Genomic DNA, 54,974 nt, shown 5'->3' with positions numbered 1-54,974 from the left:
GGCCGAGCGTCGTAAGCGGTTCAGCATCTTCACAGAACCCGGCAGCGTTACCGGACGCCGCCGGCATGACGAGGAAGGACCCTTCTCTTGACGACCGCTGCCACCCCTGCGCCCCGGCTGACCGCAGCCGACCTGACCGCAGCCGACGTTGAGGCGCTCGTGTATTTCATCGACCGCAGAGTGGATCGCGTTCTGGCCGCCAACAGTGTGGAGAGCGACGAGTGGAGGGCCGGCCTGGGACTGCGGAACGCGCTGAACTACCAGGCGAAAAGAGCGCGGAAGGCATTCGAACGGAACGACCAGTCCCTCGAGACGGTGCTGGAGCGATTCAGGCGGTGGAACGGACTGGCGGTCCTCGCCCTGGGGTGGGCAAGGGACCCCGGCTACGACGACCGGTGGAGGGTCGTTTACCACCCCAGCGCCGAAGGGGCCGCTCTTTGGGCTGCCCTCCGGAGCCCGATCACGTCGAGCAGCTGAGGGACAGTCGCCTGGGCGGGGCCCTTGGCCGGTGACCACCGTTGGCCGCTGATGGTCGCCGCTCCGGATCAGTCGGGCACCTGGTGGTCGCCGTCCGGGGAGCGCCTCAGGAAGACTCGCTCTTCGGGATGGCGGGCCAGGCGGGCCGTGACCCACGCGCTCTCGGCGTCCATGCCGCTTGAACCGGCGAGGCGGCGCGCCTGCCAGGTCGTGCGCGGGGCGAGTACCCACCGGGTGAGCGAGAAACGGGCGCGGCCGGAGCGGGCTGTTGTCCGGTGTGCCTCGCGGGGAGAGTCCTGGGGGGCCGGGGCGTTCAGGTCGGTCGCATCGTGAGTCTGTCGACGCACGCGCCGTAATGGCGGACACCGGGCAACAGACCACCACTACGGGTGGCTCTGCATGCCCCGGGTTGACGCCCGGGATGCGCCCATCGCGCGAGGCCGGCCCAGGCCTGCCGCTCCTCCGCCGTACGGGCGGTCAGGCCGGGCCCCGCCCAACGGAGAGGCCACGGGGCCGGTGGCGGCGTGGGCTCAGTCGAAGAAGGCCTGCACAGACAGGCTCAGCGCGTCATCGCCGCGGTCACACCTTGGGCGAGTGATCGTTGGCCGCATCCCCTGTCGCGGCCTGCCGACCGTAGCCGGACAGCAGGAGGGCCATGGCTTCCCGCCGCGCCTCGCGAGCGGTTGCTGAGAAACGCCCCTGAAGGACTGTGTCTCGGCCCAACTCCAAGCGGATCAAGCCATGTTCCGCAAGCTGCGTACGTGCCCTCGCCACACGATCAGACTACGCAGTGCAGTTATCCGACTACACGCACTTCGGAGGGGCGTCTTGGCGCGCAGGGACGACATCGTGACGATCGTGATCGACGCGAAGAATGAGATCAAGAAGTCGGTCGCCGAACTGGACGTTCGCGTCGACAACCTGGAACGCGGCCTGCGCGCCGATCTCGTCCAACAGGTCGAGGGGCTGCGCAAGGCGCCACTGGACGAGATGAAATCCCTTCAGAGGGCAGCGCGAACAAGCGCCTCCGGGGCGGAAGCGCGCGCGGGTGAAGCGGTAGCCGCAGTAGCCGCGTTGCGCAGCGACGTACTGCAGCTGCACGAACGTCTCGACGGTCTGCGCGGGGACATCGGCAAGATCCTGGAAGCACTGCACACCTCCAGGCCGCCCGCTGGCACACCGTGGGAGCCGGACGGTGCACACGAGGCCGGAGACGAAGGGGACTCCGCGGTGCCGCCCGGCCAGCAGCAGATCCCGCCGGAGGCGGAGCAGGAGGACACGGGGGAAACACGGGACAGTCCGGCCGCCGAAGACGAAACGACGGCACCATCGGCCACCTCGGACGACGTTCCCGCGGACAACGAAGGCGCGCTGGAGGACGGGCAGGACTCCGGAGCACAACCGTCGCAGGCTGTCCGTGAAGGCGATGGAAGCGCAGGTCTGAACGACCTTGAGCTCGCGGCCCTGGCCGCCAACCGTGACGCGGGGGGCTCGCAGGAGCCGGATCCCCTCAGCAGCGGGGGCAGAACCTTCGCGATCGTACGGGCCGCGGGCGTCGCCTCGGCCACGCTCGTCTGCCACCGCGACACCTGGGAGTTCGTCGCCGCACAGTCCGGAAGCCACCCCCACTTCCGGCCGCCGGCGCTGGAAGAGCGCGAGGACGGCCTGATCGCCGCAGTGCTCTCCGGGCGCTCCCTGGTCGCCATGATCCTCGCGCTCTACAGCGTCACGAAGACCGCCCTGCACGCGGCGGTCACAGACGACGAGCTGGTCGGCTATGCCGACTGGATCATGGCGGCCGAGGTATACAGCGCAGCGGCCCGCGTCCTCAAAGAGACGTCCCATAACGGAAGCGACCCCGTCGTCATCACGATCGACAGGCGACTGCGCGCCCAGTCCTGACGCACCGCCGGCCGCCCAGCTGACCCTGGGCGGCCGGGGCGAGAATGCACGACCTCCGGGTTTCCGCGTTCCGGCAGGTGCCCGATCCGGTAGCCGAGCAGCCTCGAGAGGGCCGGGCCGGCACCGCGGCCCGGGCGGGCTCCAGTCGGCCGCCTCCCCGCAACCGCTGCCCTGGACCACCTCGGAGATACTGCCCTCATGACGAACCCTGACCCCGGACCGGTACCCGTGCTCAGCCCCCGGGGAGACCTGGACCTGGACTCCCTCGGGCCCCTGACCGCCCAGATAGACGCCGCCGCGGCCGGCCACGGCGCCGTCGTCCTGGACGCCAGCAGCATCACGTTCGCCGACTCCTCCTTCCTCCGGCTCGTCCTGACCGTCCACGACCAGGCCGACCTCCGGATCGCCGCGCCGTCGCCCGCCGTACACCGGCTCCTGCACATCGTCGGCGCCGACGCCTTCCTCCATCTCCACCCCACCGTCGAAGATGCCCTCACCGCTGCCGAGTCGGCCCGAGGACTTCTCGCACCGCCGCACGACTGAACGGCTGCGGAGAACGGCGAGCCGCCCCCCACGAGGCGATCGGGCCCGGTGAGGACTTCGGCCACCGGTGCTGCCACCCGACGCAGGCCAGCGCCGCGAGGGAGAGTTCCCGGGTTTCCGCCGTCACGCCGCCCACCGGGAGCTCCACCCGCCCCGCGAAGAGCGTCATCCGCGAACCCGCGGTGAACACACGGGCGAGGCCGGTGAGAGGTGGAGCAGCTGTTCCACGCTCAGCGCCCCCGACCGCACCGGTCCCGCCCTGTGAGCTTTCCAGCGACTGGGGACACCTGCCACTGCGGAAGCGTGAACGACCCGGGGCAGCGAGCCGTAGGCGGGCCCCGGGTCGTCACTCCGGAGAGATCGTCAGCTGTGCGGCGCCGGGCAGGGGCGCCCGACGCCGGGCGGGCAGGCAGTGGACGGCCCGGTCGACTCCGGCAAGAAGGTCGGGGACGGGGATGCCGTAGTGAGCGGACAGGCGATCCACATCATTCAGGGACCAGGCGGAACTCCCGGCCAGCTTGCGGCTGATCTGGGTCTGGCCCAGGCCGATCCCGGCAGCGAGGTCGGCCTGGCGCTCGCCGGTCAGACGCATCAACGCGCCGATCGTGAGCCGTAACGTGGCGTCTGTGCTGGGCATATGCGTACTCCGCATGCGGTATGCGTGGACGGTGGGCGGGTTCAGGCGGTCTGGTCGAGGCGCCTGGGCGCGGGAGCCGGGGCAGGTGGCACGAGCGTGGTGAGTCCGGCGCGTTCGGCGGCGAGGCGCTGGAGCGCTCGGGCCCGGGCCGCGTCACTGGAGGTCGCGCCACGCTGCTGGGCGGCGGCCTTGGCGCGGAGCTCCTCGAGGGCCTTGCGACCGTCGCCGAAGAGCTCCTCTGGTTCGCGTGCCCGTTCGCGGATCTGCCGCTCGGCAGCAGCCCGGACCAGCGGGCTGGAGCTGGAGTCCGCCCTCGCCTCCACGGCGGCGCGATGGGCCGCGAGCGCCTGGTGGTAGCCCTCCGAGGCGTCCTCCCGCGTCTTCACCGGAGCCTCGGCAGGCGGACGGGCCACCGTGGGCGTGACGGGCGCCGTACGCTGCGGGGCCTCTGCGGAGCGGGCGTTGAGGTCAGCGGGGCGCAGGATTTCCAGCCGCCGTACGGAGTCTGGGCCGGCGGCGGCGTTGATCCTGGTGATGATGTCGCGCTGGTGCAGGGTGAGCTGGGTGCGGTACGTGGCGGTGGCGGGCAGCAGGTGCAGGGTGCGGGTTTCCTCGTCGTACCGGACGGCGGTGACGTGCCCGGCCAGGGCGGGGGCGATCGTCGGCCACTGCGCTACCAGGTTCCCGCCTGCCGTCGCCTGCTCCCACCCCCGGTCGGTGACCATCCGTCCGATCGCGGCACCCAGGCCCATCGGATCCCGGCCGCCGCTCCGGGCCTGACGGGGCGGCGCTGCTCCCGTGCGGCGCTTCGGCGGAGGTGCGGCCTTCGCGGAGGCGCGGGCTGCCTGGAGCGCGACGCGAGCCAGGTCGACTCCGCTCACCGGCGGCTGGTCACTCATGCCGGGCCCCTGCCATCGAGGAGGTGGTGCCGAGGAAGGCGGCCATCGCGGTCTCCGCGTCGGCATGGTCGGTGAGGTCGTCCAGCCCCTGCTCGGCCTGGCGGGCGGAGTACGTGGCGAGGCCTTCGGCGAGACCGGCCAGCACGTCCTGGACGAGGTCGGGCCGGGATGCGGCGAGCGCGCCGGATGCCTCGCGCTCGTCCCAGCCCTCAGCCGCTTCGTACGCGGCGACCTGATGCTCGACGGAGGCCTGCTTCGCCAGCTGGACCCGGATGTACTCCGCCGGCCTGGCCGGGCGCCACGTCAGCATCCAGGAGTGGAGCACCACGACGATGCTGTCGGCGTCCATGCCCTGGTCGGTCAGAGGGCGCAGCACGAACTCGAGGCGCCGCAGTCGGACACGCTGCGTCCAGGGGACCCGGGCCCGGACCTGTTGGGTGGTCCAGATACCGCGCTGCACCTGACGAGCCGTCCGGCGCGGCCCCCCGCTGTTGCTGCTGCTTTTTTCGGGGACGGGCCAGGTGGTGCTGCGGCTCGCGCGCTTGCGCGAGGTGTTTTTACTACCACTCTCAACATCAGCTTCAGGTGATTGGTGGTAACGACCAGGAGAATGGGGCTCACGGCCCGCTGAGCAGGACTTATCCACACCCCGGGTATCCACAGGGTGACTCCCCCGGGACGCCGGAACACGAGAACCGCGCCGGGCAGCGCTCGGGGACAGCCGGGCGCGGTCGTGGCGGTCCTTGCTTCGGGCGGCCGACGCCGCGATCGCCCGCTCGCGGCCGGCCTCGGTCACCCCGCACACCCGGCCCTCGTAGCCCGTCCCGGTCAGCCGGTGCCCCATCGCCTCGTCGAACACCGGCGGGATCACCGCACCGTAGATCGTCCCCGTTGCCATGTACGGCTCGCCCGGGGCCGCGATGTTCCGCTTCGACCCGTGCACCAGCCACACCAGCGCACCGAGCTCCCGCATCACCCTCACGTGCCGTTTCACCGTCGCCGGCGACGTATCGGTCCGCCGAGCCGTGCCCTCCAGGTCGTAGAGCACGATCCCGCGCCGGTAGTCCATCCGGGCCGCGAGATCCCGGGCAATCACGAGCGTCGTCGGACAGGCGTCCTCGTGCAGCCCGGCAGCCACCAGCCACTCCAGCCCGACCAGCCACGCCCGCGGCTCAGCACGACGCGACCGCGTCCACACAATGTCCTGCTCCCGGTCGGCCACGACAGCCAGCCGCACCTCCGGCAGACCCTGCCCGGACAGCAGCAGCTGCGCCTCGCTCCGCTGCCCCGGAATCCCTTCCCGGGGCTCGTCGACGGAGTTGTCGACGAGCCCCGGCAGCGGGTGGTCCAGCACGGCGGCCGACGCCGCCACGGCGCTCACTGGCCCGCCCGGAGGAATGAGAAAGAGATCATCCCGGCAGCCTCGCGCGGACCGCCTGTGGACAGGGACCAGGAACCAGCGAAACCCCCGTCCCCTCCCGTCAGGCGGGCAGGAACTTCAGATCGCGTCCCGCCACACGGGACGGAGCTCCGGGGCACCGTCCCGTGTGGCGGCGCCGGGAGGACAGGGGTCCCCCTCTCGGTATAGGTGTGCCGGACCTGGGTCCGTGTGACACTCCCCCCCGAAGAATCTTCGTGACTAATGCCGCGAACAGGGCAAAAGGGAGTAGCCAATCCCGTCACACGGGAGGCGCGGGGAGCTCGAATCCGGCCGAATCGGACAAGGTCGAGCTGACAGGAGACACCGATCTCGTGCACTATGGCGGGGACACCAACCTTCATATGGATCGCCCCGACCGCGACCAGGCCCCTGCCAAGGGGCCCGACCACGGCCGAACGCTCTGTACGGACGGAGCCCCGAGCACCGACGGCCTGCCAAAGCCACCGGAACCCGGGGTGACGCTGTGGCTCGACAGAGGCCCCTTGCCAAAGGGACTCCTGGAGAGCCGGGGTGGTCGCCTTGCCAAAGGACGACCGGTGCCCGCCTGCCAAGGCGGGGTTTTTAGTGGAGAAGACCCAGCTCGATGAGCTGGAGCCCAGAACCGGGGCCAACCGGGGACTGGGCGGCCGACCTTCCGGTCGGCGCGATGGGCCGCGCGGGCCGAAGTGGATTACGAGCCCACCTCATTGGCGCGCGGCCGATGACCTAAGTCATCCCGACCCCCTTGATAGCGAAGGCGGAGTCGGCCTGCCCGAAAGCGGCACACCTGACGGCGTGACAGCGAGGGTGAAACGGCGTAGCTGCGCGTGGAGTTCCGTTTGCGCGGGTAGTCTTCATCCCGCGATCACCTCCTTTCCAGGTGTGTCGCCAACGGAGCATCGCCCCGTTCGAGCCACCCCGCAGACCAGGCCCGGTCGCGGGGTGCTCGTCGTTCTGGATCACTGCTGGGCACACCCTATCTGTACGACCCGACAGAACTGCTGGGCGAATTCGCAAACAGTCCGAGGTGCCCCAAGTGCCGCGCCCGCCAGACGGTGAACGGGAAACAGTTCGCCCGTCAGGCGGGACGGCCATAGGTCACCCTTCCACGGGATTCGGGCGCCAACGCCATCCGGTCGTGCGCAGGAATTCAGCCTGCGCCCTCACGAGTGAACGCAGCTCGGCAAAGTCCGCGGTCTGCGTGTAGGACGAGCGCGCCGTGGTCTGTTCGGAATGCTTGCGATAGAGGCCGCCAGGTGCGGCGATCATCCACCCAGGGCTGACGGCAGCGCATCGCAACACGATCGAGACCGTTTCCCACGCCGGCAGGGCAGGCCAGCCGCCCAGTGCATGAAGCAAAGGCTTTCGGACCGTCAGATGAGTTCCGAGTACGGAGAACAGGTTCGCGTCGTACGCGGACAGGAGTTCCTCGTAGTTCAGTTGCCCCTCGGGCGGGTCGTACGGCCCGGGCACAGTAGTGCCGTCAGGGAGGAGGTCAAGCCCCGAGGAGATGCACCAACCGACCTGCGGATGGGCCTCCAGTGCGGCAATGTCGCGAGCGAGCGCGCCAGGCGCGAGCAGGTCGTCCGCGTCCAGAGTTCTGATCAGTTCTCCGGTAGCACGAGGCAGCGCCATCGTGCGCGCCACGGCTGCACCACCGCGCCGTGCCTGTCCGCGCGAGATCCACGGCTCAGGGGGAAGATCGCGCAGCGGAGAACCTGTGGTCCCGTCCTCCTGGACGACCCACTGCACGTCCCACCCCAAGGGCAGGGAGTCCCGCTGCTCCCGTACGGACTGCGCCGCGTCGGCGAGGTAGTTTTCGCCACCTGAGTAGACGGCTGTGATGACGCTGATCGTCCGGTTCACCAACGCTCCAGCTTGGTTTCGTAGATGAGTTCCGAGCGGTCGGCAGGCAGAGGGATGTCAGCGACCTCGACGATCTGCCCGGTGGTCGCGTAAGTCACTTTTCTGATCTGTATGACTGGCACGGCGGGAGGGATGTCCTGCTCCGCGACTTCCTCATCCGTCGGCATGACGGCAGTCACGTAATCAACGATTTTGTCGACCTCCACCCCGAGAGTGTGGAGTTGATGCTGAGTTCCGCCGGGCCACGGCTGATTCTCGGCGTCGAAAAGTTCAGGGTTACGGCTCGCCAGATCGTGCGGCATGTACGAAACCGATGTGCTGATGCCAGCTCGCTGACGGTGGCGCCGGCGGCCGATGCGCCGCAGAACGAGAGAGCCTGCCTCGATTTTGAGCGCAGCCGCGACTTCAGGGCTCGCGCGCACGACGTCAAGGTCCACCTGGTCCTCGTACATCGCGGCCAGCGGGACGCCGGAATCCAATTCGGCGACGCCTACAGCCTGACGTTCCTCAAGGGGCCGGAGGACCAAGTCCTTTTCCGCCTGATAGCGCGTATTGCGTCGAGTGGTGCGGGCGGGGGGGACTCGCACCCACGTGGTGCCTCCGGGTTTACCTGACAGGAGGCCTCGTTCCTTGAGCGTCTGCACAGCGCGGGACGCCGTGTTGTGAGCCACACCGTACTGACGAGCAAGCTCGGCGACGGTGCTGACGCGTTCTCCCGGAGCGAGCTCTCCCTTCTGGATGCGGGCAGCTAGCTCCTCGGCCAGCTCCAAATACTTCGCCGTGTTCGCCATGGGTGCAGCTTGTCATGGCGCCATCCTCGTACGCAACAACCAACTTGAGCTGGTTCGAAATCCAACTCACTTTGGTTGTTGACGTTGGCGGCGCTTCCGTGTCATCGTCATCGCAGGAAGTCACCAACGCAAGTTGGTCGCAACCTAGCTGATCTGGTGAAAGCGCAGGTCGGCGCCGCTCCACCGCAGGAAGCGCTTCCCCGAAGGGGAGGACCAGGGTCGATAGCTCCACCAAATCCCCTGGGCCGGCCACCAGGCCGGTCGCCTCCTGCTGCACGTCGCAGCGCTGATGCGCTGTCCGATCAGCCAGGACGCCGACCCCGGTCGAGTGCCTGCCGGTCGGAGAGCCCACCCGCGACGCAGCCCCCTCTCCCCTCTACCGGAGGAGTCCCGCATGGCCACGACCACTGTGGAGCCCAAGGCCCGCAAGCGCCGCCAGAAGACCCGGACGAAGAACATCAGCAGTCTTCCGGCGATCCTCGTCTCGAAGCTCACGGCCAGCCAGATCGACCTGACGCCGGGCAAGGAACACGTCGTCTGCCCGGACTGCACGTGCTGGACCCCGATCACCGGTGTCCTCGGTACGCCGCTACTGGTCCCCCACCACACCACCCCGTACCACGACAGCACCACCACCCCCCGCCGCTGCTCCAGCAGCAACCGCCGGATCATCCTCGACACCGCGCTCGACGCCTGGCGGGCGGACCTGGCCGAGCGGACCGAGGTGTCCGCGACGGTCGCCTCCCGCCGGCCGACGAAGGTGCTGCCGAAGCCCAAGACGAGCACGGTGCCGGCGGCGAGCCAGCTCACGCCCTCTCCGCTCAGCGCCGAGCAGGTCCGCCGTGTGTTCCGTCAGCACCAGGAGCGGTGCCCGGCCTGCATGGGCGAGGCGACCGACCGGGCCGGGCAGACACTGCCCTGCCGTGACGGTGAGCGCCTGGCCGTCACCTTCCTCCGGCTGCTTCGCCAGGAGCCCCAGCGTCAGGCCGTTCGCGAGTTCTTCGCCCGGGAACGTCGCCGGTTCGACCGCGTGTACGCAGCGGCCGCCCCGACGCGTCAGGCCCGGTGGTCCGCCGTACTCCCGGCGGTGCGGAACGCCGACCAGCTGCGTCGCGCCGTTCCGCAGGGCGCGCACCCCACCGAAGGCCCTGAGGTTCCCGCAGGTCACCTGGTCCCCCGCCAGGCTGCCGAGCAGCCGGCCATCGGCCAGATCAAGTGCGGGCACTGCGGCGCCACCGAGTCCAGCCTCGTCGACGCGGTCGCTGCCGGATGGTGTCTGATCACCCGCCGACCCCACTGCGGACGATGCGCGAATCGTTTCCCGGCCTGGGCGCGCACCTCGTTCTGACTCGACGACGAACGACCCCGGCCCCGGCCATCCCGAGAGATCGGGATGGCCGGGGCCGAGGCCTGCTCGTCCAGCAGTCCTGGCCATCCGGCCGCAGAGATACGACGAACCCCCGGGCGGACAGGCCCGGGGGTTCGACTTCGCAGTTCACCCTCCACGAAGGGAAACGCGCATGCCCAGGATGACATCAACTCAGGCCCGGCACACGCGCCGGGCCGTACTCCAGGCGGCGGTCGACGCCAGCGCCGAGTGCGCCAGCGTCGGCCCCGACTTGTTCTTCCGCGAGGACGGCGAGCCGTACATCGAGTGGCAGGCCCGCCGCGCCGAGGCGGTCCGGGTCTGCGTCGGCTGCCCGGCCCGGGCGGCCTGCACCGAACTGGCCCTGCGTGACGGTGACGGCCGCCCGGACCGTGACGACATGGTCCGGGCCGGTCTCACCGGCCCCGAGCTCGCCGCCCTGCGTGACCGTCAGGCCGTGCGCCTGGCCGCCGCGACGGCCGTCGACCGGGACACCGAGGGCCAGGAGCTCGACCGCCTGGTGGCCGAGCTGCGGTCCGAGGCGATCACCAGCCCGGACAGCGGCCGGTACGGGAAGGTCCGCAACACTGCGCCGCGGACCGCCGCCCAGAACGCCGTCCTCCGGACCCTCGCCGCCCGGATCAGCACCATCCGTACCGGCCGCCGGGCGCGGGCGGGCTGGGGGGTGGCGGCATGACCACCGCCCCGGCCACCGGCCGCTGCCTGGTCCTCGCCCCGCACGCTGGGGGGATCGACGACATCGGCCGCGAGGACGACCAGAGCGGTCACGACGGCAGCGGGTACGAGCGCGACGAGACCGACACCAGTTTCCGCCAGCTCGTCCAGGAGCTCGTCGACGACGGTGACGCCCGGGCCCGGTCCGCCGGCCGCCGGGGGCGCCGCACGCTCGCCGAGATGATGCCCGGCTACCAGCGGCAGCCCGTCCTGCGCCTCACCCGTCCCCTGCCGATGCGGGGTGCGGAGGAGGCGTGCGGGGTGTGTAACAACTGGACGTGCACCTGCCCGCCGTGGATCCCTCCGGCTGATGTGCACCGTGCCGCGCGGAATCCGGAGTACGCGTGCGGGACGTGCAGCGGCTGGCATTCCGGTCCCTGGCCCCAGGCGGTTGCCCTGGCCTCGGCGAAGGCGCTGGTCCGGTGAGCTCCTGCGGGCACCCGGCGAAGTTGGTGACGGTCAACCACGTGGGCGCCGACGGCAAGAAGTATCAGTCGGTGCAGCACGAGCCGTGCACCTGCGGCGGCGGCACGAAGAAGAAGCCGTAGCAGCTTGGTGCACCCGATACGAGCAGCCCGGGCCGCGCAGCACCGCGCGGTCCGGGCCATCACCGCGCACGGCCTGGCCCACCCGGTCACCCTCGCGCTCCTGGTCGCCGCCACCACGGCGGCCGCCAGGGCGTGGGACCGCGGGCACCCGGTCGCCGACCTCCACCCCCGCACCACCGAAGGGCACCACCACCCATGGCCGACAGCCTGCACACCCGCTACATGGCCGCCAGCGCCGCCTGGCGCACCCACCGCAAGGGCTGCGCCACCTGCCGCTACCCCGGCCAGCACTGCGAGGACGGCCGCACGCTCTTCGAGCGGTTCGCCGACCTCCAGGACGCCTACCTCCGCACCCTCCGCGCTCCCTGACCGATCGGAGAACCCCCATGCCGCACCCCCTGACGCCCGTCCAGTCCCGTGACCAGCATGCCGACCCGGTGACGGTCACCCCGGTCGCGGTCCAGACCCTGCCGGCCTCCCTGTGCACCCACACGCCGCCGTGCCCCACGGCCACCAGCCCCGCGCGGGAGGCCGCCCGCGTCGTGGCCGCCCACCCGGAGCAGGGCTGGAGCCTGCTGTGCAACGCCGTCCTGCTCTTCGAGGACACCGGCGAGCTGCTCCCCGACAACCAGGCCGTCGCCCCGCACCGGCTCGCGGCCTGACGCACGGCCAGCCGCCTGATCCGCCCGTCCCGGCCGCCGAACCCCGGCGGCCGGAACGGGCCGTGACGGAGCCGGACAGTCCTCTTCTCTGGCCCAGCCCGGGACCGCCCCGCCCTCCCGGCGGGGCGGTGCCGAGCCCGACCAGCTCGGGAACCGCCCAAGGAGGCCCCAATGAACGCGATCAACAGCAACAACGGCGACGGCAAGGACGACGACACCGTCCGCGTCCCGCTCGACGAGGTCTGACCCACCCGCTCTGACGGTTGCCTGATCCGCCGCTGCCCGCCCCGCACACCGTGCGCGGGGCGGGCAGCGGCGGTGAGGGGGCCGGAGAGCCCGCACGCCGCTCCACCACAGCACCCGTCGAGGGTGCTTCACCCGACCCTCTCGATCACGAGGAGACCGCAGGTGCCGCACACCATCCCGCTCCGCCACCCCCTGGACGACACCGGCCTGCCCCACCACTCCGTCCTCCCGATCACGGCGACCACCGAGCCGACTGTGGCCGCCCCGACGAACCTCGCGCTCGCCATCGCCCGCTTCCACCACCCGCACTTCCGGGGCGTGGCGGCGGGCAGGTACCAGGGCGACCTGCGGTTCTCCTTCGCGCCGTTCAGCGGAACCGAGGACCACCCCCGGGTACCGGCGGGCGCGTGGCGCGAGCTGTCCCGGGAGGACTCCGACGCCCTGGACCGCGAGTACGAGGCGGCGGCAATCCTGTGGGCGCAGGCCCGGTTACGCCGTCAGATCGCCCCGCTCCTGCCCCGGGCCGCCGAACTCTGGACGGCCTGGACGTCCTCGCGCCGCCGCCTGACGGCGACGTTCGACCAGTTCTGGCGCAGCACGGACGGCATGTGGCGGGCGCAGCTGCTGCGGCTCACCGACGCGGAGACCGTGGTGAGGGCGGCGGCCGAGGCGTGGGACACGGTCGCGGAGGAGCTCGCCCGCGCCGTGGACGAGCAGCACCTGGTCACCGGCTGGCAGTACGGGCTGTCGTTGACGACGGTGGCCGAGGACCGCGGGATCGACGCGTCCGCGTGGGAGGTCGGGCTCGCGAGCCGGTACACGCGCCCGCTCCCCCAGTACGACGTCGTCCGCAACGGCACCGTGCTCTGGCGCCGTGCGACCCCGTTGGTTGCGGCCGCCGAGCAGCTGATCGAGTCCCAGCGCGAGCGGCTGCGCGAGGTCGCGACCCTCGCCGGGGACACGGCCGGCTGAGTTTCGGGCCCGCCCGGCCGCGTTTCGGGCCCGCCCGGCGGGAGCCGCATCCCGTTTCGTGTCCGCCCCGTGAGGCTTCGTCGGGTGGGTCTCCCGCACGGCGGGAGGCCCACCCGATGGGGTGTCCGGGGCGGGTAGACCGGCTCCTGTTTCGCCTCCACCGGTCGTCGTTTCGTTTCCACCGGCCGCCGTTTCGGGGGCAGCCGGATTCGTTTCGTTCAGCCCGTCCACCCCTCTCCTGGAGGTCTTGATGACCATGACCGAGTGGCCGCAGACGGCGGCCACCGACACCCCCGTTTCGCTCCCGCGCCCCACCGTTTCGGGAACGCCCGACGACGTTTCGCCCCCGGCCGACATTGTTTCGGAGACACCGAAGCGGAAGATGATCAAGCGGTCGATCACGGGTACGCAGAAGCGAGTGATCGGCGTGATCGTGATCGCCGCGATCACCCTCGCGGGCATCGGCCTGTACCTGTCGTTCGAGCACGTCGCCGGCTTCGCCCACGACGAGCTGCGTTTCGGCTCTCTGACCGAGGGCCGGCTGTTCGCGGTCGGTGTCGACGTCGGGATCATGGTGATGATCGCGGTCGACCTGCTGATGGCCTGGCTCAAGCGCCCGATCGGCTGGATCCGCTACCCGGTCTGGCTTCTGACCGGCGCGACGGTGGTCCTCAACGCGGCCTCCGGCGCTCCCAAGGACCAGCCGTGGAAGTTCATGGACTACATCGCGGCCGGCGCCCACGGCCTGGTCCCGATCCTGTTCATCGCGGTGGTCGAGCTCGGCCGCACCGCGATCGACCGGGCCGTGCGCCCGGAGCACGCCGAGCGCGACTCGATCCCCCTGATCCGCTGGATCCTCGCACCGTACGCGACACCCCGGATCTACCGGCGGATGCGGCTGTGGGGGGTCACCTCCTACCCGGAGATGATCCGCCGGGACCAGGACCTCATCGCCTACGAGCAGTGGCTCAAGCGCAAGCACAAGGGCGACCTCACCAAGGCGTCCGAGGACGAGCTGCTGCCGATGAAGATGGCCCCCTACGGCTACACCGTCGCCGAGGCCCTGGCCATGCCCGACGAGCAGGACCGGGCCGCCGAGCAGCGCAAGGAAGAGGCCGCGTCCCGGCGCCGGGACGCGGAGACCCGCCGCAAGGTCGCCGACGCCGAGGCCAAGTCGGCGGAGATCCTCGCTGATGGCAAGGTCGAGGAGACCCGGGCCGCGGTGGCGGGCAAGACCGGCCAGGCCAAGGCACAGGCCGACGCCAAGGTCGCCGCCGCCGAGAAGGTCGCTGCACTGGAAGCGGCGGCGCTGGAGACGGCGGCCATCGCCGAGGCCCGCGCCCGCACGAAGGAGGCCGACCGCCAGACCGCCGAGTCCCAGGAGAAGGCGGCGGAAGCGGACCTGCGCCGCGCCGGGATCGAGCGCCAGGCCGCCAAGGCCCGCGAGGAGGCGGCGGAGCACGACCGGATCGCCGACGCCGAGAAGGAAGCGATCGAGACGCAGAAGATCGCCGAGGCCCGCCTGGCCGCGGCCAAGGCCGACAACGAAACCGCCGAACTGGAGCGCCGGGCCGCCAAGGCCCGTGAGGAGGCGGCAGAGTCCGAGCGGGTCGCCGACGCCGAGGCGCAGGCGGTCGAGACGCAGAAGATCGCTGAGGCCCGCCTGGCGGCGGCCCAGGCCGACGCCGAGGCCGCCGAGATCGAGGTGCTGGCGGCGCGGAAGCGGAGGGAGATGGAGGAGGCCGACAAGGTCGCCGCCGCGGAGACCCGCGCGGTCGAGACGCAGAAGATCGCCGAGGCCGCCCGGGCTACCGCCGAAGCGAACAAGGCTGCGAACGAAGCGAAGTCGGTTGCCGCCGAAGCGCTCCGGTCCGCTGCCGAAGCCGAGCGTCTGAAGGCGCAGGAGATCAAGGCCCGCGAGGCCCTGCTCGCCGACGCCGAGCGAGCGAAGGTTGCTGCCGCCGAAGCCCGACTGGCCGCTGCCGAAATCGACCGGCGCGCCATCGAAATCGAGGACGAGGCGAAGCTCAAGCCGCGCGAGCGCGCGGTCCGCAAGGTCGCCCGCCTCGCCTTCGCCGCCGACCTCGCCCCGGACGGCCTGGGCCTGGAGGACATCACCCGCGAGCTGTGCGCCCGCGTCACGATCGCTGACGTCCAGCACGCGGTCGACGTGTCCTCCACCGACACCGCCTCCAAGTACCGCACCGAAGCCGCCAGCCTCATCGCCGACGGCTACCGCCCCTGACCCACCCGCACAAACCACCACCAACCCCGCTGAAACGGAGCCCAGATGAGCCCCTTGATGTATGCGGCCGGCTGGATCCTCGTGATCACGGCCCTCGCCGCCGCCCTGGCCGCACTGCACGTGCTGATCCACTCCCGCGTACCGCGCGACCACGGTCCCGCCTGCTGGTGGTGCCACCCGCACCTGCTGCCCCGCCGACGGGGCTGACCAGCGGGTGCGCAGACGGTCCGGCACACACCAGTGAGGGCCAGCCCATCGGAAGTGGGCTGGCCCTCGCTGCGACTGCCGGAAGCGGTCGACAGCCCTCCAAGTAGAGCAGAGCCCAGGCCGCCGAGAGGAGGTGAAAACACGTGAACGATCACCCGGCCGCGCCGTGGAACAATCCGCCGGAACGGTCGAAACCGCTGCGCCGCAAGCGCGCCGAGAAGCTGGCCCGCCGCGCCGAGCACTGGGGCCGGCGCCTGGAAGAGGCCCGCGCGCAGGGCCCGGACATGGTCGCCGCAGTCGCGTTCGACCGGCTCCGCAAGGCGCTCGACGCTCTCCCCGCGGGCGCCCGTGAGCGGGCCTTCGAGGACGTGGTCAGCACGCTGGACCAGATCCGCGAGCGGCACGCACAGTAACCGGCCCGGCTGTGACAGCCGCTGTGACCGGAGCTGTGACAAGCCCTGTGACCGCCGAAAAAGCCTCCACCCGTACGCCCACGCGTACCTGCGCGCACGAGCGCGTGCGGGCGCGCGCGAGGATACGACGCTCTGTGACGCCCTGTCAAACCCTTGATCCTGTCCCGGAAGGACGAAAAAGACCATGATCGAAACCGCTGTGACCGCTGCCGCCGGAGGTGCCTGCGCCGGTTCGGCCGCGCTCCTCTACTACGCGGAGAAGCTCCCCGGACTGGCCAAGGTCACCAACAAGCTCCACACCGACCGCGCCCAGGCGCTGCTGATCGCGACGGCGTCGGCGGCGATGGTCGCGACCCCGGCCGGGGCGTGGTGGAACGAGAACGTCAACGCGCTCAACGGCTGGGCGACGTCGTCGGTCGGCGAGTGGACGGGGCTGATCATCACCGGTTTCCCGGCGCTGGGCGTGACCTTCATGTTCGCCAACGACCTGGTGACCCGGAAGGTCGAGCACCGCACGCTCGTCCTGGGAGCGGTCCTGCCGGTGCTGGTGTCCACGATTCCCGGGCCGGTCGGTGAGGGCGTCCAGGGAGTTCTGGCCTGGGTCATCACGAAGATCGGCACCCTCGTCGCCGGTGCCTTCGGCATCGCCTAAGAAGAAGGAGGAGTCGTCTCGTGATCGAGCTCCTGGTCCTCATCGCCATCGCTTACGCCGGAGCGCGCGGTGTCGAGTCCATCACCGGTACCGGTGACCGGCGTCTGGACTCCAAGGCCGCCGAGGAGACGGTGAAGACCGTCGCCGCCGGTAGTACCAAGGGCGGCAAGGGCACCGTCAAGCCCGGCCCGGCCGAGCCGGGCGGCACGTTCAGCGCCGCCGCCCCCCGTAGCGCGACGATCGGCGGGAAGGCGGCGGTGCCGCTCGCGGTCCTCGCCGAGACCAGCACGGTGATGTGGAAGGCCATCGGTGAGGGCTACCGCGAGCGGTGGCCCCAGATCCGTGAGGAGCGCCGGCAGAAGATGGCCGAGCGTGCCGCCAAGCGCAAGGCCGAGAAGGAAGCCGCCCAGGCCGAGGCGGAAGCGGCCGAAGCGGAGAAGACCGCGGCCGAGGAGAAGCGCAGGGCGGAGGAGGCCGTGGCGGCGGCGGGGCCCCCTCCGCCGTTCCCGCCCTCCCCGGCGGTGCCCGCCCCGCCGGCCGCCGTCGCCGAACCCCCCGCCGGACCGGTCAGCCCGGTTCCCGCCCGCGCCCCGGTGCCCCCGGCCGGGACGGTGCCCGAGCCGCGCAAGCCGGACGTCATGGGCGGGCCGGGCAGCGGCGCTACCACCGTTCCGGCCCCGCCTCCCCCGTCCACCACCCCCGTCCCGGGGCCGGGTCCTGACCCGGTCCCGGGGCCTGTACCGCCTGCCGGGCCCCGCCACCTGACGGTGGTGCCCGATACCGCACAGAACGGAGATTCCATGTCCGCACCGCACGCGATCATCCCCGAGATCCGCACCCTGGACGGCCTGATGAATGCCCTCACCCTCGTCAGGGCGATGTGCGAGATGCGCGCCGAGGAGGCCCTCGCCATCGCCGCCGACGACCTGACCCTGTCCAACCGCCTGGACCAGATCGAGGCGGAGATGGCGGACATGGAGGTCGATGACAAGACCCGCGGTGAGGTCGACCTGCTGCGCGAGTCGATCCGCACCCAGTCCCAGGCCGCCGCCCAGTACGGCGGCCGGGCCAAGGACTCCGGCGACTTCGCCTCCGCCGCCGCCCAGGCCGCCTACAAGGCGCACGGCGGGATCGCCGAAGCCGTCCAGTCCTCGCCCATCGAGTCGGCCGCCCAGGCCGGCTACTACGAACGCTGAAAGGAAGGCATCGCGTGATCTCCAAGATCGACGACGTCGTCAACCACCGGGCCCTGCTGGCCGCGCTGAACACGATCCGGGCGGAGGTCGAGTCCCGCCAGGAGGACGTCGACGCCCTGGCTGGCTGGTCCGGTGAGATGGCCGAGCGCATGGCCGGCATCGGCGAGGAGCTCAAGGCCCTCGCTCTGGACACCTACACCGTCGGGAACATGCTCATGCTCGGTGACCTGATCACCGGCCAGAAGAGCGCCGCCGACGCGTACAAGAACGCCACCGACACCTCCGTCACCCAGGCCGCCAGCGCGGCACGCACCGCGCACCGCAACCACGGCCGTATCCAGGACGCCGTCGACGACTCCAACGTCCCGATGGCGAAGAACACCTTCTACAACGCCGAATAGGACGCTGCCGCACCCCCGGCCGCCCCATGTCGGCTGCTCCACCCATGGCCGGGCCCCGCGAACCTCCGGGGCCCGGCCCGTTGCTGCCCAGACGCCCCCGGAGCACCCCGCACCAGCGGGGTGCTCCGGGGGCGGTGGGGAGCACCGGGCCTGTGCCCGCCCTGTCCTCCAGCACCCCTGACCCGAAGGGATCTCCGCCGTGCGCGCCCCGAAGAACCCCACCCCGCAGTACACCGACCTCGCGGCGTTCGTCGCCGCCCAGACCAACCCGGCCACCGCCCAGGCCGCCGCCGGGAAGACGTCCTCGCGCACGCTGAAGCGGTGGGCGCTGGACAACCGCGGCAAGCTCACCCTCGCGGCGACGGCCGCGAGCATGGGGCCGGCCGGGGAGCTGCTGTCCGCCACCGGTGACGGGTGGCGGACCGCGCTGACGCTCGGCGCGGCCGGGGCGGTGGCCGCCGGAACCTGGGGCTGGATGCCCGGCCTGGTGAAGTGGAACGGCATCTGGCGCCCCGCCCGTACCCTGCCCGGCGACTTCGACCGGTACGTCGGTCTGTCGATGCCGGTGACCGGGGCCGGCCTGCTGACCACGATGGCCGCTGTCGGCGGCCCCGAGTGGGGAGACAACCCCTGGTGGGGGTTCTCCCTGCTGTGGTCCGTGGGATACGGCACCTGGGCCTGGCAGCGGTGGGGCAGGCGCCCCGCAGCGAAGGGGGCGCCGGAGCTGGCCCAGCAGATGCTGGACTGGATGCAGTACGCCGCCGTCTCCGACGGCCCGTACCCCAAGAGCCAGTTGGTCTCCCCGCTCGCCACCGCCAAGGGCGGCTGGTCGGCGGAGATCCACATGCCCCGGGGCAAGGGCTTCAAGATCCAGTCCATGGACGACGTGCTGTCCGCGCTCGGGATCGACGACCCGGACCTGGTCGCGCTGGAGCGGCTCGCCCCCCGCAAGGGCAAGATCACCGTGTTCACCGAGAACCCGCTCAAGAACGGCAACCTCTTCGGCGAGCAGCACGTCCTGGACCCGGAGACGGGACTCGCCCCGATCGGGATCTTCTACGACGGGGCGATCGCCTCCTACCGGTTCTTCCTGCCGGGCTCCGGGGCGGTGCACTCCTTCGTCACCGGCACCTCCGGCTCCGGCAAGTCCCGCCTCCTGGACGCCCTGCTGGGCATCGAGCGCCGCTCCCCGCTGGTGTGCTCGATCGTCATCGACCCGCAAAAGGGCCTGTCCCTGCCGGACTGGCCCGACGGCGTGGCCGTGTTCGCCCCGGGCAACGACTTCGGGATCGTCGTGCTGCGCGCGGTCCACGCGATCATGCACGAGCGGTCCGAGCGCTACAACCGGATGAAGTGGACCGACGAGAAGGGCCGCACCCGCGTCGGGCGGGCGTTCTTCGTCCCCGGGGACCCCGACCCGCTGCTCTCGCTCACCCTGGACGAGGCGCACGACCTCCTCAACGACCCCGAGTACGGCGAGGAAGCCGTCAAGATCGTCGGGGATCTCGCCAAGGAAGCGCGGAAGGTCGGCATCAAGTTCCGCCTCGCCAACCAGTCCCCCAACGCCTCCGAACTCGGCGGGGAGACCCTGATCCGCGACATCCTCCAGGGCGGCAACAACGCCGTCCTGCGCTCCGGTTCCTCGGCAACCGGGAAGCGGGCCGCCGGCAGCGCCCTGGACGGCGTCGACCCCGGCGCCATCCCCAAGGAGTTCTCCGACGGCACGTCCACCGGCGGCCTCGGCTACCTCGCCGGACCCGACAACCGCACCGCGATGTGGCGCGCCCCGTACGTGGAGGACCCCTACGGCCTGGCCCACGAAGGGTTCACCACCGGCATCGAGCAGGCCTCGATCGACGCCCTGCCCCTCGTCCGCCACATCCTCGAGGAACACGCCCTGATGCTCCGCCTGCGCAACGCCGGGGAGCGCTACACCTACGACCCCGACCGGTTCGACGACACCCCGGCCACGCCCGCCGCACCGCCGGTGAGCACCCGGAAGGCCACGGTGCCCGCCCAGGCGGCCGAGCAGGTGCCGGAGCCGGTGCCCGCCGCCGTCGAACCGGCCAAGCCGGGCCTCTCGGCGACCGGCCGGAAGGTCGTGGCGTTTCTCCAGCAGCACGGCAAGCCGGTCTCCCCGGCGATCATCGCCAAGAGCTTGGGGATGCCCGGCCCGCAGGTCCGTACCGCGCTCAAGCGGATGAAGGACGACCCGACCATCCCGGTCGTCAACGTGGGCCACGGTGCGTGGGTCCACGAGGACCACGCCGCCGACTACATGGCCGCCGCCTGACCCACCCGCCCGGCCCGCACCACGGCGAAGGCCGGCCCCCGCACACGGGGCCGGCCTTCGCCGTGATCCCCCAACCCACCCTGGAGCCCTCCGTGAACACCGAGCAGTACCCGGTCGGCCAGGCGGCCGCCCGCCACACCCGCACGCCCGCCATTCCCACCGCGATCTGGCAGCCCGCCGCACCGGCCGCCGCACCGGCACCGGCCCTGACGCTCTACCAGGTGCCGGTGCCCGGCGCCGTCCAGGTCCAGCTGCCCGACGGCCGTATCGCCTGGGGCCGCCCCGTCGACCACCACCTCGACCCCGTGCCCGCCCCGGCCGCCCCCACCGAGGCGACACCGGGCTGGGCCAAGGCCGTCTCCCTCATCGCCGGAAGCCTCACCGTCATGGCCCTGGGCAGCGCCACCGCGCTGCGGATCGCCGCCCCCGCCCTCGGAGGACTCGTGGACCTGCTGGACATGCTCTGGAAGGTCGCCCTGACCCTCGCGGTCATCCTCTTCGGCCTCTCCCTCACCGGCCGGTTCCTCCTCGCCCCAACCCGCCGCACGGACACCGCCACCCCGGCCGCCGATCAGCAGCAGCCGATGGTGTTCGCCCCGCAGATCGACACCGGCGGTACCCGACTCCTCGGCCGCAGCGGCGACGTCAACATCCAGTTCGGCGACCGCAACCGCAACAAGCAGTAACCCAGGCGCACCGGCCTCTCCGGTCCCGTCGCCCTGCCCGGCCCCCGCCCCCCTCGCCCCCGCACCACGGGGGGCCGGGGCGGAGACCGGGCAGGCCGCCCGGCCCCACCACCGCCTGCCACCAAGGAGCCACCCTCTTGCCCTCCAGCAGCCCCGCGGAGATCCGGTACTGCGAGCACGCCGCCCGCGTCATCCGCATCGAGGCACCCGCCATCACCGAACTCGTCGCCGCGATGGCCCACCTCGACAAAGCCCTCGCCGCCGACCCCGCCCAGACCACCGGCCACTACACCTCCAGCGACCAGCAGCACCTGGTGCCCGAGTGGATCCACAGCAACGCCGACCAGATCCGCACCCGGCTCGACAACCTCACCAGCAACTACCCCCGCCCGTCCCGCACCCGCCCCACCACCCCGGAAGGCACTCGCCCATGAAGACGTCCACCCTCGCCTACTGCGGCCTTCAGGTCCTCGGCTGGCTCCGGGACCGCGCCGACGACATCAACAGCGCGTTCACGCTCGGCTGGTCGCACACCGCCCTGTGGCTCAAAGCGGCCGCGGTCATCGGCGGCCTCGCCACGGCCGCCCTCCTGTTCGGCTGGACCGGCCACCTCGGCCTCCAGGCCGCCCACGCCCTGCCCTGGCCGACCCAGAAGGTCTCCGACCCCACCGGACTCCTCGCCACGGTCGACCAGCCCGTACGCAACTACCTGAACACCCATACCGCCCACCTGCCCGTCACCCCCACCACCGCCTACGCCCTCTGGCAAGCCGTCGGAACGCTCGCCCTGGTCCTCGGCTTCTGCCGCTCCAGCGGCGGCCGGATCCTCTGGCTCCTGTGGGGCGCCTTCACCGTCGCCGCGGTCTTCACCGCCACCCCGGCCCCGGGCCGGGAAATCGCCGCCGCCATCGCGGCGCTGGGCTGGGCCGTACTGAGCCTGTTCGCGCTACGCGGCATCAGCCTCTCCCCGACCGCCCTCATCCACGTCCACGTCCAGGCCCCGCCCGCCCCGCCCGCACCCCAGATCCACGCCACCATCCACGTCCCCCACCAGACCCCCGCACCGCCCGTCCTCAAGCCCTTCGACCCCCAGCAGCCCCCCTCCCTCAACTGACCCGGTCGCTCCGCCTGGCCCTCGCCCACCCCACCCGGGGCCGGGCGAGGGCCGGACAGGCCGCCCGGCCACCACCCCACCCCCGCGCCCCACCACCCCACCCCCGCGCCCCGCCGCCGCTTCCCGCGCCGACGGGGCGCAGCACTGCCGCACGCCCTCACCGGTTCGAACATTGAAGGAGCCCAGACCGTGGCACTCAGCGACCTCTTCACCCGCAGGCCCGCCGCCCCCACCCCTCCGGCGGAAGACCCCGCACCGACGGTGTGGCCGCAGATCGGCGAGACGTGGAAGCCCGAGGGCGTCACCGTCGTTCAGCGGTACTACAACCAGGCCCACGCGGTCGTACTCGTCTACACCGCGTCCAAGCGGTACAGGTACGGCGTCGCCTGCCTGGGCTGCCACTACACCAAGGCCCCCAGCGCGGCGAGCGACTGGATGGAGCTCTCCGACGCCGCCGAGGCCGCCAACGCTCACGCGGGCACCTGCCGGGCCCTGCCCCGCGACCTCCCTGCCCGACCCGACGACGACACCGTCCACAAACTGCTGCACACGCGGGTGCGTGAGCACCAGAACAGGGTCACGGAACAGGAGTTCAGGATCGACGCGCTGGACCGGGCCCGGCTCACGATCCAGCGGACCAATCCCTGGATCGAGGCCGCGCTGCGGAAGCTGGCCGACGAACACCCCGACCTGCTGCTCGTCAGGACCAGCCACGAAGACTCCCTCCGTTTCTTCGTACGGCCGTACACCCCGGCCAGCTGACCGGGAGCCACTCCCTGCAACCCGCAAACACCACCCGCACCACGCCCCCGCGCCCCGTCGACGCCCGTCGCCGGGGCGCGCCGCTGCCCCCTTCACGGAGGTCCCGTGCCCGTCCGACGCACCCTCAAGCAAGCCCTGGCCGCCCTCACCTCTCCCAGCTGGTCCTACGCCCGCACCGACCCCGAGCAGCTCGACGTACTGCTCGCCGAGCAGGCCGCGGCCGCCAACCGCGAGGCCGCCGACCACGCGGCGCAGGCCGCCGCCTGGAACGTCGACGAGCTGCACGTGCAGCCCGGCCTCCTGGAGGCCCGCCGCGACGTCCTGGCCGACGTCCACTACCTGGAGGGCCTGCTGATCGGCGCCCGCCAGCAGGGCCTGAACGTCGAGCTCCTCGAGCACCTGGAGGACGCGGTCGACACCGGCCACCAGCTGACCGTGCTCCTCGCCGACGCCGCCCGCGCCACCCTCACCGCCCGCACGGCGGGTCACTGAACGCCCGGGGCGGCCGCCGGCACACAGGCCCGGCCGCCCCGGAGCCCCACCCAGCCCAGCACCGGGCCGCGTGCAAGGCCCGCATCACAACGCGCTCTCTGGAGGTCCTCCGTGCTCTCGCCCCGCCCACGCCGCCGGACCGGCCGGCCCCGCCCGCAGCGCCCCGGCCCCCGCCACCCCTACCGCCCCCACCCGCTGCCCGGCACCTGGAACCGGTGATGCCCCGCCCCCGCCGCAAGCACCCTCGCAAGGTGGCGCGGGTACCGCGCAGCGACGCCCTTCTCCCCGAGTTCGATCGTGGCGCCGTACCCGAGGGCCTCGTCACCCGGCGTGCTCTGCGGGAGATGGGACTGAGCCCCGGCGACAACACGGGCCCGGTCGCGATCCTGCGGTGCCGACTGTGCGCGACCCGCCCGAACTGGTCCTGCCGCCACCCCACCAGGGGCTTCCTGCTCCGCGTCGACCTCGCGAAGCCGAAGCGCGTCCCGACGCTGGCTCAGGAGCTGGCACTGGACCGCGCGATGGCCGCCAGGAGCACCTGCTCCCGCTGCTCGCGCCGGTACTACTACTGCCTCCCCTTACGCACCCTGGGCTCCTGCGACCCGTGCGCCCAGGGATACGAGCCCACCCCCGGCACCTACGTCCTCACCACCGCTCCGGTGGCCCACCGGCTCGCCGCCTGATCACCCTCCCGGAAAGGAAGTCGATGACCGAGACCCTCGTCGCCGCGCCACGAACGCCGTACGCGCTCCTGCTGGACATCGCCGCCCGGCTCGGCCCCGCTGCCCAGCGCGCGCAGGAACGGGCCGCGGCCGTCACGGTGGCCGACAGCCACGTCTACGGCTACTACCCGAACACCCTGGGCAGCGCGTTGGAGGCCTGTGACTGGACCGGCCGCCACGCGCTTGTGCAGCAGGACATCGCGCCGAGCGCCGTCGCGTTCCTGGGCAACGGCATCTGGCTGCACCACACCAGCACCGACCCCGAGCAGCATGTGCTCACCCTGCTCATCCCGTGCGCCTGCGGGCGCGGCTACACCGGCTGCGAACTCGCCGACGAACACGACCTCCTGCTCATCCTCGACGCGCTGAGCACCTCCGGCGGCCTCATGCCCCACCAGAGCGACGCGGGCGGCAACGACTGCGACAACACCCCCGCCACCCCGACGAGGCGGTCCTGGAGCGCGGACACGTGAGCGCACGAACCGCTCTGCTGCTCGCCGCCGCCGTCCCGCTCACCGCGGTGACGGCGGCCGCCGTACTCAAGGCCGGCCACTGGCGGGTGTCCGCCGACCGTCACCGCCTCCGTGTCACCGCCCGCCCCCGGCCCCGCTGCCCGCGCTGCCACGGCGAGGGAGGCCGGTGGACCGGCGGCCCCTTCCCGGAGATGGAGGCGTGCGGCTGCTGGGCCGACCGGCCCGAGCTGCGCGTCCGGCTCCTCCCGCACCGCGATCCCTGGCCGGACGAACCCCCGTTCTGAACGCCCCCGCCCGCGCACCGTCCGTACCGGCGCGGGCGACCGGCACACCCGATCAGCACTCAGCACCCCGTCGTGAGCGGCTCGGGCCGCTACCGCCCCTTGATGGAGGACCGCATGGCACGCACGCCTGTCACTTGGTACATGGCCACCCCGGCCGACGGCATCATCGAGCTCAGCCGCCAGGCCGGCACACCGGTCAGCCTCGCCGACCGCGTGGGCCAGGTCATCGACCACCCGAAGCCCTGCGCGCTGAAGTGGTTCGACGAGAGCGGCTTCTCGTACTTCCGCATGGTCAAGCGCGTCGGTGAGGTCCTGGAGGACACCAGCATCTGGCCCGTCACCTGGCCGGTCCGCCTGTGGGTCGTGGAGCCCCTGGGCGAGACCGGCAACTGGAGTCAGCACCACTACCCCTACCGGCTGCTCGCCCACCGGATCCGCGTCGTGGAGGAGACCGACCCCTGGCCCGCCCTCGGCGTCCGCGGGCGTGAGGTCCTGGACGTCATCCAGCAGCAGATCCCGCAGCGGGCCACCGAGTGGGCCGCCGACTGGGACGCCGACCCCGACGGCATGCGTGAGCGGCGCCGGACCTGGCACCGGAGCGGCACCCGGGACATCTGCAGCGGCGAGAGGGCACGGTCCACGGCCACCGCGATCTCCCGCGCCCGCCGCGAGTCCGCCGCCCAGCAGTGGGCCGAAAACCTGGCCGGAGACACCGCCGAACACGCCCTTGACGGCGCCGACATCAGCCGGGACGCCTTCTACTACGCCTGCGCCCGCGCCGCCGACCTGGCCACCGCCACCCAGCACGAGGCCCGGCTCGACCCTTACGTGCTGGACGCGCTGCGCGGGGTCCGCCTGGACAGCGTCGCTGTCGGCGCCTGACCCACGGAAACAAAAAGCATCCTCGAAAGATGCCAATCTCTAGAAATGCATCCTCCGAAGATGCATTATGGATGTGCGGGGGCCACCAGGTCCCCGCACACTCTCCGACCGAGGAGCGGCCTTGAGCCACGAGAAGACCCACGTCATGAGCACCGACGGCGCCGTCGTACTGGACCTGTCGGTCTCGCACGGCACGGTCCGCGTCGCCGTCGACTCCCAGACCCGCTACGGCCGGGTCCGGGTGCACACCACCGCCACCGAGGGCCCCGTCGCCGACGCGGTGAACGGCACGCGGTTCACCGCGAGCGGCAACGCGCTCTCCGTCTCCGTCCCCGACGACCAGGCCGGCACGGGCAGCGTCATGCAGTTCGGCGGCTCCACCTTCCGGTTCCACGGGGGCGTCATCAACACCGGCTCCATGACCGGCGTGGTCATCACCGACGGCGACGTATGGGTCGGCGGGCAGCGCGTCGTCGCGGGCGGCCGGGTCGTCGCCGAGCAGGGCACCACGGTCGGCGCCGGGACCGGCACGGTCACCGTCGACGTCATCCTGCCCGCCGCGTCCTCGCTCACGGTGATGACGAAGAACGCCGAAACGACCGTACGCGGCGACCTGGAGACCATCCGCTTCGAGGCCCGCAGCGGCTCGCTGGAGGCCGGGGGTGTGAAGGTCCTGGATGCCGACACCCACAACGGCAGCATCATGGTCGACCGCGTCGACGAAGCGCTGGAGGCGTCCACGCACAACGGCTCCATCACCATCGGCGCCTACAACGGCCGCCGCGGCTCCGCCCGGACCCACAACGGCGACGTGACGCTCAGCGCCACCCCCGCCGCCTCCGGCCGCCTCGCCGCCCGCACCCACAACGGCAACATCCGGGTGCGCGGCGCCGGCCACCTCGACCTGAAGACGTCCACCCACAACGGCCGCGTCTGGTAGATCCGCCCCGGGACGGCCGCCTCTGGCGCCAACCTTCACCGGCCGTCCCGGGCCTCCCAGCCCGCTCCAGACGGAGCGGGGGGCAGAGACATCGTCCCTCGAACCCGACTGGAGCCCAGCATGACCCCCCGCCCCGACGAACAGGACCGCACCCAGCTGCGGGACCTGGTCACCCAGGCCCAGCAGCGCCGCGACGACGCACACGAGCGCGCCGAGACCGAGTTCTGGCAGGCGATCGACGCACTGCAGCGCAGCTACCACGGAGCCCAGCAGGACATCGCCGACGCCCTGGACATCCAGCGCAACCAGATCCTGCGGCAGACCAAGCGCTACCGCTCCACCGACCAGCCCACCAGCGACTGACCTTCCGGGGCGTCCCGGCCGAACGCCGGGACGCCCCCTGCGGGCCCTGCCACCAGGCGGCCCCGCCTCATCCGCAAGGAGAGAACCGTATGACCGCACCGACCTACCCGCAGGTGCCCGAGCACAGCCTCGTCGTCCTCATCGGGGCCTCCGGCGCCGGGAAGACGACCCTGGCGCGCACGTGGCCCGCCTCGCAGGTCCTGTCCCTGGACGCGCTGAGGGAGGCCGTCAGCGACGATGCCGGCGACCAGGACGCGAGCGGCGACGCCGTCGCCGCCCTGCACCTGCTCCTCGAAGCGCGGATGCGACGACGTCTGCTCACCGTCGTTGACGCCACCAACGTGACCCGGGCCGCCCGGGAGCCGCTGGTCGCCGCCGCGAAACGACACGGGATGCCCGCCATCGCGGTCATGGTCGCCACCCCGGCCACCGTGTGCACGGACCGCCAGCGACCGCGCCCCGCCAACCGGACGGTGCCGGACGACACGGTCCGCCATCAGCACACGGCGATGGTCCGCTCCCACCCGACACTGCTCTCCGAGGGCTTCAACGAGATCGTCTTCTCCGACATGCTCCACCAGCTGCTGCCGTACCTGGAGCGCCTGAGCGGGACACGGCAGGCCGACCTCGGCCTGGACGACGGCGACGGCCTGGGCGACCTGCTGCTCGTCCGGCGGGTGTTCGGCGAGGAGATCCTGCCGCTGTGGCAGTGGAAGCCCGGCTCCGACATCGCCAGCGGCGACCGCGTCGCCGAGATCCGCCTCGGCCAGCAGTACCTCACCCTCGCCCTGCGCACCGACGTGGACGGCGAGGGCGACATCGGATTCGACGTGAGGGTGCCGTGCCCCCACGACGACGAGTGCACCAGCTCCGCGTGGGCGCCCGCCTACAGCGTCACCTGCCTGTACCAGGCGCTCAACGGCGACCTGGACGACGACGAGACCATCGTCTGCACCATCCACGGCCCGCACGACCACGACGACCAGGACGACGACCCCGACGGACGCGCCGACCTGGAGGAGCAGTTCGCGGCTGCGGTCCGCGAGTGAACCGGCCCACCAACCTCACGGACCGGCCCTCCGCCACGACGCCCCGGTCCGCCCGTCGCACCGCCGCCCTGCGCGGCACCCGCACCAACCCCCTCCCCACCACGCCCGACACCGTGCCCACGTCGTGCTTCTGGTTCACCGACGACGGCACCCTCTGCCTCGCCCCGTCCTCCATGGCCCGCATCCAGGACCCCGACGCCGAATGCCTCTGCGACACCCTCACCGCCCACCACCGCCGCGCCCGCCAACAACTCCGCGACATCCGACGGCGCGACCGCTACGCCCGCACCTGGTGGCGCGCCCTGCGGGCCGTCGTCGACGAGCACCCCGACCGGGCGGCCATCCTCGGCGCTGCCACCGACCGCGCCCACCGCTCCCGCTGAGCATCTGGACGTTTCCCTGTCCGCCCCCGCCCCCGGCGCTCCGGCCCGGGACCGGGGGCGGGCGGGGAGCCGGAACAGCCGGCTCACCCGGAGGGAGATCCCATGACCGACGAAGAGGCCCAGCGCCTGGAAGAACTGAGGAAGGCGGCAGAGGAGCAGATCGAGGCGCAGCACCGCCTTACCCAGACGATGGCCGACGCGGCCAAGCGCGACGGCGGCTGCTGACCAACCCTCAACGCCGTGGTAACGGGCCGCCGAGCCCGCTACCACGGCGTTGAGGGTCACCCATCGCACCGCCTGAACACGAAGACGCCCGGGTCGCCGACGCAACGGCGGACCCGGGCTTTCCCGCCCATGACAAGGATGAGAAGGAAGCCACCAGTATGCCCGCCGCCGTCTTACCGAGAACTCTGCACATCACCGCACTGGCCGTCCCGCTCGCCGGTTGCGTGGTTCTGCACCACCGCCTCACCCAGGCCCACCGCGACCCGCTCACCGGATGCTGGCGCCGCGAGACCTTCACCACCCGCGCCCAGCGCCTCCTCGACCGCCACCCCGACGAGACGGTCCTGGTCCTCGCCGACGCCGACCACTTCAAACAGCTCAACGACGTCCACGGGCACGCCGCCGGCGACACCGCACTCGCCGCGATCGGCCGCCGCCTCACCGAATGGGCCGGCCCCCGGGGGACCGCCGGGCGCCTCGGGGGCGACGAGTTCGCCGCCGCCGCCCGCATCGAGCCCCGGCACCAGGCGCTGCGCCTCGAGCACCTTGCTCAGCTGATGCACCGTCCCGTCCCGTACGCAGACGGCACGCTGCCGCTGGCCGTGTCGCTCGGCGCCGCCACCCCGCACGCCGTCGGCCACCGCGACCTGCCGACCCTGATGCGCGCCGCCGACGCGGCGATGTACCAGGGCAAGCACACCGGCGTTGTCGTCGTAGCGACCGCCGACCACGCCGCCGTGCCGTCCGTCAACGGACGCCGGAAGGGCCGGCCGGGCACCGCCGTTCCGGGACGTGCCGCATGACCACCCCGCCCGCACCGGCCGGTGACTGGATCCGCGGCATCACCATCCGACAGCCGTGGACGACCGCCATCCTGACCGGCGAAAAGACCATCGAGAACCGGCCCCGCCGGTGGCGCACCGGCTGGGTGCTCCTGCACGCCGCCCAGCAGATCGACCGGCCCGCGCTGCGTCTGCCGCGGATCGCCCGTACGGTCCGCGACCGCGAGCTGGTGACCGGCGCCGTGGTCGGCGTCGCCCGGATCACCGACTGCCACCAGGACCCCCACGGCGCCCCGCCCTGCACCCCGTGGGCGCACCCCGGCGACGTGTGGCACCTGGTGCTCGACGACGTCCAGGCGCTCGCCCAGCCGATCCCCGCACGCGGACAGCTCGGCCCCTGGCGGCCGCACCCGGACCTGCTCGCCGTGGTCCTGGAGCAGCTGCCCGGCCTGCGGCCGTGAGCACCCGCCGCACCAGGAAGCTGCTGTGGGAGCCGGGCTACGTCCCGGCCCCCGGTGGCCTCCTCGACTGGCGCGACAGCCGCCACTACGACCACCGCCCCGACCGCCTCTGCACCCTGTGCGGACACCCCACCTCCCTGCGCTCCCACTCCGGAGAGCCCACCCACAAAACGTGCGCGGAGACCTGGCTCACCGCCAACCCCGAAGAGGCTCGCCGCACCGGTCGGTACGCCTCCGACGCCCAGCCCAAGGGCCGACGCGACGACGACCATGCCTGAGCCGACCAGACCAGCCCGCCGACCATCCCTTCTCAACCGACGAACCACCGCCCGAAAGGCGAACATGACCGAGAACAGCGAGACCATCCGCTACACCGCCGACGTGGTCACCCTGACCGCTGACGGCCGCGTCCTGCTGATCGAACGCCGCTGGCAGCCCTTCCAGGGCGCATGGGCCCTCCCCGGCGGCCATCGGGACGCGGGCGAGTCGAACCGGGCCGCTGCCGTCCGGGAGCTCGCCGAGGAGACCGGCGTCCACGTCGCTCCCGACGAGCTGCTCGAACTCGGCACCTGGGACCAGCCCGGCCGCGACCCCCGCGGCCGGTACAGCACCACGGCCTACCTCGCCGTCGTCCACGCCGACACCGAGATCACCGCCGGAGACGACGCCGCCACCGCCCGCTGGTGGCCCCTCACCGCGCTCCCGCCCCTCGCGTTTGACCACGCCTCCATCCTCCGGGCGGCCACCCGCCCCACCTCCTGACACACCACCACAACACACCGGAGCGCCGCGCCCGACCTTCCCCGGCCAGGCGCGGCGCTCCTCCGCTCTGAGTCCCTTCACCAGCGATCCACACCCACGCACCCGACCGGGAGGACCACATGCCCCAGCCGCTGATCACCGGCGACCACTTCCCCACCAGCCCGCTCGCCCTGCGCACCGCCGACCCCGCCCGGCAGGCGCAGATCCGTGCCTTCGCCGACCGCCAGGCCGAGGCCGCCACCACCGCCCGAGACCGGCTCGCGGACCTCTGGACCGCCGCCACGAACCGCGCCGACAGGGTCACCGCGCTCCGCACCATCCACACCGACCTGGTGACCTGGCGCTACACCCTGGCCGCTGAGGCGACCGGCCGCCTCGGCCAGGGCGTCGCCTTCGACGCGGAGCGATTCCGCACGCCGATCCGCCCCGGGCACACCAACTACGACAGGCTCGGCCGCGTCGGCCGGCTTCGCGACGGCGCGAAGTGGGACCCCGGCTCCCGCACCTACGCCGGCGGCCTGGCCACCCCGGCCTACGAGGCCATGCTCCGCTACGGCCGCCACGCCCAGGAGCGCTTCGAGGCCGAGGACGTCGAAGGAGACGTTCTCAAGACGTGGGTGAACCTGCCGGACGGACAGCACGTGCCTGGCATCCGCATCATCCGCGGCCGGACCGCCCGAGGCATCGCCCGCGAGCTGAAGGCCAGGGTCGCCGCCCGGGGCGTCGACGCCACCCGCATGGAGACCGGCGGCAACCCCATCTACACCGCGACCCCGGATCCCCACGACAGCGCGACGCTGCACGCTGCCGCCCTCGGCCTGCTGGCCGACCCCGGCCTGACCGCCCAGAACTACCTGACGGCCCGCTACCTCCTGTTCCAGGGCCCCACGACGAAGAAGGGCAGCGACGCCGTGACCCGCACGTTCGTCGTCGCCGTCGGCTCGCTCGTCCTCAGCGAAGAGGCACCCGCCCTCCCCGCCGACATCGACCTCCGCTGCTACGTCCTCAGCCAGACCGCCGCCACCACCCCGGCCGCCTGACACAGACGTCCGGCGCCCTCCTCACCACGAGGGCGCCGGACGTCGCTCGCACACCCGCACCCGCCCGCCGCCATTTCGCCATGCCGCCATGCCGCCGAGGATGCACGGTCCCGGGGGCCAGAGGAATCGAGGCCCGATGACTACCGTCTTCGACCAGTTCGGCTGCCGCATCACCGAGGTCACCGTTCAGCTCACCGCACACAACATCCCGCTCACCGCCCCGCCCGCACCGGCCGCCGACCTCGACCCCACCGACCCCTGGGCCAGCACCTACGTCGCCCCAATCGACCGCTCCACCCTCGCCTGGTGCACCGCCGCCCAGATGCTCGCCACCCACCACCACACCACCGTCGACCGCCAGGTCCTCGCCGCCGACGCCCTCCTGCGCGAACTCGGCGTCCCCGGCCTCGCCCAGCTCTACTCCGACCTCCACGACGGCGCACCCATCGACTACCGCTACACCCCCTGCCCCTACTGCTCCGGCATCGGCGAGGACCCCACTCAGCCGACCTGCCGGGACGTCGGCTGTCCGCCGCAGTACGAGTACGCCGGCCACGACCACCTCTGCCCGGTCTGCCACGGCGCCGACCACCAACCCGAGTGGTTCACCGAACAGCACTTGAAAGAACTGGATGCCCTGCTGGTAGCCGCTGTCGTACCCGGCGTCGGCTACTGGGCGGCCCGCTGGAACCGTTGGCGTCCGACCAGACCGACTCCCTCCATGCAGGTGGGTAACCGGATCTGAAGCACCCCGAACCCGAGGCCCGTACTTCCCCGGCGAACACGCTGCGGGGAGCACGGGCCTTTTTGCGTTTTGAAGAGCGTGCGACCGAACTCGCCCTGTGCGGCACAGTGTTCGAATTGCCTGGTCAGCGGTCTGCCGTCGTGAAATGGAAGCGCCCCGACCAGTCCGGGGACTAGGCGGGGCGATCCAGTGCTTCACCCGCTACGGTTGCGGGCTATGCGAGAAACACAAGCACAGACCGTACAGGTGTCGCCGCTGCGCGACGACCTGGCGTTCCTCGACATCGTCACGGAATGGGACATTGCGTCGGGGTACCACCAGTGGAAGGCCGGCATCGTCGTCCCGGACACCTTCCGGCCGACCGTAGACCTGCCACGCGTGATGGCAGTCGCCAACCAGAAGGGTGGCGTCGGCAAAACGCTGACGACGTTCGAGCTCGGCATGGCCTTCGCGGCCCGAGGGCTGCGGGTACGCCTGATCGACGCTGACCCACAGGTCGCCTCGCTGACCTCGTGGCTCCGCATTCTCTACCCTGCGGATCTCCCCACCGACCAGCGCCGCTCCCTCACCGACGTCTACTTCGACCGGTGCACGCTCAAGGAAGCGACGTACCAGACGATCTACGAGAACCTCTTCCTGGTTCCGTCCTTCCCCGACCTCGCGACAGTCGAGACCGAGCACCCCACCGGCTACGAGACATGCCTGCGCTTCCACCTGTGGGAGGAAGAGGACGACGTCGACGTCACGATCATCGACTCCGGCCCCAGCCTCGGCAGTCTCACTGTGTCCGCCCTGGTGGCCGCGCGTGACGTGCTGGTGCCCGTCCAAGCGGCAAGCGGCCTCGACATCGAAGGCGCCGCCGCACTCCACCAGACCTTGGGCACCATCACCACGCGGATGAACCGTGGGCTGCGTGTCGCGGCGGTCTTCCTGACGGACTTCACACGTTCCAAGCTGGCCCGGACGATCGGCTCGGAGATGGCCAAGGCGTTCCCGGACGCGCTGGTCGTACCCGTCCGAACCTGTGTCGAGATCGGCAACGCGCAGCTGAGCAAGCAGGCTCTGCGCGCGCACACACCGGACGCGACGACGACTCTCGACTACGACCGAGGCGCTGGCGTTCTCCTCAGGGGGGTCTCCCGGTGACCTCGATCGCGAGCATGTTCTCCAACGGCGGCAGCGCCCCGGACGGCCCGGGTGCTGCGGTTGCAGCCCGCACGGAGGCGATCCTCGAGGGACGGCCGGCTGCGGCGGACCCGATGGCGGCGCTCAAGGAACTGGCCGACTCCCTTCCGGGACTCGATGAGGTCCAGGCGGTCGGCGAGGACGACACGTCGGAGCTGACGGAGACCGAGCGGAAGCAGAAGGACAAGACCGAGAGCGTCATCCGCACCGCTGTTGCCACGGGCAACGCCGTGATCTGGGTCATCGCCCAGGGCCTGGAGCGGGCAGCGAAGGGGAAGTGGTGGCGTCGCAGTCACGCCACCTACGAGGCGTACGTGAACGACCTCACCGGGCGCTCGGCTTCCTACGTCCGGCGCTTGCGGTCCGGTGCGCCACTGGCCCTGGAAACGGCAACCCAGACCGGGCGCGTGCCGCACCCTAGCCAGATCGAAGAGACCCGCAAGGTGCAGCGGCAGCACGGCACCGAGGCCGCTGTCCTGCTCTTCCAGGTCGTCTCCGAAGTCACCGACGAGCTGGGTGGCAAGGCAACCGCCGAGACCCTGGAAGCCGTACGGAAGGAACTTCCGCCCGCGCTCCCCGAGCAGGCACGCGCCACGATCGAGCGAGTCACCCGCCGCGCTCTCGGCCACGGCGGAAGCGACGACGACCCTGCGGTGTTCGAGGAAGATTCGAACGATGGCGTGCGAATTCGCACGCCGGAGGGCGACGCGGGCTCCGCTGAAACGCAGCACGTCGACGGGCACGACGGTGACGACATTGAGGACGCTGAGATCGTTCCTGAGCACCTGGTGGCTCTCAAGGACGCACTCAAGACGCTCAACGCGGTGAACAAGGCTGTCACCAAGGACGTCTTCGCCCAGGCCGCCGCCGACCCCGACGACGCAGCTGAGTACGAGAAGGTTCGGCAGGCCATCATCAAGAAGGCCACCGCGATCCGGAACAAGGCTCTACACGCCCCCAGGGGCTGAGGCTCGACGCCATGGCATCACGGCGGCCCGTCATCCACTCGGTGGCGGGCCGCTGGCGTGTGGCCTCCGGTCAGGAGTGAGGCGCTTCACCGCGGCGCCTCCTGTTCGAATTGGCTCGAACGCTCGCGTGCGAATTCGCACGCCGCGCCAGCCGAATCAGGGGCCGGTGAGGATGTGGTGGGTGCCGATGCGACGCCAGATCACGTGCGGTGTGCCAGGACGGAGCGCCGCACCGTACTGCCAAGTCGCGCGGCCTGCGGGGCCGGCGCCCATCGACCAGGTGAGCTCGTAGACGCCGGATGCGTGTTGGACGCGCTTGACGCGGAGGCCGGCGCGGAATCGTCCGGTGCGCAGGTCTTCGACGAAGGCCGCCACGGTTTGGCGGAACTTCCGGCGCTGTTCCGGAGTAAGGCGGTCAAGGTCGACGGCGAAGCGCGGCAGGGTTTCGTAGGTGGGCACGACGGAGTCCTCCAGGAAGCACGAAGCCCCCGTTGCCGGGGGCGGTGGGCGTCTGTCTGGGGTGAAGGGAGTCGGTGACGTAGTGCTGGCCGGTGCGTCGTTGGTCGTCGTCCGGGGGAGCGGTGCGTGAAGGTGCGCTGGATACCGCTGGAGTCGGTTACTTGGCGTTTTCGGGGCGTGTGAGGCACGTGGGGCTCGCCGTCGCGCAGCATTTGCCTGGGTCCAGGCGGTGTTCGCCTGGCGGGCAGGACGCCGCCGCGGATGCCCGCCGGGCGGGATCGGCCGTGAAGTTGCGGTGAACTCTCCCGCCTCACGGGACCGGGCTTTCTTCGCAGGTCAGAGCCGTGTTCGCTGCCGGGATGCTGAGTGTTGCGAAGGTCCAGAGACGAAATGCGTGGCGCTACTACGTGCGCGGGGTTGCCTTCGGGGACGGCCGCCGACCGGTCGGCCAGTCCCTGAAGGACGCCCAGAAGCTGGCCGGGCTTCCGCCTGGGAGGTGGTGGGGGCGAGGTCTGGCCGGACTCGGGCTCACCGAGGATGGTGAGGTGTCCGAGCGGCAGATGAAGTTGGTCTTCGGGCAGCTCCGGCATCCGGACGCCGACCGGATCGAGCGCGAGCTCCTGGACGACGGCGCCGACCCGGAGACGGCCCGGCTGGCCACCGTCCTGGGGCAGCCAGTCGAAGAGATCGAGCGACGCAAGGCGACGCCCTTGCTCGCCCTCGACTTCACCTTCCGGGCGCAGGCGTCCCTGATCGTGCTGTGGGCGCTGGGAGACGACCACACCCGACAAGTCATCGAGCGGGCCCACGAGCGGGCCATCGACACGGCACTGCGCTGGCTCGAGGACGAGGTCGCAGAGACCCGGTGGTCCTCGGGCCGTCAGCGCGCGAAGGCGCCCGGCCTGGTGGTCGCGGCATGGCGACACTGGGACAACCGGGACGGATTTCCACTGCTGCATGACCACTGCCTGGTCCTGAACCGGGCGCAGCGCCCGGACGGTTCCTGGTACGCGCTGGACACGGTCCGCCTCTACCAGAACGTGGTGGCGGCCGGGACGGCCTACACCCTCGCGATGACGACCGAGGTGTGCGAGGAGCTCGGGCTGGCGACGGTGCCCCGGGAGGTGACGCCGGGCCTGCGCCCGGTCATGGAGATAGCCGGCGTCGACGAGGAGCTCATCGACTGGTCGGCCACCCGCCGCGAGCAGATGGGACCGGTGCTGGAGCGCATCACCGACGAGTACGTCAAGAAGCACGGCCGGCTGCCCGGCGAGCGCGCCCGCCACGGACTCGGGTGGCAGGCGGCGCAGGACACCCGCCGGGAGAAGAAGAACCCCAAGCCCCTGGAGCAGCTGCGCGCGTGGTGGCGCGCTTCCGCGATTCTGCGGTTCGGTGAGGCGATGGTCGACGGGCTGCTGGAGCGGTGCCGTGCAGCGGGGAAGGCGATCCGGGCCCGGGTGAGGCCGGTGGTGGACACCGCGCTCGCCGCTGTCGACGTGGCTGCGGTCGTCTTCACCGTCCGCAACGCCTTCGCCCGCCGCCACGTCCTGGCCGAAGCGCGCCGTCATCTGCTGGAGACCCTGCGCGGCCATGCGTTCCCGCGCGGCCTGGACGACTACATCGCGGATGCGGCCCTGTCCCGGCACTCCCGTCAGCTCACCGTGGAGCAGAAGGGCCGCCGGGCCCCGGCCCCGGACCGGCTCACCTACACCGCCGACTTCGCCTGGCCGCACCGGTGGTGGATCGCCGGCACCGGCGGCACGCCGCCGAGGGAGTCGTCCCGGTACGAGCGGGCCCGGGTCGCCAGCCTCGCCTTGCAGAACGCGATCCGCGACGCCCGGATCCGTTCCTCCGCGCGGGACGAGGCGCCCGCTGCGGCGGCATCGGCCGCCGCGGCCGCCGGCGACCCTCACCACGACCAGGCGGTGCCGCACGCCGTCGACCACCCGGACCGGGACGCCGTCCTCACCCCGGCGCAGCGGGCCGCCGCCGTGCACGTTCATCAGCGGGCCGCGATGCCCGAGGAGTACCTGGAGGGCCGTACGACCGCCCCTGAGACGTGGTTGCAGACACCGAAGAACCTCGCCCGGCTGGCCGCCCTCACCAAGGCCACCGAAGCCCGCAGCCGCATCATCGCGGACGGGCCGCAGCCGAAGCCGTCGGCCAAGGACGCGGCCGACCCCGCCCGCCGGCAGGAGCACCACACCCCGCAGCCCGATCAGGGCAGCAGACCGGGCCGGGACCTCTGACGGATACCACCCGGCCAGCGGTGGCGGATCTTCGCCTTCACCCGCGAGCTCCGGCGGCCCGGACGGAGAGTGGAACACCCCGGCACCCGGTGCATCCACTCGATGTCGCCGGTGCGCTGCATCGCGCGCACCGGCGACATCTCCACTCCCGGCCGCCGCACCGGTGCGCATCGTGGTGCGCCGTACGTGCCGGCCACCGCACCGCGGTGTCCGGCACGGAGGTGATGGTGCGCGCACCGGTGATCCCCGGGTGCGCGCACCCCATCATCGGTGCGCGCACCCAGTGCGCCGTCTGCCCGAGCCGGTGCGCACCGCTTGGCTGTCCCACCGGAGGGCGCTCGCCGGACCCGCCCTCGCGCCCGGTTCGCGTGATCTGCCGCACGCGCAGGGGCCGCATAGTGCGCATATGGGATTTCGAAGGGATCGAAGTCAAGGGGGTGTGTGATACGGGAGCCCGCCCGGCGCTGAGAGGCGGCCGGGTGACCGCACCGCACCGCCGGGCGCTGGCGGTGCGGTGCGGTGCGGTGCGATGGAGCGCACCACGGTGGGGCGGTGGTGCGCCGGGGATGCGCGCCGGACCGCACCACCGTGGTCCCGGAGGTGCGCGGCTACGCGGTGGTGCGGTGCGCCTCCATCGCCTGCTTGATCCCGGCGGCCTCCAGCTGGCGCAGGACGGCGGCGACGCCGCGGCGATCCTCGGTGAGGATGTTCTCGGTGAAGCGGGTGATGGTGTCGGCGATGCCCGGCGCACCTCCCAGGCACACGCCGTGGCACAGGAGCTCCAGCAGGAGGCGGCCGAGTGCGGCGGCCAGGTAGGAGTGCGCGCAGGGCTCTTCGTAGTGGTCGTCCACGGCGGTGGTCGGGATGATGACGCGCGCGGCGACGTTCAGGAGCAGCTGGTGCAGCTTCGGGTTCGTGTGGTCGGCGACCGCGGCGGCGGCGTCGATGTCGTCGGCCAGCAACGCCTGGATGTAGGCGAAGGCGTTGGCGACCTCGTCCGCTTCCATCGGGCCGAACGGCACGGTGACGGTGTTCTCGGGCATGGATGGCTCCTCATGTTCGGGTCGCCTCGCTGATCGCTGCGACCTCGAAGCCAACTTTCGAACTGCAGCCCTGTGGACAGAGACCGTGCTCCTGGACGCGGTCCGGGCGTGACTCCAGTCACGGACAAACTAGGACTGCAAGGGGCGGTCAAGGAGGAATCGGACGCCTGTTGTCGACGGCCGTCAGACCGCAGTCAAGGGGTGGCTTCACACGGTGGCTCCGGCCCGTGCGCAGATCCGCCCGGGCCGGACGACCGCCGACCCGGCTGTGTACGGCCGGAGAAACCCGAGGACGCGATGACCACCGCACCTGACCCGCACACCCCGCCGGCCCCGGCGGACACCGCTGCGACGGCAAGCCCCGCTCCGAGCCCCACGACCAGCCCCGCTCCCAGCCCCGCAGCCCCCAGCCGCCGTCTGACGGTTGTTGCTGATCAGACCCCCGATTCGCCTGCCCCGGCCGGTTGCAACTCCTCTTCTACAGGTACTGAAGTACCCGTAGAAGCGTCCCGGCCCCGGAAGGCCGCGGCGAAGGCCGGCGCGGACCTCCGCGGCGAGGTCCTGCTCACCCTCGCCCAGCTGCGCCTGGCCACCCCCTCCCAGCTCCGGGCACTGCTGCTGCCGCACCAGCAGGGCACCGACCACGTACGGCGCGCGCTGCGCAATCTGCTCGACGAGTCCCCGGCGCTGGTCGGCAGGTCGCACCGGGCGCAGCAGAGCTACTGGTACTGCACCCCGGCCGGTCTGGCCGAAGCCGCCGCGTCCGGAGAGCTCGCCCCGGCGACCGGCCGGACGACCGGGAAGCGGATCGCGGCGAGCAAGACCGGTCTGCGCGAGCACGGCCTCGCCCTGGTCGACACCGCCGTCGCCTTCCACCGGGCGCAGGTGGCCGACTTCGCGGACTGGCGGGTGGAGGTCGCCCACCCGACCCCGGCCGGGAACCTGGTGCCCGACGGGATGGTGCTCCTGGCCGACGGCGCCAGCGCGTTCGTGGAGATCGACCGCACCATGTCCTACGCCCGCCTGGTCGCCAAGCTGGAGCGCTACGCCGCCTACCGCAACGCCCCCGCCACGGGGCGCGGCAACGCCGCCCGTGCCCCGCGCTCCCACTGGCAGGAGACCTACGCCGGGCCGTCCTGGGAGCGGCCCTTCCCGGCGGTGCTGTTCGTCTTCGCCCCGGCCCCGCGCCGCGCGGCCCCGGCGACCCGGGAGGCGGCCTTCCACGAGCGGGCCCGCCGGGTGAGGGACGTGAACTACCGGCTGACCGTGGCGACCACGACCCTGTCGCTGCTGGCGGAGCGCGGGGCCGACCAGCCTGTGTGGCGGGTCGTCGGCACCGGCCGCGGCGAGGAGCGCCGCTCTCTGGCCGCGCTGCCGAAGGCGCGGTGAAGTGGCCGGGGGACGGCTCCACCGAACGCCTTGCACATTGTGCAGGGCTGTGCCATTCTCTTCCTATGCACAATGTGCAGGGCAATTGAGCAGGGGAGAACCACCATGTCCGTGACCATCACCAAGACCGCCGGCCGCGCCGTGGAGATCACCTGGGCTCCCGAGGACGACCCGCACGGCTACCTCGCCCGCGCGGTGGAGGGCGACCAGCTCGCCTACGCCCTGGAGGCCCTCGGTGACGGCGCGAGCCTGACGGAGTACAGCGTCGATGCCGCTTTGCAGGCCGCCATGCACACCAAGGCCCTCGCGAAGGAGCTGGACCGGCGGGCGGCCAAGCAGGTCGTCACCCTCCGGGAGCAGCACGGCCTGTCCTGGGGCCAGATCGCGACCGTCGTCCTCGACGACGCCGCGCGCCAGTCCGCCGTCCGGCGGATGTACGAGAGCGGCCTGCGCCACCTCGGCCGCTGACCACCCACCCACCGATCACCCACACGAAAGCAGGAACCCCATGGGCGTCTTCAGCAAGAACAGCAACGAGAACGACAACACGACCGAGAACACCGACAACCCGAGCGACGACCAGCCCCAGTACAACAACAACGGCGCGATCACCGGCGGCCTCTTCGGCGGCGTCAACAACGGCGGCATCGTCGGCGGCACGATCACGGGCGGCACCTTCAACTTCGGCAACCGCGACACGGAGTGAAAGGCGGGGCGGCCGTCACTTCCCGGCGCCGGCCGCCCCTTCGTCCCGCCCAGCCCGATCAGACCGAGGGAACCCCACCCATGCTGCCAGAGCTCTTCGTCCTGCTCTACGCCGGACACCTCACCGCCGACTACGCACTCCAGACCGACCACCAGGCCGAGCACAAGGCCGCCGCGGGCGCCGCCGGATGGCGGGCCAACGTCGCCCACGCCGCCACCCACCTCGTCGTCGCCTCCTCCATGCTCGTCATCGGCCACCTCGTCCTCGACCTGCCGATCCCCGCCCTCCCGGCCCTCGGCGCCCTGACCTGGATCACCACCACCCACGCGATCCTGGACCGCCGGTGGCCGATCACCGCGTGGATGCGGATCGCCCGCCAGCAGGCCTGGGCCCAGCGCGGGGGAGCCGCCCACGTCGACCAGACCGCACACATCCTGGTGCTCCTGGTCGCCGCCCTGGCGCTCTCCGCGACCTGACCCCGCCGCACCCGTACGACAGCAGCCCCCGTCCCCTTCCGGGCGGGGGCTGCTGCATACCCTCGACGACGTGGAGAACGACAACACCGACGACGGGGCCCCGGTGGGGCGTCCGGACCGGCCCCCGCTGGAGCGCCAGCCGTGGTCCCCGGAGCAGGGACCGCCACCCCGGGTGACGGCCTACCCCGCCGGGCGCCGGCCGGGCATGTACGTCTGGAACGGGACCACGTGGGTCCACTGCTCGGTGGAGGCCCGCCACGACTGGCCCGACGGCGAGATCACCTACATGGTGTCCGGGCCACTGGCCGGAGCCCCCGGCCACATCGTGATCCGCACCTACGTATGGCCGCACGGCCTGCGCCCCGTGCCCCAGCACACCGCGCCCCCGCCCGCCCCGCCCGAAGCCCGCCGCGAGGCAGAGGCCGAAGGCGACACCCAGGACGAGGACGAGAGCGAGGGCGGGGACACGAGCGGCGAGTGACCGCCCGCCCTGCGCGGAGCCGGGCCCTACCAGCCGCACACCGCACAGTCCGTGAAACCGACTGTTCTCCCCGCCCGGAAGACCGTCCGTCCGTACGGTGGCGTGATGGACGAGACGACCGAAGTCGAGCTGCACGGCGGCCCGCTGGACGGGCAGAGAGTCCCGGTGTTGCTCGAGGACGACGACCCGTGGATCGCCGTCATCAGCGACCACGGCACCTACCCCGGCGGCCGTTCCCTCTACGCCCCGGACCCGGAAGGTGTCTGGCGGTGGGTCCGGGACCTGCGGCACGACGAGTTGTAGCAGCGTCTTCCCGTGAGGTCCGGGGAAACGGACGGGCGGGCCGACTCGGAAGCCGGCCCGCCCGCAGAGCGACGCACGTGTTCAGCGCTGGGCGCTGGTCACGCCCCAGCCGAGGTCCTCGTCGTGCGCACCCCAGCCCGGGTCCCCGCCCTGGACGCCCCAGCCGAAGTCCCCGCCGTGCAGGCCCCAGCCCACGTCGCCGACCCCGCAGTTTTCCCTCATGGTCAACACCCCCAAGATCCTCATCGAAGGGCAGCAGACTACGCCCGGGCGCCGTCCGGTGCGGCGAGAGGCCACACGGCGGCCCTGCCTGGCCCGGGGAGCGTGGGTTCAGGGCGGCGGTGCGGGAAGCGGGGGCGGGTCGGTGTGGTGGCGCAGCCGAGGCCACAGCGGGTGGTCGGCGAGGGCGGTGAGGAGGATCGCAGCGACTTGGAGGTCCACGGTGCGGGTCCGCTTCACCTCGCTGATCACGAAGGGCATCTGCCATGCCCACAGTTCACGCGCGGCCGCATTCAGCCGTCGGCTGACCAGGCCCATCGCGGTGATGGCCGGCCTGCCCGTGAGACGCGGTGACAGGTACTCCGCGAGGACCTGACTGTGCAGGCCGGGCGGGCCGGGCTCCGCGCACACCCGCCAGACCAGATTCAGCTCCTCCACGGTGTGCAAGTCCTTCACCCAGGTCCGCAGCATGTCTTCCGTCCACGGGCAGTCGTGGTGACCCGGCGGACTCCACACCACGTCCTCCGGCGGCACCACCGGTCGCCCACCGGGCGCGGACTGCGGTTTCCCGTAGGCCGCGCGCACCGTACGGAGCGCTTCCTCGTACGAGTCGGACTCGGTGTCGATCGTGAACTTCAACGCCCCACCCCCGGGTTCGGCACTTCGTGCCCGGAGGCTACCCGGCACGTCGCGCGGCGACTGCGCATTCCGTGATTCACGCCCGGGAAGCCGGCGCCGGGTCCCGCTGGGCAGGCACTGCTTGCCGTAGACCGGTCCGTCACCTCCTGCTGGCCGGCCGCGCTCCGCAGCCGGGGCGCCTACGGACTCTCCGGTCCGCGAGGCCGTCCACAACCCGCCGCTCAGTCCGCTCTTTCGCGCGATCTCTGTCCACAGGCCGCCCGGCTTAGGAAAGGGGTGTCCGCTTCCGGGTGTGCAGTGCCTGGACGCACATCGAAAGGACGCAGCCATGGGTCAGACGAAGTTCGACAAGCAGGTGGAGGAGAACGCCGAGTCCCTTGTGTTCGGGATCGGCAGGGTGTTGGCCGGGCGGGACGTGGACGGGGTCCGTCGTACGGACGCGACGTTTTGGCGGGCGGGCACCCGGGTCCTGCCGGACGTGGAGGGCAAGGTCCGGCGCCGCTCCTACAAGCCCGGGTGGCGTCGCCTGGCCTTCCGGACCGCGCTCGGCGCGAGCGTGACCGAGAGCGCCTACCTGGCCTCCGGCTACCCGCACGCCACCGCCCACTACGCCCAGGAGCTGTGGGCGTACCGGGATCAGGCGCTCGCCGCGCTGGAGCCGGCCGGGATCGGCGCCGCCTCGTTCCTGACCGTGGGCACCGCCGCGTACCTGGTGCTGACCCGCGAGCGCCGGGAGCTGATGCGCGAGTGGGTCGGCCCGCTCCACGAGGCTCTCCACCGGCCGCTCGGCCTGGCGGAGCAGACGGAGCCGCGCCGCTACCTCCACGTCCCGAAGAACTTCTCCGACGACGACGCGGAGATCCGCATCGACCTGCCCCGTCAGCTGGGCTTCTCCCGTGAGGTCGTCGCCGACCTCATCACCCAGAAGCTCGCCCTGGAGGGCGTCACGTTCTCCTGGCACCCGGAGGGCCGTTCCCCGTACGTGCGGGTGAAGAAGACCCGCAAGCCCCCCGCGAAGGCCGTCTTCAAGGACCCGAGGACGCGGGAGCTGGTGGCCAAGGCCAAGGAGTCCGCACCGGTCATCGGGTTCGGTGCCGGCGGGCGGATCGTCTCCGTCGACCTGGACGCCGTCTCCCCGCACATCCTCGTCAACGCCAGTACGGGCGGCGGCAAGTCGGTGACCCTGCGGTGCATCGCCTGCCAGATGCTCCACCACGGCAGCCACGTCATCGTCCTCGACACCAAGCGGATCTCCCACCCCTGGGCGCGCGGCCTGCCCGGCGTCACGTACTGCGCCGACATCGCCGACATCCACGACCAGCTCATCGCGCTCGGCATGGAAGGCCGGCGCCGCACCCGGGTCGCCGACGACCTCGGCATCGGCGCCGACCCGAAAGCCATCGGCCCCCGCCTGTTGATCCTCCTCGAAGAGGTCAACGCGACGATGAAGCAGCTGGCCCGCTACTGGGAGAAGACCCGCGAGCCCGGCGACCCGAAGGTCTCCCCGGCCGTCGACGCCCTCAACGAGATCCTCTACATGGGCCGCCAGCTGCGCATGCACGTCCTCATGGTCGCCCAGTCCGCGACCGCCCGCGCCCTCGGCGGCCCGGAGGTCCGCGAGCAGTTCTCCACCCGCATCCTCGCCCGCTACAGCCTCAACGCCTGGCGGATGCTCGCTCCCGAGGTCCACCCCGCACCGAAGTCCACGAAGCACCCCGGGCGCGCCCAGGTCGTCACGGGCAGCAGTGCCAGCGAGACGCAGGTGCTGTTCTTCACCGAGACGGAAGCCCGCGAGTGGGCCAGCACCGGCACGGCGGCCACCGAACCGCAGCACACCGTCCTCCCCGCGCCCCCGGGGCCGACACCGCTGCACAAGCCGCCCGTCCCGACCACCGGCCCTGATCCCGCCCTGGCCGCCGACGCCCTCGCCGGCGCCTGGAACACCAAGCCCCCGGCCCCGGCCGCCGACCCGGGCGACACCACGGCCAGCACCACACCGCCGTCGGCGAGCCCGGCCCCGGTCGACGACGACCAGGCGGTGGGCCTGCGCCAGGCAGCCGAACACCACCTGCCCAGCATCACCCTGGCCGCGCTGCGCTTCGCCCGCGCCAACGACCCGGCCTTCCCCGCCCCGGTCGACCAGCGCGGCGCCGAACTCCTCTACCGCCTCGGCGACCTCAAGAAGTGGGCGCGCAACCGTCCCCGCGCCGCCGGCGGCACCACCGACCTCGACTGAACGGCCCTGTCCGCTTCAGCCGACACGATCCCCCTCGTCCCGGAGAACACCCGGTTCCCCGGGCACCACACAGAAAAGGAACACCACCCCCATGTGGAACACCACCAAGAGCACCGTCCCGCAGCAGCTGCGCCTGACCGACCCGGGCGTCCGCGAGCAGCTGGAAAAGCTGCCCGCCTCCCAGATCCTCATCGGCCACGGCACCGACGGGCAGCCGGTCTGCGTCGACCTGGACGACGACGCGCCGCACGTCCTGGTCTGCACCGCCACCGGCGGCGGCACCTCCACCGTCCTGCGCACCCTGACCGCCCAGCTCCTCCACCAGGGCGGGCACGTCCTGGTCCTCGACTCCAAGCGGATCTCCCAGGTATGGGCGCAGCCCCTGCCGACAGTGACCTACCGCCGCGACACCGACGACATCCACACCGCCCTCCTCGGTCTCCGTACCGAACTGGAACGCCGCGCTCACCACGCCGACAAGCACGGTGACGTCGAAGACCTGCCCTGGCTGACGGTGGTGTTCGAGTCCGCCGGCCACACCCTGCGCCAGCTCGCCCGTCACTGGGCCAAGGTCCGGCAGCCGGGCGAGGCCATGACGTCCCCGGCCGTCGACGCGTACGAGGAGCTCCTCTTCACCGGGCGCGCGACCCGCATCCACTTCCTCGTCGGCGCCCCGGACTACCGCCCCGGGCTGTTGCGCGAGCAGTTCTCCACCGTGCTCCTGGGACGCGTCACCACCCGCACCTGGAACCAGGCAGCCCCGCAGGTCACCACCGTCCCGAAGGCCAGCACCCGCCCGGGCCGCTTCCACACCGTGCAGGGCTCCACCGCCCACCCGACGCAGGTCCTGCTCATGAGCGAGACCGAAGCCGCCGCGTGGGCCGCCGCCCCGCAGACCGCAGCGGGCTGATCCCGAACCGGCCGGACCGGGCCCTGTCCGGTTCCGCCGACACGATTCCCCTCGACCCGGTGAACACCCGGCTCACCAGGCACCGCACAGAGAAGGAACACCGCACCATGACGCACACGACCGCCCTCCCGCAGGTGCTGCACTTCACCGACCCCGGCCTGCGCGAGCAGATCGAGGCGATGCCCGAAGGCACCGCACTGATCGGCATCAGCACCACCGGCCGCGCCATCGCCGTCGACCTGGACGCCGAATCCCCGCACGTCCTGGTCTGCACCGCCACCGGCGGCGGCAGCACCACCGTCCTGCGCTCCCTCACCGCACAGTTCCTGCACCAGGGCGCCCACGCCCTGGTCCTCGACCTCACGCAGGTCTCCCACCTGTGGGCGAAGGACCTGCCGACGGTGACCCACCGCGGCAACATCGCCGGCATCCACGACGCCCTGGTCCACCTCGCCGACGAACTCAAGCGCCGCAACCAGCTTCCCGACCACCACCTCGCCGACGCCCCGAGGCTGATCGTCGCGATCGACAGCGCCAACGGCACCCTGCACCGGCTCGCCCGCTACTGGGAGACGTTCCGCCAGCACGACGACCCCACCACGTCCCCGGCCGTCACCGCACTCGAGGAAGCCCTCTGGACCGGACGCTCCGTCCGCGTCCACGTCCTCCTCGACGGCACCCCCCACACCAGCGTCCTCGGCGCGGCGGCCCACGAGCTGTTCGCCACCGTGATCCTGGCCCGGTTCACCGCCGACACCTGGCAGCGCCTGGCCCCGATAACCGGCCCCGCCCCGAAGAGCAGCAGGCACCCGGGCCACGCCCACGTCGTCCAGGAGGGCACCGCCCACCCGACGCAGCTCCTGCTCATGACCGACGCCGAAGCCGCCGACTGGCTCACCGCCACGGCGGCCGGGAAGAACTGACCAGCCCGAAGCCGGACACACCACGGGCCCCGGGGGATCAACATCCCCGGGGCCCGTTCATGAAGTTGCCGGGCTGCACGCGCGGCGGTGGCCGGTGCCGGTCAGGACAGGAAGTTCTTCTGCCACTGGAGCGAGTCCATGGACAGCGCGGCGTCCGCGAGGGCCTTCGCCGAGGGAGTCTTGAGGGAGGCGAGGCTGGTGTCGATCCAGTTCTGCGTGAGGCTGTAGCCCTGCTCCCGGTACTCGACCGCCTGGACGAGGCATTCGAGCTTGTCGGCGTCGCGGGCGACGATCGCCTCCGGTGTCTCGGCGGCCTCGTACTCGTCGACCGCGCCCTGCACGCCGGTGCGTACGGCAGGGTGGGCGTTGGCGACCTGGTCGGCGGTCACCTCCCCGTTCGGCGCCGCACGCAGGTACTTGCGGCCGATGTGCGGGATGTCCCCGATCCGCGTCTCCTGGGAGTCGTGGAACAGGCACATCAACGCGACCCGGGCCGGGTCGGCGCCTTCCATCATGGCGAGGACCGAGCCGATCACCCCGACACGGAAGGAGTGCTCGGCCACGGACTCCGGCTGCCTGTTGCCGGTGAACCACCAGCCGGTCCGTGCGACGCGCTTGAGCACGCCCATCTCGGAGATGAAGCTCGCGGTACCCCTGGTGGTGTCATCGGCCATGCGGTCCTCCAGTGTCAGCGGTCGTGATCGAAAACGTAGTGGACGTGGGACAGTTCGCGCCGGGATCTCACCGAGAGCGCCGCCTGGTCCAGGAGCAGCCCGGTCTGTCCGCGCAGCGGACCGGCGAGTGGCCCGGCGGCCTGTGGGAGCCACGGGAACGCGGTGAGCAGCGCCCACAGCGAGTGCGCGTACAGGTCGACGAAGCCGGGTGCGAGGTGCAGCCCGCCCGCCAGGCCCCGCAGCAGCGTCACCGGATCCCAGCCCGACAGGTCCCTGTCCCGCATGAAGGCGTCGTCCGGCTGCGGCAATGCCAGAGCCCCGAGCCACAGCGCCCAGTAGTTCAGGTTCGCGGCCTCGGCGACGTCGTCGTCGGCCAGGGCGCGGTCGATGAAGTCCAGTAGTGGCTGCGGGTCCCCGAGCCGGGCGAGCGCGGCGGCGGTGGACCGGGCCTCCGCCCAGTGCGGCGACCAGCCCCGCCGGGCCAGCACGTCACGCCGCCTGTGCAGGGCCTGCGCGGTCCACGCGGCCGCGTCCGGCCCCTGGTCGTAGGAGGCGAGGTAGAGCGCCTGGCGGTGCAGCAGCACCCCGCTTTCGCCCTGGCGGGCCGCCGCCTCGGTCGTGTCCCGCAGCCGGTCGAAGAACACCGCCCGGTCCGCGGCCGCCAACGTCGGGGCGACGGCGACCGGACCACGCCGGGCACGGGGAAGCCGTCCCGTGAGCGCCGGCGGCACGGTGCCGTTCACCGCCCACGCCAGCATGTGCGCCGTGCCCCGGGTATGCACCCACCCGGCCAGCGGGTGCGGCCCGCCGGTCTCGCCGTCCAGCCCGGCCGCGATGATCCGGTCCGCGTCCATCGCCGCGTCCAGCCACACCACCAGCACCCTGTCCCCGCCGAGCGCCGGCAACCGCCTGCGCAGCTCCAGCAGCGCACCGGCCCGCATGTTCGCCAGCGGACGCCGCCCCGACTCCCAGCCCTGCACCGTCTCCACATCCACGCCCAGGGCCTCCGCCAGCCCGGCCTGCGTACGCGGCATCGACTCACGCACCAGACGCAGCACGAACCCACTCACCACGCCCGCAGACGTCCGTCGCGGCCTGCCCATACCGACCTGCCCCCAAAGGCCCTGCACACCGAAACCCGTACTCACGGTCAGTCCTATCGCATCCCCGCCACCCATAACGTCGGAATACGGTCGGCCTCCGACGAACGAGACCACCCACCACCACGACACGCGCATGTCGCGACGACGCGACACCACCGACGCACACCAGGAGACGGGGCCCGCATGCGCACACCCACCCCCAGAGCCACCACCCCACCAACCCAACCACCCGCCGAGACAACCGAGTCCAGACCCGGCCCGGCCGTGTACGGCGTCCCCTCCCCGAACCTCCTCGCCCGCGCCCACCGCGGCTACGCCCGCTTCCTCGACCACGGGCCCGAGGGCCAGGACGACGAGGCCGCGCGCGGTACGGGCACCGCGCGGTGACCGCCGGCCTGCCCCCCGACACCCCGGCCACGCCGTCGTCGCGGCCCAGCACGCACACGGTCCTCTACGACCCCGACGGACAGCTCGGGGCGGAGCTCCCGCTCGACCGCGAACCCTACGAGAGCCTCATCAAGGCCGTCCTCGCCTGGTCCTGCCCCGACACGCTCGCGATCCGCGACTACCACCAGATCGCCCTCCAGCTCACCGGCCACGCCCGCGCCGTCGCCGCCGAACTCCGTACGCGCGCCGACCAGCTCCCCAAGAGCAGCGGGCCCCGGGCGCTCGCCGACCTCGTCCTGCGCGAGGCGGAAGACCAGCTGTTCCCGCTGCCCGAGGGCACCATGCACTGCGTCCAGGCCCGCGCTCGCACGGTGCGTGCCCTCTACGAACGTCTGGACCGCCTGGAGGCCACGCCGGCGGCCCAGTAGGGACGGCCGACATGGTCACCGTCCTCGCCCACCAAGCCTCTTCGCTGCTGACTACGAGCGCCGGCCCGCCTGCTCGCTACGCGCCCTGCTCGTGCGTTTCACCGGAAGCGGCGTAGCGGGTGAGGTCGACACCGGCCGAGCGGGCTTCCTTGAGCCGGATGGACACCAGACCGGCGGAAACAGACAGCTGACGCGCGATCTCGCACCCCTTCAGCCCCTGTCGGTGCAGCTCGACGATCTGATCCCGGCGTTGGCGGGACCGGCCCTCGTACTCCGCGCGTTCCTCGGCGACCATGCGCAGCACCGTCCGCGGGGACACGCCGAACCGGTCCGCAAGCTCACGGGCCGTCGCGGTACGGCGCTCACGCATGGGTTCCTGCGTCACGGCGTCCCCCTCATGTACTCAAGCATTGCTGCTGCGCGCTCGTCCCGGCGTGCAGCGCGCGCGGTGCCGCTCTTCTTGCCGCGGGCGGACTGGATGGCGATGAAGGTGGCTTCATAGACGGCGGCGCCGTCCTTCCACATCCTCGACCGGGTCGTGATCCAGCGGTGGATGCTGTTGGCGATCGCGCGGGCCTCCACGGTCGGCAGCGGCTCGGTGAACTCGGCGTTGCGGGTGTGTACTTCCGCGTGGATGGCACTGTGGAGGGTCTCGGAGCTGCCGAAATGGTGGCGGACTTCGCGGTACGCCCAGGTGCGGGCCGTCTCGAAGATCGAGCAGTTACGCCCCAGCCCCGCAATGTTGGTACGGAACCTCTTGGCCTCCCGCCAGCGCGTCGGCGGCATATGGCCGCCCAGCGCCTCCTCCAGTCCTCCGAGCGTGTGGAGACCGCCATGGAGCCACTCGGTGCTCCAGTCCGTGTGCAGCGGGTTCTTCGTCATCAGCCCCGAGTAGGCCGCATCCCCATCCATCGCCCGCCGCAGTCCCTCGGTGACGGCGGCGGCGTAGGCCAGTGGCTTGCGCCGGGCGTACTCGGTCCGCGTCACCGCCTCCGCCAGAGCCCACACCGCATGCGCATGCCCGTTCACCGGGTTCTCCACCACCGCGTTGGGCAGCGGATGCGACCCCACCGACGAGACCGCCCGCAGCACCGCATCGGCGTGATCCACGTCCACGACGAGAAGATTGCTCACCGCCGACGGGTTCGCCTCCACGTAACGACGCGTCATCGCCACCGGCCGCCGCTCCCGCCGGATCCCCTCGTGCAGTCGGTTCGTCGCGTACGGCCGCAACGGCAGCCACAACTCGTCCCACTGCCCCGCGGGCAACTCCACATTCATGCGCTGATCATTCCGGGTCGGTCAGGCCGGAAAGCCACCGGACACGCCGTGATCTTTAAAGTCGGTCACGAACCAAGTCAGATGATTGCGGCTCCCGCGCCCTGCTCCACCCGGCAGCCGTTACACCCCGCCTTGCAGAGCGGGGAACTTTAAGGTCGGACAGAAACCAAGTCAGATGTTCCGAACTCTCCGACCCTCACCCGCCTCCGCCGAACCCCACTCGAGGAGCCGGTCCCACAGTCCCCGGCCTGCCCGCCTCGCACGGGGCCGACTTCTCCCAGCCGCCATACAGCCAGACAGGGGGAACACTCAAAACCCCAGGGCCTACACGAACGCCAGTGCGATGCGAGACCCTTTGACGCCGTGTCATCAAACTGGCGTGCGTGTAGGACCTGGGATGCGACGCCGTCGACTCCGGGCAGCAGAAGGCCGGTTCGGCCGCTGCCGACCACACAGGCGCGGGGCCGAACAGGATCCCCCTGTCCGGCCCCGCCACTCGTTCCCGGCTACTCACCGACTGAGGCGGGTACGCGGTCCCCACACGAACTCGAGGTCGTCCAGGAACACGATCTCCAGCTCCTCCTCCCACTGGGCACGCAGGAGGAACGGCGCGCTCTCCATCCGCTCCACGATGACCAGGGTCTCGGGCTGCCCGATCAGCGCGTACCGGCCGTGCGAGGCGGGCTTACTGCCCGGCCCGTGCGTGCGCAGCATCGCCTCCAGACGGGCGCGGTGCTGCTCCACGAACGCCTCCAGGCGCTCGATGTACCCCGCGCGTTCCTCAGGGCGCACCGCGCTCAGCGCGACGTCCAGGAAGTCCCCGCCGTCCGGCCAGTGCCGCACCCCCGGCGCGGCCACGGCCCATGGGAAGCGTTCCGCCGCCGCCAGGACGTCCTTCGCGTCCAGCGCCACGGCCGGGGCGGCGGCGTCTGGATCCTCCGCCGGAGCCGCCTGCGGCGCGGGAGAGGCCGACTGCGAGAGGTGGGCGACCAACATGGCGTTGGACGCGGCGAGCCCCCGCCCCGTGGTGGCGGTGGTGTCGGCGATGCGCAGCAGCTGGCTGGCGACGTCGCGGACTCCGGCGTGCCACCCGTCCTCGAAGCGCTCCTCGGACCCGTGCGGGGCGCTGCTCTCGGAGATCCAGGTGTGGGCGCCGGCCACCGCCCCGGCCTCCAGCTGCGCCACGATGTCGTCGGCCTGCTCGTGTCCGATCCCGACGGCGGCCAGGGCCTGGAAGACCATGAACCGCGCGTCGATGGCCTTGCTCTGGTGGTGGCTGATGCCGGCCAGCTCCTGGCCGTACGCATCGACGCCCGGCTGCTCGGTGCTCATGCAGCCCACTCCAGCCCGTGGCCGGCCAGCGCGGCGAGCTTGTCGGCAGTCAACTTGTCGCGGCGGCTCTTGCTGTTGCTGAGAAACACCCCGAGCTTGACGACGTGCTCCTGGCCGTCGATGACGATCCGTTCTTCGTGGGCTCTGGGGACGGTCAGGGAGCCCGTGCGGGCCTTGTACTGCGCCAGGGCCACCATTCCCTTCTCGAAGGCGCTCACAGCCTTCTTGAGGGCCTTGGCGGGCTCCGTCTGCTCCGGGGGCAGCGGGACGACGCCGACCGCCTCCAGGAGCTCGCGCTGCCCGTCCATCAGGCCGGTCCAGACGGTGTGCTGACGCTGCTTCGCCAGCCACTTCCCGATGTCCATGCCGTGCACGGTGAAGCCGGGCAGGACGTCGGAGTGGTCGTCCTCGTCCGCCAGGAGCTCCCGCAGCGCGGCGTAGTGCCTCTGCCACTCCGCCGGCCACGCGGGATCCCAGTGCGCGTCCACGGCCTCCAGCGCGCTCTTCCACTCCGGGCGGTCCTCCAGGGCTCCCGGGCGGCGCAGGTTGGACAGCCACTGCCCCACCGGCCGGTCCAGCATGGTGGCGGACCGGGGCGCGCACAGGGTCCAGTGCTCCGCGTAGTACGCCCTGGCGGCCTCCAGGTTCTCCTGGAACCGCTCATCAGCCGGGTTCCAGACCATGCCGAGCTTCTCCAGCCGCGCCGCACGCTGCCCGGTCATCTGCCCGGACCCGTACGCGCGTCGTTGTTCCGCGTTCCAGGCCCCGAGCGGGAACGCGCCCTCCTTGTGCCCGTACGGAACCCTGGCATGACCCTCACGTTCGGTGAACGTCTTGAGTGCCGCCCAGCCGCGCGCCCAGTCCTGGCGCTCGATGTCGATCACGTTGAACGAAACCCAGTCCGCGACCATCACCGGGTCACGCGGGGCCGCGAAACGCAGCAAGATCCGGGATTCGTCTTCGTCTTCCTCGGGCGGCGACCCGATGTATTCGGACGGCTGGACCACGTTCTTCTGCGGCTCCTGCGGAATGGCCAGCAATTCGATGGCCTCTTCGTCGTGAGCCCGCAGCCCTTCCAATACCTTCACCAAAGGCTTATACGAACCCGACGTGAACATATCCTCCGGCTGTTCCCCGTGCGGAAGGAACACGGGCACGATCAGCGAGGCGAGTTTCCCCTCGCCCGGCTTCTGCCGGAGGGCCCGGCCGATGGCCTGGACGATGTCGTGCGGCGCCCCCTTCGGATCCAGCAGGGCCACCGAGTCCACCGCACGGATGTCGACACCCTCACCCAGCACCCGGCAGTTCGAGAGGACCGCACGCCGCCCCGTGGACCCGAACTCGCCCAGGACACCCCGCCGGCGCTCGGGCACGTGCTCACCGCACAGCCAGTCCGCCCAGATCGCCGACGGGTACTTCTCGGGCTGGTCCGCGTGCAGCTTCGCCGCCACCCGCTCCAAGCCCTCCGCGTACGCCTGAGCCTCTATCGTCCGATGGTGGAAGGTGATGCAGGTCTGGAGGTTGTGCTGCGCCATGGTGTGCAGCAGCGCGGCCTGGAGCGCCCCGAGCCGCTGCCCGCGCACCTCCTCCTCGTGCCGCTCCTCGCCCATCAGCCGCTCGGGCGTGACGACCGGGTCCTGGAGCTCCAGCACGATGATCTGATACCGCGCCAGCAGCTTCCGGGACACGGCCGACGCCAGCGAGAGCTTGTAGAGGACCGGTCCGAAGACGCGCTCGTCGTCCATGGAGGCCGCCATCTCGCGCGGCAGCGGGTCACGCACCCCCTCCGCGACGTCGCGGTTCAGGCGCTCCTCCCAGATCCGCGGCGTGGCCGTCAGGTACAGCCGCCGGTGCGACGGGATGACGCCCTGGTCGTGGACGTCGGCCCACGCCTTACCCATCGAGCCGGACGTCCTGTGGGCCTCATCGACCACCGTCAGGTCCATCGGGGCCAGGATCTGCCCGTAGGCGCCCTCGAAGGCCTCCGCCAGGACCCTCAGCGAGGCGTACGTCCCGAAGATGGCCACCGGCCCGGCACCGTGCCACAGAGCCAGCTGCACGGGATTCGTCGTGGAGCGCACCTTGAGGTTCCACAGCTCCGGGTCGTCGGTGAGGCTGCACACCGCCACCGCCGGCCCCGTGTGCCCAGCCGCCCGCCACGCCTGCACCGTCTGGGTCAGCAGATCCAGCGTCGGCACCAGGACGAGAACGCGGCCCTTAGGAACAAGGCGCCTTGCCGAAGCCGCCGCGATAATGGTCTTTCCCGTGCCGCACGCGGCGTGTACCTGCCCGCGCAGGCCATTCACGGGAATCCCACCCGGCGGAATATCGAAGCCCCGCACGATAGCGGCCACGGCTTCAATCTGGTGGTCACGCAACTTCACGGCCATTTCCCGTGTTCTCCGTTTCGCGGAATAGAGCGCGTAATCAGAAAGGAAGATCCCGGTGCGTTGATGCGGCTCCGGGATTGTGGTGTCTGGACCCAAACTCTACACAGAGATGCACCGTGATGCATCACTCGCACGCCAACTTTCACCCGCACGGTGATACATGGCCGAATCTCGCCCCGAAGCGGCCGGTTGCCCTGTATGCTTCCGGGTACCAGTGAGCCTGACCGGACAGGTCGAGAGCAGAAGAGGGGTCAGGGTGGAGCGCAGCGGAACCCGTCACTGCGGCGAGGCCGGCACCCGTACCACCCGACGGCCCGCCACACCCCGCGTAGGAGTGGTGGCCAGGAATCCCAAGCCCTACACAGGCCCGCACGCGATGCACCTCCCCTCGTAGCCAGCCAAGGCAACCGCGCTTGCGCGGGTGCCCACAATGAGCGCTTGCGCGAATTGCATCCCCCCAGAAATTCCGTTTACGGAATTCCATTCCAGCGCTTGCGCTGGAATTCGAATTGCGCTTGCGCAATTCCATCACTATGCAGCGCGCCAGCGCTGCATAT

General features: G+C 71.6%; 67 protein-coding genes. 51 read left to right on the top strand and 16 right to left on the bottom strand.

The window, feature by feature from the left end; translation table 11 throughout:
- Positions 1-87 precede the first annotated feature (87 nt).
- A complete protein-coding gene (locus ACFZAX_RS31950; protein WP_390965915.1) occupies positions 88-477 on the top strand; it encodes a hypothetical protein in 390 nt (129 codons plus the stop codon).
- A gap of 68 nt (positions 478-545) precedes the next feature.
- Here the strand turns inward: ACFZAX_RS31950 and ACFZAX_RS31945 are convergent, their stop codons facing one another.
- Positions 546-824 (bottom strand): hypothetical protein, encoded by a 279-nt coding sequence (locus tag ACFZAX_RS31945; protein WP_390965913.1) that lies wholly within the window; start codon positions 822-824, stop codon positions 546-548.
- Positions 825-1,326: 502 nt separating this feature from the next.
- Here ACFZAX_RS31945 and ACFZAX_RS31940 point away from each other — a divergent pair.
- Together ACFZAX_RS31940 and ACFZAX_RS31935 are read left to right on the top strand one after the other, a co-directional pair.
- Positions 1,327-2,379 carry a hypothetical protein gene (locus tag ACFZAX_RS31940; protein WP_390965911.1) on the top strand — a complete coding sequence of 351 codons (1,053 nt, stop codon included), beginning with the start codon at positions 1,327-1,329 and terminating at the stop codon, positions 2,377-2,379.
- Positions 2,380-2,577: 198 nt separating this feature from the next.
- Positions 2,578-2,922: an STAS domain-containing protein gene (locus ACFZAX_RS31935; RefSeq protein WP_390965910.1), complete on the top strand. Its 345-nt coding sequence runs from the start codon at positions 2,578-2,580 to the stop codon at positions 2,920-2,922.
- Between the two features lie 346 nt (positions 2,923-3,268).
- On the opposite strand, the gene ACFZAX_RS31930 is transcribed toward ACFZAX_RS31935, so the two are convergent.
- From ACFZAX_RS31930 to ACFZAX_RS31910, 5 genes are all read right to left on the bottom strand, one after another.
- A complete protein-coding gene (locus ACFZAX_RS31930) occupies positions 3,269-3,559 on the bottom strand; it encodes a helix-turn-helix domain-containing protein (protein ID WP_390965906.1) in 291 nt (96 codons plus the stop codon).
- A 41-nt stretch (positions 3,560-3,600) separates the two neighbouring features.
- The gene (locus tag ACFZAX_RS31925) at positions 3,601-4,458 is read right to left on the bottom strand and encodes a DciA family protein (protein WP_390965904.1); all 858 of its coding nucleotides are present in this window, start codon (positions 4,456-4,458) and stop codon (positions 3,601-3,603) included.
- Positions 4,451-5,839 carry a cell wall protein gene (locus ACFZAX_RS31920; protein WP_390965902.1) on the bottom strand — a complete coding sequence of 463 codons (1,389 nt, stop codon included), beginning with the start codon at positions 5,837-5,839 and terminating at the stop codon, positions 4,451-4,453. Before ACFZAX_RS31920 ends, ACFZAX_RS31925 begins: the two co-directional genes overlap by 8 nt.
- A 1,137-nt stretch (positions 5,840-6,976) precedes the next feature.
- The gene (locus ACFZAX_RS31915) at positions 6,977-7,744 is read right to left on the bottom strand and encodes a glycosyltransferase (RefSeq protein ID WP_390965900.1); all 768 of its coding nucleotides are present in this window, start codon (positions 7,742-7,744) and stop codon (positions 6,977-6,979) included.
- Positions 7,741-8,535, bottom strand: coding sequence for a UTRA domain-containing protein (locus ACFZAX_RS31910; protein WP_390965898.1), 795 nt, complete (start codon positions 8,533-8,535; stop codon positions 7,741-7,743). Before ACFZAX_RS31910 ends, ACFZAX_RS31915 begins: the two co-directional genes overlap by 4 nt.
- A 394-nt stretch (positions 8,536-8,929) precedes the next feature.
- On the opposite strand from ACFZAX_RS31910, the gene ACFZAX_RS31905 reads away from it, so the two are divergent.
- From ACFZAX_RS31905 to ACFZAX_RS31730, 36 genes are all read left to right on the top strand, one after another.
- Complete coding sequence (locus tag ACFZAX_RS31905; RefSeq protein ID WP_390965896.1) at positions 8,930-9,883, top strand: hypothetical protein; 954 nt, start codon at positions 8,930-8,932, stop codon at positions 9,881-9,883.
- A gap of 172 nt (positions 9,884-10,055) precedes the next feature.
- Positions 10,056-10,598: a WhiB family transcriptional regulator gene (locus ACFZAX_RS31900; RefSeq protein WP_390965895.1), complete on the top strand. Its 543-nt coding sequence runs from the start codon at positions 10,056-10,058 to the stop codon at positions 10,596-10,598.
- Positions 10,595-11,062 (top strand): hypothetical protein, encoded by a 468-nt coding sequence (locus ACFZAX_RS31895; RefSeq protein WP_390965892.1) that lies wholly within the window; start codon positions 10,595-10,597, stop codon positions 11,060-11,062. Before ACFZAX_RS31900 ends, ACFZAX_RS31895 begins: the two co-directional genes overlap by 4 nt.
- Positions 11,059-11,184 (top strand): hypothetical protein, encoded by a 126-nt coding sequence (locus ACFZAX_RS31890; RefSeq protein ID WP_390965889.1) that lies wholly within the window; start codon positions 11,059-11,061, stop codon positions 11,182-11,184. The genes ACFZAX_RS31895 and ACFZAX_RS31890 overlap by 4 nt, the downstream gene beginning before the upstream one ends.
- 195 nt (positions 11,185-11,379) lie before the next feature.
- Positions 11,380-11,553: a hypothetical protein gene (locus tag ACFZAX_RS31885; RefSeq protein ID WP_390965887.1), complete on the top strand. Its 174-nt coding sequence runs from the start codon at positions 11,380-11,382 to the stop codon at positions 11,551-11,553.
- A 110-nt stretch (positions 11,554-11,663) separates the two neighbouring features.
- A complete protein-coding gene (locus ACFZAX_RS31880) occupies positions 11,664-11,846 on the top strand; it encodes a DUF5999 family protein (RefSeq protein ID WP_390965944.1) in 183 nt (60 codons plus the stop codon).
- Between the two features lie 408 nt (positions 11,847-12,254).
- Positions 12,255-13,064, top strand: a complete 810-nt coding sequence (locus ACFZAX_RS31875; protein ID WP_390965885.1) for a hypothetical protein — start codon at positions 12,255-12,257, stop codon at positions 13,062-13,064.
- A gap of 250 nt (positions 13,065-13,314) precedes the next feature.
- Positions 13,315-15,309, top strand: coding sequence for a DUF2637 domain-containing protein (locus tag ACFZAX_RS31870; protein WP_390965883.1), 1,995 nt, complete (start codon positions 13,315-13,317; stop codon positions 15,307-15,309).
- A gap of 45 nt (positions 15,310-15,354) precedes the next feature.
- Positions 15,355-15,516 carry a hypothetical protein gene (locus tag ACFZAX_RS31865; RefSeq protein ID WP_390965881.1) on the top strand — a complete coding sequence of 54 codons (162 nt, stop codon included), beginning with the start codon at positions 15,355-15,357 and terminating at the stop codon, positions 15,514-15,516.
- Positions 15,517-15,659: 143 nt separating this feature from the next.
- Entirely contained in the window at positions 15,660-15,929 is a 270-nt protein-coding gene (locus ACFZAX_RS31860) for a hypothetical protein (RefSeq protein ID WP_275496330.1), read from the top strand.
- A gap of 184 nt (positions 15,930-16,113) precedes the next feature.
- Positions 16,114-16,581 (top strand): hypothetical protein, encoded by a 468-nt coding sequence (locus ACFZAX_RS31855; protein WP_390965879.1) that lies wholly within the window; start codon positions 16,114-16,116, stop codon positions 16,579-16,581.
- A 20-nt stretch (positions 16,582-16,601) separates the two neighbouring features.
- Positions 16,602-17,777, top strand: coding sequence for a hypothetical protein (locus ACFZAX_RS31850; RefSeq protein WP_390965878.1), 1,176 nt, complete (start codon positions 16,602-16,604; stop codon positions 17,775-17,777).
- Between the two features lie 14 nt (positions 17,778-17,791).
- Positions 17,792-18,178 (top strand): hypothetical protein, encoded by a 387-nt coding sequence (locus ACFZAX_RS31845; RefSeq protein ID WP_390965876.1) that lies wholly within the window; start codon positions 17,792-17,794, stop codon positions 18,176-18,178.
- Between the two features lie 199 nt (positions 18,179-18,377).
- Positions 18,378-20,471, top strand: a complete 2,094-nt coding sequence (locus ACFZAX_RS31840) for a hypothetical protein (RefSeq protein ID WP_390965874.1) — start codon at positions 18,378-18,380, stop codon at positions 20,469-20,471.
- 92 nt (positions 20,472-20,563) lie between these two features.
- Complete coding sequence (locus tag ACFZAX_RS31835) at positions 20,564-21,157, top strand: hypothetical protein (protein ID WP_390965872.1); 594 nt, start codon at positions 20,564-20,566, stop codon at positions 21,155-21,157.
- A 137-nt stretch (positions 21,158-21,294) separates the two neighbouring features.
- The gene (locus ACFZAX_RS31830; protein ID WP_390965870.1) at positions 21,295-21,591 is read left to right on the top strand and encodes a hypothetical protein; all 297 of its coding nucleotides are present in this window, start codon (positions 21,295-21,297) and stop codon (positions 21,589-21,591) included.
- The gene (locus tag ACFZAX_RS31825) at positions 21,588-22,271 is read left to right on the top strand and encodes a hypothetical protein (RefSeq protein ID WP_390965867.1); all 684 of its coding nucleotides are present in this window, start codon (positions 21,588-21,590) and stop codon (positions 22,269-22,271) included. The genes ACFZAX_RS31830 and ACFZAX_RS31825 overlap by 4 nt, the downstream gene beginning before the upstream one ends.
- Positions 22,272-22,460: 189 nt before the next feature.
- Positions 22,461-23,033: a hypothetical protein gene (locus ACFZAX_RS31820; RefSeq protein WP_390965865.1), complete on the top strand. Its 573-nt coding sequence runs from the start codon at positions 22,461-22,463 to the stop codon at positions 23,031-23,033.
- Positions 23,034-23,138: 105 nt separating this feature from the next.
- A complete protein-coding gene (locus ACFZAX_RS31815) occupies positions 23,139-23,525 on the top strand; it encodes a hypothetical protein (RefSeq protein WP_390965863.1) in 387 nt (128 codons plus the stop codon).
- A 251-nt stretch (positions 23,526-23,776) separates the two neighbouring features.
- On the top strand, positions 23,777-24,208 hold the full coding sequence (locus tag ACFZAX_RS31810; RefSeq protein WP_390965861.1) for an RRQRL motif-containing zinc-binding protein: 432 nt from the start codon (positions 23,777-23,779) through the stop codon (positions 24,206-24,208).
- 23 nt (positions 24,209-24,231) lie between these two features.
- Entirely contained in the window at positions 24,232-24,720 is a 489-nt protein-coding gene (locus tag ACFZAX_RS31805) for a hypothetical protein (RefSeq protein ID WP_390965859.1), read from the top strand.
- Complete coding sequence (locus tag ACFZAX_RS31800) at positions 24,717-25,004, top strand: hypothetical protein (protein WP_390965858.1); 288 nt, start codon at positions 24,717-24,719, stop codon at positions 25,002-25,004. The genes ACFZAX_RS31805 and ACFZAX_RS31800 overlap by 4 nt, the downstream gene beginning before the upstream one ends.
- A 114-nt stretch (positions 25,005-25,118) precedes the next feature.
- Positions 25,119-25,886, top strand: coding sequence for a hypothetical protein (locus tag ACFZAX_RS31795; protein WP_390965856.1), 768 nt, complete (start codon positions 25,119-25,121; stop codon positions 25,884-25,886).
- Between the two features lie 121 nt (positions 25,887-26,007).
- Positions 26,008-26,826, top strand: coding sequence for a hypothetical protein (locus ACFZAX_RS31790; RefSeq protein WP_390965854.1), 819 nt, complete (start codon positions 26,008-26,010; stop codon positions 26,824-26,826).
- A gap of 120 nt (positions 26,827-26,946) precedes the next feature.
- Positions 26,947-27,189, top strand: a complete 243-nt coding sequence (locus ACFZAX_RS31785; protein WP_390965852.1) for a hypothetical protein — start codon at positions 26,947-26,949, stop codon at positions 27,187-27,189.
- An 89-nt stretch (positions 27,190-27,278) separates the two neighbouring features.
- A complete protein-coding gene (locus ACFZAX_RS31780) occupies positions 27,279-28,238 on the top strand; it encodes an AAA family ATPase (protein WP_390965850.1) in 960 nt (319 codons plus the stop codon).
- Positions 28,235-28,621, top strand: a complete 387-nt coding sequence (locus ACFZAX_RS31775; RefSeq protein WP_390965848.1) for a hypothetical protein — start codon at positions 28,235-28,237, stop codon at positions 28,619-28,621. Before ACFZAX_RS31780 ends, ACFZAX_RS31775 begins: the two co-directional genes overlap by 4 nt.
- Before the next feature lie 102 nt (positions 28,622-28,723).
- The gene (locus ACFZAX_RS31770; protein WP_390965846.1) at positions 28,724-28,846 is read left to right on the top strand and encodes a hypothetical protein; all 123 of its coding nucleotides are present in this window, start codon (positions 28,724-28,726) and stop codon (positions 28,844-28,846) included.
- 158 nt (positions 28,847-29,004) lie between these two features.
- Positions 29,005-29,649: a diguanylate cyclase domain-containing protein gene (locus tag ACFZAX_RS31765; RefSeq protein ID WP_390965844.1), complete on the top strand. Its 645-nt coding sequence runs from the start codon at positions 29,005-29,007 to the stop codon at positions 29,647-29,649.
- Entirely contained in the window at positions 29,646-30,089 is a 444-nt protein-coding gene (locus ACFZAX_RS31760; protein ID WP_390965842.1) for a hypothetical protein, read from the top strand. Before ACFZAX_RS31765 ends, ACFZAX_RS31760 begins: the two co-directional genes overlap by 4 nt.
- A complete protein-coding gene (locus ACFZAX_RS31755) occupies positions 30,086-30,367 on the top strand; it encodes a hypothetical protein (protein ID WP_390965841.1) in 282 nt (93 codons plus the stop codon). The genes ACFZAX_RS31760 and ACFZAX_RS31755 overlap by 4 nt, the downstream gene beginning before the upstream one ends.
- A 64-nt stretch (positions 30,368-30,431) precedes the next feature.
- Entirely contained in the window at positions 30,432-30,851 is a 420-nt protein-coding gene (locus ACFZAX_RS31750) for an NUDIX domain-containing protein (protein ID WP_390965839.1), read from the top strand.
- 119 nt (positions 30,852-30,970) lie between these two features.
- On the top strand, positions 30,971-31,891 hold the full coding sequence (locus tag ACFZAX_RS31745; protein WP_390965838.1) for a hypothetical protein: 921 nt from the start codon (positions 30,971-30,973) through the stop codon (positions 31,889-31,891).
- 136 nt (positions 31,892-32,027) lie between these two features.
- Positions 32,028-32,636 carry a hypothetical protein gene (locus tag ACFZAX_RS31740; RefSeq protein WP_390965836.1) on the top strand — a complete coding sequence of 203 codons (609 nt, stop codon included), beginning with the start codon at positions 32,028-32,030 and terminating at the stop codon, positions 32,634-32,636.
- 216 nt (positions 32,637-32,852) lie between these two features.
- Positions 32,853-33,782: an AAA family ATPase gene (locus ACFZAX_RS31735; protein ID WP_390965834.1), complete on the top strand. Its 930-nt coding sequence runs from the start codon at positions 32,853-32,855 to the stop codon at positions 33,780-33,782.
- Positions 33,779-34,789 (top strand): hypothetical protein, encoded by a 1,011-nt coding sequence (locus ACFZAX_RS31730; protein WP_390965833.1) that lies wholly within the window; start codon positions 33,779-33,781, stop codon positions 34,787-34,789. The genes ACFZAX_RS31735 and ACFZAX_RS31730 overlap by 4 nt, the downstream gene beginning before the upstream one ends.
- Before the next feature lie 156 nt (positions 34,790-34,945).
- Here the strand turns inward: ACFZAX_RS31730 and ACFZAX_RS31725 are convergent, their stop codons facing one another.
- Positions 34,946-35,248: a hypothetical protein gene (locus ACFZAX_RS31725; protein ID WP_390965831.1), complete on the bottom strand. Its 303-nt coding sequence runs from the start codon at positions 35,246-35,248 to the stop codon at positions 34,946-34,948.
- A 359-nt stretch (positions 35,249-35,607) separates the two neighbouring features.
- Here ACFZAX_RS31725 and mobF point away from each other — a divergent pair, with 359 nt between their 5' ends.
- Entirely contained in the window at positions 35,608-37,497 is a 1,890-nt protein-coding gene (mobF, locus tag ACFZAX_RS31720) for a MobF family relaxase (RefSeq protein WP_390965829.1), read from the top strand.
- Between the two features lie 608 nt (positions 37,498-38,105).
- Here the strand turns inward: mobF and ACFZAX_RS31715 are convergent.
- Positions 38,106-38,540, bottom strand: coding sequence for a hypothetical protein (locus ACFZAX_RS31715; RefSeq protein WP_390965827.1), 435 nt, complete (start codon positions 38,538-38,540; stop codon positions 38,106-38,108).
- A 297-nt stretch (positions 38,541-38,837) separates the two neighbouring features.
- Between ACFZAX_RS31715 and ACFZAX_RS31710 the strand changes: the two genes are divergently transcribed.
- The 6 genes from ACFZAX_RS31710 (at position 38,838) to ACFZAX_RS31685 (ending at position 41,895) form a co-directional block, all read left to right on the top strand.
- Positions 38,838-39,929 (top strand): replication-relaxation family protein, encoded by a 1,092-nt coding sequence (locus tag ACFZAX_RS31710; protein ID WP_390965825.1) that lies wholly within the window; start codon positions 38,838-38,840, stop codon positions 39,927-39,929.
- A gap of 105 nt (positions 39,930-40,034) precedes the next feature.
- The gene (locus ACFZAX_RS31705) at positions 40,035-40,397 is read left to right on the top strand and encodes a hypothetical protein (protein WP_390965823.1); all 363 of its coding nucleotides are present in this window, start codon (positions 40,035-40,037) and stop codon (positions 40,395-40,397) included.
- A 40-nt stretch (positions 40,398-40,437) separates the two neighbouring features.
- A complete protein-coding gene (locus tag ACFZAX_RS31700; protein ID WP_390965822.1) occupies positions 40,438-40,635 on the top strand; it encodes a hypothetical protein in 198 nt (65 codons plus the stop codon).
- Positions 40,636-40,715: 80 nt separating this feature from the next.
- Positions 40,716-41,111, top strand: a complete 396-nt coding sequence (locus ACFZAX_RS31695) for a DUF3307 domain-containing protein (RefSeq protein ID WP_390965820.1) — start codon at positions 40,716-40,718, stop codon at positions 41,109-41,111.
- 70 nt (positions 41,112-41,181) lie between these two features.
- On the top strand, positions 41,182-41,592 hold the full coding sequence (locus tag ACFZAX_RS31690) for a hypothetical protein (protein WP_390965819.1): 411 nt from the start codon (positions 41,182-41,184) through the stop codon (positions 41,590-41,592).
- A gap of 105 nt (positions 41,593-41,697) precedes the next feature.
- The gene (locus ACFZAX_RS31685; RefSeq protein WP_390965817.1) at positions 41,698-41,895 is read left to right on the top strand and encodes a hypothetical protein; all 198 of its coding nucleotides are present in this window, start codon (positions 41,698-41,700) and stop codon (positions 41,893-41,895) included.
- Between the two features lie 81 nt (positions 41,896-41,976).
- On the opposite strand, the gene ACFZAX_RS31680 is transcribed toward ACFZAX_RS31685, so the two are convergent.
- Together ACFZAX_RS31680 and ACFZAX_RS31675 are read right to left on the bottom strand one after the other, a co-directional pair.
- Entirely contained in the window at positions 41,977-42,117 is a 141-nt protein-coding gene (locus ACFZAX_RS31680; protein WP_390965815.1) for a hypothetical protein, read from the bottom strand.
- A 108-nt stretch (positions 42,118-42,225) separates the two neighbouring features.
- The gene (locus ACFZAX_RS31675) at positions 42,226-42,753 is read right to left on the bottom strand and encodes a hypothetical protein (protein WP_390965813.1); all 528 of its coding nucleotides are present in this window, start codon (positions 42,751-42,753) and stop codon (positions 42,226-42,228) included.
- A 328-nt stretch (positions 42,754-43,081) separates the two neighbouring features.
- Between ACFZAX_RS31675 and ACFZAX_RS31670 the strand changes: the two genes are divergently transcribed.
- The 3 genes from ACFZAX_RS31670 to ACFZAX_RS31660 all read left to right on the top strand — a co-directional run bounded on the left by ACFZAX_RS31670 (position 43,082) and on the right by ACFZAX_RS31660 (position 46,822).
- Entirely contained in the window at positions 43,082-44,989 is a 1,908-nt protein-coding gene (locus tag ACFZAX_RS31670; RefSeq protein ID WP_390965811.1) for a helicase HerA domain-containing protein, read from the top strand.
- A gap of 91 nt (positions 44,990-45,080) precedes the next feature.
- Entirely contained in the window at positions 45,081-45,899 is an 819-nt protein-coding gene (locus ACFZAX_RS31665) for an FtsK/SpoIIIE domain-containing protein (RefSeq protein ID WP_390965809.1), read from the top strand.
- 107 nt (positions 45,900-46,006) lie between these two features.
- Positions 46,007-46,822 (top strand): hypothetical protein, encoded by an 816-nt coding sequence (locus ACFZAX_RS31660; RefSeq protein ID WP_390965807.1) that lies wholly within the window; start codon positions 46,007-46,009, stop codon positions 46,820-46,822.
- Between the two features lie 101 nt (positions 46,823-46,923).
- Here the strand turns inward: ACFZAX_RS31660 and ACFZAX_RS31655 are convergent, their stop codons facing one another.
- On the bottom strand, positions 46,924-47,496 hold the full coding sequence (locus tag ACFZAX_RS31655) for an HD domain-containing protein (RefSeq protein WP_390965806.1): 573 nt from the start codon (positions 47,494-47,496) through the stop codon (positions 46,924-46,926).
- 14 nt (positions 47,497-47,510) lie between these two features.
- Complete coding sequence (locus ACFZAX_RS31650) at positions 47,511-48,569, bottom strand: helix-turn-helix domain-containing protein (RefSeq protein ID WP_390965804.1); 1,059 nt, start codon at positions 48,567-48,569, stop codon at positions 47,511-47,513.
- 213 nt (positions 48,570-48,782) lie between these two features.
- On the opposite strand from ACFZAX_RS31650, the gene ACFZAX_RS31645 reads away from it, so the two are divergent.
- Positions 48,783-48,986: a hypothetical protein gene (locus ACFZAX_RS31645; RefSeq protein WP_390965802.1), complete on the top strand. Its 204-nt coding sequence runs from the start codon at positions 48,783-48,785 to the stop codon at positions 48,984-48,986.
- Positions 48,983-49,414: a DUF6415 family natural product biosynthesis protein gene (locus ACFZAX_RS31640; RefSeq protein ID WP_390965800.1), complete on the top strand. Its 432-nt coding sequence runs from the start codon at positions 48,983-48,985 to the stop codon at positions 49,412-49,414. Before ACFZAX_RS31645 ends, ACFZAX_RS31640 begins: the two co-directional genes overlap by 4 nt.
- 76 nt (positions 49,415-49,490) lie before the next feature.
- Here the strand turns inward: ACFZAX_RS31640 and ACFZAX_RS31635 are convergent, their stop codons facing one another.
- The 4 genes from ACFZAX_RS31635 to ACFZAX_RS31620 all read right to left on the bottom strand — a co-directional run bounded on the left by ACFZAX_RS31635 (position 49,491) and on the right by ACFZAX_RS31620 (position 54,417).
- Positions 49,491-49,799: a hypothetical protein gene (locus tag ACFZAX_RS31635; RefSeq protein ID WP_390965799.1), complete on the bottom strand. Its 309-nt coding sequence runs from the start codon at positions 49,797-49,799 to the stop codon at positions 49,491-49,493.
- Positions 49,796-50,695 carry a replication initiation protein gene (locus tag ACFZAX_RS31630; RefSeq protein WP_390965797.1) on the bottom strand — a complete coding sequence of 300 codons (900 nt, stop codon included), beginning with the start codon at positions 50,693-50,695 and terminating at the stop codon, positions 49,796-49,798. The genes ACFZAX_RS31635 and ACFZAX_RS31630 overlap by 4 nt, the downstream gene beginning before the upstream one ends.
- Positions 50,696-51,205: 510 nt before the next feature.
- Positions 51,206-52,027 (bottom strand): hypothetical protein, encoded by an 822-nt coding sequence (locus ACFZAX_RS31625; protein ID WP_390965795.1) that lies wholly within the window; start codon positions 52,025-52,027, stop codon positions 51,206-51,208.
- Positions 52,024-54,417, bottom strand: coding sequence for a Helicase associated domain protein (locus ACFZAX_RS31620; RefSeq protein ID WP_390965793.1), 2,394 nt, complete (start codon positions 54,415-54,417; stop codon positions 52,024-52,026). The genes ACFZAX_RS31625 and ACFZAX_RS31620 overlap by 4 nt, the downstream gene beginning before the upstream one ends.
- Positions 54,418-54,974 lie beyond the last annotated feature (557 nt).

It is taken from the genome of Streptomyces sp. NPDC008125, from assembly GCF_042957125.1.
Classification (GTDB): Bacteria; Actinomycetota; Actinomycetes; order Streptomycetales; family Streptomycetaceae; genus Streptomyces.
The sequence above is the reverse complement of the archived record's forward strand: the minus strand, read 5'-3'. Positions and strand labels throughout refer to the sequence as shown.

Excerpts from the sequence above, each read along its gene's own strand:
- ACFZAX_RS31870 (WP_390965883.1), top strand. The coding sequence starts at position 13,315 with ATGACCATGACCGAGTGGCCGCAGACGGCGGCCACCGACACCCCCGTT.
- ACFZAX_RS31745 (WP_390965838.1), top strand. The coding sequence starts at position 30,971 with ATGCCCCAGCCGCTGATCACCGGCGACCACTTCCCCACCAGCCCGCTC.
- ACFZAX_RS31670 (WP_390965811.1), top strand. The coding sequence starts at position 43,082 with ATGGGTCAGACGAAGTTCGACAAGCAGGTGGAGGAGAACGCCGAGTCC.
- ACFZAX_RS31620 (WP_390965793.1), bottom strand. The coding sequence starts at position 54,417 with ATGGCCGTGAAGTTGCGTGACCACCAGATTGAAGCCGTGGCCGCTATC.
- ACFZAX_RS31795 (WP_390965856.1), top strand. The coding sequence starts at position 25,119 with ATGGCACGCACGCCTGTCACTTGGTACATGGCCACCCCGGCCGACGGC.
- ACFZAX_RS31680 (WP_390965815.1), bottom strand. The coding sequence starts at position 42,117 with ATGAGGGAAAACTGCGGGGTCGGCGACGTGGGCTGGGGCCTGCACGGC.
- ACFZAX_RS31630 (WP_390965797.1), bottom strand. The coding sequence starts at position 50,695 with ATGAATGTGGAGTTGCCCGCGGGGCAGTGGGACGAGTTGTGGCTGCCG.
- ACFZAX_RS31805 (WP_390965859.1), top strand. The coding sequence starts at position 24,232 with ATGACCGAGACCCTCGTCGCCGCGCCACGAACGCCGTACGCGCTCCTG.
- ACFZAX_RS31700 (WP_390965822.1), top strand. The coding sequence starts at position 40,438 with ATGGGCGTCTTCAGCAAGAACAGCAACGAGAACGACAACACGACCGAG.
- ACFZAX_RS31825 (WP_390965867.1), top strand. The coding sequence starts at position 21,588 with ATGAAGACGTCCACCCTCGCCTACTGCGGCCTTCAGGTCCTCGGCTGG.
- ACFZAX_RS31855 (WP_390965879.1), top strand. The coding sequence starts at position 16,114 with ATGATCGAAACCGCTGTGACCGCTGCCGCCGGAGGTGCCTGCGCCGGT.
- ACFZAX_RS31905 (WP_390965896.1), top strand. The coding sequence starts at position 8,930 with ATGGCCACGACCACTGTGGAGCCCAAGGCCCGCAAGCGCCGCCAGAAG.
- ACFZAX_RS31780 (WP_390965850.1), top strand. The coding sequence starts at position 27,279 with ATGACCGCACCGACCTACCCGCAGGTGCCCGAGCACAGCCTCGTCGTC.
- ACFZAX_RS31740 (WP_390965836.1), top strand. The coding sequence starts at position 32,028 with ATGACTACCGTCTTCGACCAGTTCGGCTGCCGCATCACCGAGGTCACC.
- ACFZAX_RS31910 (WP_390965898.1), bottom strand. The coding sequence starts at position 8,535 with ATGGCGAACACGGCGAAGTATTTGGAGCTGGCCGAGGAGCTAGCTGCC.
- ACFZAX_RS31625 (WP_390965795.1), bottom strand. The coding sequence starts at position 52,027 with ATGAGCACCGAGCAGCCGGGCGTCGATGCGTACGGCCAGGAGCTGGCC.
- ACFZAX_RS31735 (WP_390965834.1), top strand. The coding sequence starts at position 32,853 with ATGCGAGAAACACAAGCACAGACCGTACAGGTGTCGCCGCTGCGCGAC.
- ACFZAX_RS31765 (WP_390965844.1), top strand. The coding sequence starts at position 29,005 with ATGCCCGCCGCCGTCTTACCGAGAACTCTGCACATCACCGCACTGGCC.
- ACFZAX_RS31655 (WP_390965806.1), bottom strand. The coding sequence starts at position 47,496 with ATGGCCGATGACACCACCAGGGGTACCGCGAGCTTCATCTCCGAGATG.
- ACFZAX_RS31695 (WP_390965820.1), top strand. The coding sequence starts at position 40,716 with ATGCTGCCAGAGCTCTTCGTCCTGCTCTACGCCGGACACCTCACCGCC.
- ACFZAX_RS31900 (WP_390965895.1), top strand. The coding sequence starts at position 10,056 with ATGCCCAGGATGACATCAACTCAGGCCCGGCACACGCGCCGGGCCGTA.
- ACFZAX_RS31895 (WP_390965892.1), top strand. The coding sequence starts at position 10,595 with ATGACCACCGCCCCGGCCACCGGCCGCTGCCTGGTCCTCGCCCCGCAC.
- mobF (WP_390965829.1), top strand. The coding sequence starts at position 35,608 with ATGCTGAGTGTTGCGAAGGTCCAGAGACGAAATGCGTGGCGCTACTAC.
- ACFZAX_RS31715 (WP_390965827.1), bottom strand. The coding sequence starts at position 38,540 with ATGCCCGAGAACACCGTCACCGTGCCGTTCGGCCCGATGGAAGCGGAC.
- ACFZAX_RS31785 (WP_390965852.1), top strand. The coding sequence starts at position 26,947 with ATGACCCCCCGCCCCGACGAACAGGACCGCACCCAGCTGCGGGACCTG.
- ACFZAX_RS31770 (WP_390965846.1), top strand. The coding sequence starts at position 28,724 with ATGACCGACGAAGAGGCCCAGCGCCTGGAAGAACTGAGGAAGGCGGCA.
- ACFZAX_RS31865 (WP_390965881.1), top strand. The coding sequence starts at position 15,355 with ATGAGCCCCTTGATGTATGCGGCCGGCTGGATCCTCGTGATCACGGCC.
- ACFZAX_RS31660 (WP_390965807.1), top strand. The coding sequence starts at position 46,007 with ATGACGCACACGACCGCCCTCCCGCAGGTGCTGCACTTCACCGACCCC.
- ACFZAX_RS31685 (WP_390965817.1), top strand. The coding sequence starts at position 41,698 with ATGGACGAGACGACCGAAGTCGAGCTGCACGGCGGCCCGCTGGACGGG.
- ACFZAX_RS31930 (WP_390965906.1), bottom strand. The coding sequence starts at position 3,559 with ATGCCCAGCACAGACGCCACGTTACGGCTCACGATCGGCGCGTTGATG.
- ACFZAX_RS31645 (WP_390965802.1), top strand. The coding sequence starts at position 48,783 with ATGCGCACACCCACCCCCAGAGCCACCACCCCACCAACCCAACCACCC.
- ACFZAX_RS31665 (WP_390965809.1), top strand. The coding sequence starts at position 45,081 with ATGTGGAACACCACCAAGAGCACCGTCCCGCAGCAGCTGCGCCTGACC.
- ACFZAX_RS31760 (WP_390965842.1), top strand. The coding sequence starts at position 29,646 with ATGACCACCCCGCCCGCACCGGCCGGTGACTGGATCCGCGGCATCACC.
- ACFZAX_RS31705 (WP_390965823.1), top strand. The coding sequence starts at position 40,035 with ATGTCCGTGACCATCACCAAGACCGCCGGCCGCGCCGTGGAGATCACC.
- ACFZAX_RS31935 (WP_390965910.1), top strand. The coding sequence starts at position 2,578 with ATGACGAACCCTGACCCCGGACCGGTACCCGTGCTCAGCCCCCGGGGA.
- ACFZAX_RS31885 (WP_390965887.1), top strand. The coding sequence starts at position 11,380 with ATGGCCGACAGCCTGCACACCCGCTACATGGCCGCCAGCGCCGCCTGG.
- ACFZAX_RS31750 (WP_390965839.1), top strand. The coding sequence starts at position 30,432 with ATGACCGAGAACAGCGAGACCATCCGCTACACCGCCGACGTGGTCACC.
- ACFZAX_RS31925 (WP_390965904.1), bottom strand. The coding sequence starts at position 4,458 with ATGAGTGACCAGCCGCCGGTGAGCGGAGTCGACCTGGCTCGCGTCGCG.
- ACFZAX_RS31710 (WP_390965825.1), top strand. The coding sequence starts at position 38,838 with ATGACCACCGCACCTGACCCGCACACCCCGCCGGCCCCGGCGGACACC.